Origin of the sequence: Acinetobacter sp. YH01025, from assembly GCF_013420185.1 — a bacterium.
Lineage (GTDB): Bacteria > Pseudomonadota > Gammaproteobacteria > Pseudomonadales > Moraxellaceae > Acinetobacter > Acinetobacter indicus.
Genome location: NZ_VOYR01000006.1, coordinates 56,421 through 113,212 on the forward strand (window position 1 = coordinate 56,421; position 56,792 = coordinate 113,212).

A 56,792-nucleotide genomic window follows, 5' to 3' on the forward strand; every position below is an offset into this window, starting at 1 on the left:
CGGGGCATGTGTATAGCGCCTCGATGGGTGGTCAGGTCACAGGCCGCCGTGCAGGTACATTGGCAGATGCTGGATTTACCGGTGCGATTATTCTTGATGACCCATTGAAGCCGGAAGATGCATTTAGTGCTACAGCAAGAAAAAAGGCAAATCGTAAGATTCTGAACACAGTCAACTCGCGTAAGGCCAAGTCATCCACACCGATTATCTTGATCATGCAGCGCTTACACGTTGAAGATCCGACAAACTTTGTGATGACGGGCAACGTGCCAGGGAAATGGCATCAGATCTCGATACCGGCATTGATTGATGATGATTACATCAACTCATTGCCAGAGCACATTCGTAAGAAGGTGCCGCGTGATGTAGAGCGTGATGAAAAAGGCCGTCAAAGCTACTGGCCAATGAAAGAATCGTTACAGTCATTACTGCAGCTGGAGCGAGGCGGGCAGGATAAAGATGGTGCAACGGTTTCACGTTATACATTCAGTAGTCAGTACCAGCAATCGCCGAAAAAACTTGGCGGGGATTTGGTCAAATCTGAATGGTTTGGGCGTTATGTGGAACTTCCGCCGCTTAAATGGCGTGGCATCTGGGCTGATACGGCTCAAAAGGTCAAAGAGCACAACGACTATTCAGTGTTCTTGTGTGGCGGTCTTGGGTATGACGACAAGCTTTATATCATTGACGTGAGGCGTGGTAAGTGGCTTGCACCAGAATTGCTGAAAGAAGCTGAACGGTTTATTAAAAAACATCATGTCGATACTCCCGCTTTGGGTGCATTGCGCTATATGGCCATTGAGGATAAAGCCTCTGGCACAACATTAATTCAGACTATTTCACGAACAACAACATTACCGATCCGGGCGATACAGCGCGATACCGACAAGCTGACCCGGACAATGGATGTGGTGTTTTATGTTGAAGATGGCCGGGTGATGTTGCCAGCTGATGCGCCATGGTTGCTTCCTTACATTGAAGAGGCTGAAGGACTAACAGCTGACATGACACATGATCATGACGACCAATGGGACCCGACGATGGATGCAATTAACGACACCCTGGTAAATGGGTATTCGCTTTTAGATTAGGAGAGTAAGAGTGGCAGAGCAAACTCAAACGACTCAGAACGTGACTGATGGCGCTTATGTCAATTTTGCCACCAATCTAGGTACAGAGCGCGACAAAGCGAGTCATGGCAAATTTGTAAAGAACATGACCTTGGGCGATCACGATTTTGAAGCCGCTTATGAAGACTGGCTGGCCAAGAAAATTATTAATCGTCCAGTTCAGGATATGTTGCGTGCAGGCTGGTTTTATACCGGCATAAAAGAGCAGCAAAGCAAAAAGATGGCAGATGAGGTAAACCGTCTTGAGCTACGCCGTAAGCTTTACACTGCTTTTAAATATGCGCGTTTATATGGTAGGTCCTACATTCTGATTGGTTTCAGTGGTGGTGATCTGGCTGATGCGGTTGACTGGGATTCTATCCGCCGTGGTGAATTACAGTTTTTTACCGTGCTCAAAAAATGCCAGGTTGAGGTGTCGCAAGGCACAGAGTTGGTCCCGCCGAGTGAAAACAACGGAGACCCGAATCAACCTAGGTTTTATCAGGTTCAAACCACTGAAGACTCTCACGTAAAACATAAGGTGCATTACAAGCGGATAATCGAAATCAAAAATGGGGAAGAAGGTGAATCAACCCTGCTGGCGATTTACCGGACCCTGTTGCATTTTGTGGGTACCAATAGTGCAGCGGCAAGCCTGGTGCATGAGGCCAAGATTGATGTTATCCAGATGCCGAATCTGATTGATTCCTTAAAAAACCGCATGAAGGATACGATGGCCCGATTCTCTGCAGCTGCACTGATGAAAAGCATCAATGGCATGTTGGTCCTTGATGCTACAGAGAAGTATGAGAGCAAAACCAACAATCTCGCCGGATTGCCTGAGTTGATGCGGGAGTATGGGGCACAAACTGCAGCTGCAGCGGATATACCTTTTACAGTGTTATTTGGCCAGACAACATCTGGATTAAATAATTCGGGTGAGTTTGATCTTCGGAACTATTATGACCGGGTCAATACGGATCAGGAATGGACGTTGCATCCAGTGTTGTTGCCATTACTTCGCCTGATCTATCAAAGCCTGTTTAGTAAGCCACCGGTCGGCATGGATATTACTTTTTATCCACTCTGGCAGCTGGATTACAAGACTCGCTCTGAAGTTGAGAAGAATAATGCGGAGCGGGATATTAAGTATCTTGAGAAAGGAATTGTGAGTGAGGCCCAGGTGGCGAGACAGCTGCGTGAGGATGGCACTTACGATTATATCGACGATACCCATATCAAGGCGCTTGAGGCGGTAGCGGAGACTTACAGTGGATCTGAAACAGATTAAACCCAAGAAAGGGGTGCGTAAGTTTAATGCTGCACCTATTCTGCAGTCACGAAAGGCCGAAATCGCATATACACGCGAACTGCTGGCACTGGTGGCATATACGCAGAGCGAGATCAAAAAAGGTCTGATACCGATGCTGAAGCGCTATAGCGTTGGTGATGCATCCGCTGTTCAGGTATCAGACCGTTTTATTGACGAGTTCATTCAGGCGCTTGCTGCGTTACGCAATCGAATATTGTTAATTACAGATACGATGGCAATTGAAATTGCGCGCCGTATTGTTGAGCAGAACAGGCAATCTACAGATCAGCAGCTGGCCAACATGCTACTCAAGTTTACTGGCATTGATTTTACAGCGCTGATGCGTAGTGAAGACCTGTTTGATGCTGTAAATGATGCCATTCATGCCAATGTGCAGCTGATCAAATCCATACCTTCACAGCACCTGGACAAGGTGGAGCGGATTGTACTGAATGGAATCCAGAGTGGACTTAAATCAGAGTCCATGGTTAAAGCCATTCAGGGGATTGGGCACAGCACAGAGAAGCGTGCAAAGCTCATTGCTCGGGATCAGACTGGAAAGCTCACCAGTAAGCTAACCGAGGTACGGCAAACCAAGTTAGGGATTACTCACTACTACTGGTCATGCAGCCGTGATGAGCGTGTTCGTGATTCACATTTAGCCCGTGATGGGAAACTTTATGCCTGGACGCATGTGCATGATGACGGTCATCCGGGTATTCCGATTCGCTGCCGTTGTGTAGCAATCCCATACACAGCGCATCTGTTTGATCCGAATGCGCCTACACCAGAAGAGATTATTGCGATGCAGGAGGCGGCTTGATGGTTACTCAAGAACAGCAAATCATTTATGATCTAATCTTACAAGCGTGGACGAGGCCAAAATGAGAGATAAATATTTGATGTGGGGTGCAGCTATCCTAATTTGTGCCATTGCTCTGTTTTTTGGTTACGTGGTATGGCAAGACGCTAAAAGTGAAAAAATTTCACTGAATAAATCAGATTGGACTTGCACCAAAACTGAAACGCAAGTGAATAACATTGTTGCAGGAAAAGTCATTGCGCCACAAATTACTGAGCATTGTGTGCGGTATGAGAGAAAATAAGTAAAAATGAAAGTCGATCACTCAGACCTAAAACCGCGCCAATTTTTGCAGCGAAATTCAACTTATGCACCTTCGGGTGCTTTTTTAATGGTGAAAAATTATGTGTTGTAAGAATTGCTGTCGTTGCTCATGCGCTAAAAGTTCAGGCTATCAACCGGAAGCTAAACCTGAGTATGTTCCGCCACCACCGTTGGTAAAACTTGGTCCACCAAAGAAACCATAAATAGATTGGCTAAAAATCCATGAAAAAACTTATACACACCAAAATCGGTGACTTTGCGCCGTCCCAGTCTTCACGATCCCTCACCACAGAGGGATTTTTATTATGTGTAGGGGCAAAACTGGCCAAGGCACCACAAGTGCGCAGTTATTACCCGGAAGAGTTCGGGGGAATTGAGGGCTTTAAGGAAGGCTATGCTTTCGGGATTTACACATCGGCGGATGAGCTATTTAGCAAAGCTACGATTACAAGTGCAGAAGGCAAGGATGCAACCAATAGTCATCCTCCAGGCAATCAGGTCAATGCTGCTACATGGCGACACTACAGCGTAGGCGAACTGAACAACGTCCGTGAAGAAAACGGTTATCTAGTTGGTGATCTGCTCATTAAGGATAAAACCGCCATTGAGATGATTCAGACCAATGAAAAGATCGAATTATCGCTCGGTTATGCGGCCGATCTAATCATTGAGAGTGGCGTAGCGGATGACGGCACACCATACCATGCCGTTTTCAAGAATATACAAGTCAACCATGTTGCGCTTGTTTACCAGGGTCGATGCGGTGGTGATTGCCGCGTTGCCGACCACAATCCAAACCCAAAGGGGAACAAGATGGAAGTCAAAATTAATGGTATTCGCTTTGAGGTTGGTGATAACCAAGCCTTGGTGGATGCTTTAGCACAGCAAGAATCGCAACTTGAAAACCTGAAAGCTGCCAAGTTGAAAATTGGTGATCAGGAGTTTTCTGTTGCCACAGAACTTGATGCAGTTCAGGCCGTAGCGGACAAGCTGGTGAAAGACCACAAAGAGCTTGCTGAAAAGGTACCTGAACTTGAAGCCAATCAGGTTACACCCGAAAAGCTGGAAACACTGGCAGCTGACCGAGCTGAATTAATCCAGGATGCTAAAAAGATTGATCCAAACATCAAAACCGAAGGCTGCACATGCGAGCAAATTAAACGTGATGTTGTTGCAGCAAAAGCTGGTGATGCGCTCGTTGTGGCTGTTTTGGGTGGTGTTTCTGTTGGTGATGCAAAGCCAGAGCTGATTGATACGGTGTTTCGTGCAATTCTGGCCACACCAACCAAGGCCAATCCGGTCGATCAGATGTACCCGAAACAAGTCGGTGACTCTGATCCAGGTCAACAACAAAAACCAGCATCTAAAGCGGATGCATGGAAACAACAAATTTAAGAGGGGATGACTGACATGGTTCAGCAAATTACCGCACGCCCGGGTCAAAAGGCGTATTTAGTAGGTCCTGAAGAAGTTTTATCAATCCCAATGGCCGGGGCGGGAACTTTATCAGACGGTGATACCGTTGTTCGCTCAACTGATGGTAAATCCGTGACGGCTGTAGCAGGTGCCACTCCTACACGTTTCGGTGTTGTTTTGCGTAATGGTGTGGGTAAATCAGGAAAAGATGCCAGCGGCAATGAAGCGTATCAACTGGGCGATATTTTGCCTGTCATGACGATTGGTAACATCTGGGTGAAACCATCTGCGCCAGTGACCGACATTACAGCAAAGGTGTATGTCAAAACAGCAAATGGAACAGCAGATGCGCCACTGGGTTCGCTGTCATCCGCTGCACTTGATGGCACAGAATTACCAAACGCATCATGGGAAACCGTGACCAATGCAGAAGGTTTAGCAATTTTACGACTTCGTGGGGCTTAATACATGAATCAATTATTAGCGCGTTTAACGCCGATTGCGGGAGCAATTCAGGCGCAAGTAGGTGATGCATTTAACATGCAGAATCTGGTCAATCTGTTTAAGCAGGTCGAGACGATCAATGAAACTGACGCCCAGATGTCAGAAGCAACCGAATACGCAAAATACATTCCAACCAAGCCAACCAATAATGTTGTGGGTGGTGGTGAAGTATTAAAACGTAAACGTGGTATCGGTAAAGGTAAGCGCCACGCTGGTACCGGTACTGACATTCCACTGGCTGAAGTTGAATACGATGCAGTGACCATGCCTGTAACTGCGGGTACCATCGGCTACCAGTATTCAATTTTAGAAATTCAGACAGCTATGGCTGCTGGTATTTCTTTGGATGCGGATAAAGCGCAAGCAGCGCGTCTGGCAGCAGAAAAACACTTAAGCGATGTAGCTTGGGAAGGTGAAGGAACTGTGAAAGGTTTCTATAACCAGTCTGGCGTTACAGTGGTGACAGCTCAACATGACTGGGCGCTCGCAACCATTGAAGAAGTGCTGGAAGATGTAAACGCATCATTGGCGCCATCATTAACAGCGTCAGCTTTTGATGATGCAATTCGCCCAGACACCTACCTGCTTCCATCAAACCAGTTCACTATTTTGGCAGGCCGTTTTGTTGCTGATAGCGGTGGCAAAACCTTCCTTGATGTCATCAAAGAGAAAAATATTTTCTCTGCATCGGGCAAAAAATTGGATTTTAGCAGCATTGAACGTACCAACGGTAAAGGCCTTGCCAGCACCGACCGTGCGGTAATTTATCGCCGCGATCCGTCATGCATTCAATTCCTTGCGGATGATGTACAGTTCCTGGCAGCCCAGCCGGTCGGCGTGGATATTAAGATTCCGGGCCATTACAAATATCAAGGCGTGTGGTTGAAGCGCGTCGATTCAATGCGTTATCTGGACATTTAAGGGGGCTAAAACATGCCAAAGTATACCTATAGCGGCGATCAGGCCGCTTTAATTTTGCCTACAAAACCACGCTTGGTGCTGGACAAGGGTGTGGCGGTAGAAGTCGCTCAGGCTGAACATGAGAAACTTTTAAAGCACAAAATCATCGGTGCTTTAATCGAGTCCGGTGAAATTGTTGTTGCTGATGAAGAGAAGCAGGTCAAGTCCACGCGAAGCACTTCAACGAAGCAAGAAGACTAATCTGGTGACAACATGGTCAGCATTAATTCAAGTGTGAATATTGATGATGACGGTTCACTGGATCGCTTCATTAAAAACGCCGAAAAAATGGGTGGCCATGTTGAGGTTGGTTGGTTGGCAAGCCAGACCCATATTGGCCGTGGTGGTGGTAAACGATCCATTACCATGGCTGACCTGGCTGCTATTCACTACCACGGTGTTCCATCCAAGAATATTCCAAAGCGTGATGTGGTCACACCAGCGCTAGAACAGAATCAGGAAAAGTATTTTGGCTTTATCGAGCGAAGCATACCGGCCTTGATGGACGGGAGCATGGACCTAAGGACCATGTGGGAATATTTAGGCATGGAAGGCATGGCTGACATTCAAAAGCAAATGGTGACTGCGAGACTGGCACCATTGCATCCGCGGACAATTAAGCGCAAAGGCAGTAGTCGTCCATTGATTGACTCAGGGCAATTACGTCAGGGCGTAACTTATATCGTCTCAGAGGCATAACATGGCATATATCACAAGAGATGAATTGATTGAAAGCTTTGGCCAGCATGAAATTGAGCGACTTGAAAACAATATCGCTCGAAACCATGATCCGGCCCTAACCGAAAATCAAAAAGCTCTTATCACAGAAAATGCAATAGAGCAGGCAAGTAATGAGGCTGATAGTTATATCGCTACCCGATACAACCTGCCATTACCCAGCGTGCCTGATCAGCTTAAGCGAAATATTGGTGATATTGCGCGCTATATACTTTACAAGGACCAGCCGACAGATGAAGTTCTTCGACGCCATGAGATGGCAGTCTCTTGGCTCAATAAACTCTCAACGGGCAAAGCTATCCTTGTATTTCCGATTGAGCCAGAGGGTGACGACGGTCAACCCATCGCAGGCACTGGAATCTTTGTGGTGTGACTATGGGTTATTTTGTTCTTGAGCCGATTTTGGTTGATCGCATTAAGCAGCATGTCCCTGGGCTTGTTGAGGTAAACACGCCTTTCAATATCGAAGAAATGCTGGAAGCCTCAAACAACTCTCCATCAGTAAGCGTTATTTACTACGACGATCGGGTGTCTACAGATGCCGGTCGCGGGGAGATGGCAGTTACCTATCAGCAGTGGCTGATTGTTCTTTCAGTTCGACATAGTGGCGCACAGCTACAGGAAACAAGCCTGATCAGAAAGAAGGCCGAGCCCTTCATTGATCAGATTCTGGGTGCTATGAAGGGTTTTAATCCAGCTATCACGGGTTTCAAAACATTCAAGCGCACCAATAGCCCTGTCCGGGTTGGTGGTAAAGCTGGTCACTGCTATTTCCCATTCATGTTTGAGATTCAGAAACTCATTTAAGGAGCCATCATGGCGAAACAATACAAAGCATTACAGCCTGTCGGTCGCTTTCAAAAGGGCGATATGGTCGGTGGGCTGAGTGATGCACAAATCAAAAAATTACTGGCAGATGGTGTCATTCAGGAACTACCTGAACCTAAAGCTGCTCCAGCCAAGAAAACTACGGGAGATGCTAAATAATGAGCACAAATTATATTTCACTCCAGGGTAAGTTTTACTTAGCCAAAATTACAGCGGGCGTGGCAGGTGCTATGCGCCACATCGGTAACGTGCCAGAGTTTGAATTGGAAATTGGTGCAGATGTGCTGGAGCATACTGAATCAACGTCTGGGATGCGTACGACTGACTTTACGATGGTGCAGACCACTTCAGTTAACTTCTCTGGCCAACTGGAAGAGGTGAACAAAGAAAATCTGGAATACATCGTTTCTGGTACCAATACAGACGTTGCTTCGGAAGCTGTCACCGATGTTTCACTGGGTACCGTGGCTGCTGGTGAAGAAATCAAGCTCGATGGCTACAACCTTTCCACTGTGACTTTCAAAGACTCTACTGTCGGCACACCGGTTACGCTGACTGAAGACCAGTACACGCTCGATGCTAAGTTCGGTACGGTTACATTTAACGATGTGGCAGGCCTGACGATGCCGATTCTGGCGTCTTATACCAATGGTACGGTGTCACATACCACGCTGGCGTCGAACTTCAGTGAAGAGTACGAGCTATTCTTCAAGGGTATCAATACGGCCAATGGTGAACACATGGCGGTTCGCTTATGGCGTACCAAGAAGTCACCGGAAACCACGTTCCCATTGATTCATGAAGAACTGGGTCAATATGCAATCTCCGGTCAGGCGCTTTCTGATATTACGAAGCAGAGCGATCCAGAGCTTGGATTGTATGGCCATATCGTCATTATTCCGGCAGCTGTTGCGCCGTAATACACATTGCAGGCACAAAGATATGGGCGCTAGGCGTCTTTTTTTGTGCCTGTTTTTTGAGATTGTTTGGCTTTGTATTAATTGATTTTTACAAACCCAAGTGATTTACCAACCTATTGACAAGAATCTATATTTTTTAAAGCAAAGCCGACTTTAACAAGTCGGCTTTTTTAATGCCTGTTTGTTTGTATTTGCATTCTGCATTCAGGCTCAACACAACTCAAAGGAGTTAATTATGAATGCTAAATTTAATCCAGTAGTTAAATTGGTTGAGGTTCAAAAAGGTGAGCCGACCACCACCACTTTGCAAATAGCACTAGGATTAGGAATTCAGCACGCAAGTGTAATTAAAATTGTAAGAACATACCTGCAAGACATTCAGGAATTTGGACGAGTGAGATTTGAAAGTTCTTACGATTACGGTGGTTTAGTGAATTCTGGATTTGAAATCCGAAATTCAAACCAAGGTCGCCACACTCGATACGCTGTTTTAAGTGAGCAGCAATCATATTTTTTAATGACTTTAATGCGGAACAGTCCAAAGGTTATTGATTTCAAAAAGGCGCTTGTTAAAGCATTTTTTGAGGCTCGCACCTTATTGCAAACCGATTACTTTTCTCTTATTCGGGAGCGTGAAACATTAAGCGCAAAACTTGAATGTGAAAAAGAAATAGCAAGTGCATGCGGAAAAGGGTTATCGGTTTGGAAAAAACAACGTGACTGCTTAACCACTGCAATTGCAAACGTGGATCGGCAGATTCAACCATGCTTATTTGACTAAAACCCTAGCCACCTTCGGGTGGCTTTTTTGAGATTCCATCATGAATGATTTTTTTATAGCAGATAATCGCAGCATTCAGCTTGGTGATATTGAAGTGCGTCAGATTCAGGTGAAAAACTACGATCAATGGCTTGGCTGCACTGCACAAATCAAAGTGTTTTTAGATAAGAAAGATCATTCAGATGAAGTTTTAACACAGCTGTTTTTAGCTCATCCGGTAGATGTTTTTAAAATGTGCCTGTTGGTGACTTCGATTGACGCGGATCAGTTAAAGAAACTGGCGGTTGATCAGCCAGAACTTATCAAGTTGCTGCGTACCGTTGTAAGTGTGAACAGCGCAGGCCTTAAGATGGAATCGAAACCCAAAGGCAAGGCCGATCCTGATGCCAGCTGGTTTGATTCATTTCAGTTCTTAATCAGTCTGGGCCATCGGCATGAGGATATTATGAATATGTCCTATGGGGCGTTTCAGGCTTATCTGAAAGCTGGTCGAAAGAATTATATGAACGATGTTAGCTTAAGTGCTACCGCCGTGCGTGCTGCACAACATTCAGATAAAAAGGGTTTTGACAAGTTTAGAAAAGAGCTAAATAAACAGTGATTCATGCCACAGAATTTATTAATATACTGAAAAATATTAAATAAACGGTGGGGTATGAAATATCTATTGATCGGCGCTTTGGTTATCGTTCTTGGTGCATTTTACTTCATGGATAAGAGCAATAAAGCTGATGCAGAGAGATTGAAGCAGGCTGAAATTGCGCATCAACAAAAATTAGAATCTGAGCGCGCCGCAGAATTAGATAAACAACTTGGTGGTACTGCGATTAAAAAAGAAACCATTCAACAGGTGGTTGATGCAAAGCTAACTGAAAACCCTGAAGTTACACCTCAGCAAGCGAGTGAGCTTAATAAAATCATTTTAGAGTGGACAGATGCTGCAACAGTTGCAGGAGCAACGAGCAGAATTACACTATCCCAGCCAGTAGCAAAAATGCAGGAAATTAAGCGAAATATATCATCAAAAAAATATCAAGGCTGCGCTGAGTCAACACGCCTTTTATACGTGGATGCTATGACCACCAATATTGATGCATACCTAACCTTTATGCGTGGGAGTGAGCATGAGTTGGAGGCAGCCACAAAAATGATTGATTATAGAAAGCAACTTGAATTGGCTGAATCGGAAAAAAAGAGTTGCGCTGTATTGAGTTGATTCAATCAAAACATAACCCACTTCGGTGGGTTTTTTAATGCCCAAAATTTGAGGTTGGTATGGCAAAAAATTTAACTTTCAAGTTGGTAATGGAAGCCGATACCAAAGGCTTTGTTGGCAATATGCACCAATCCGAAAAAGCCGCAAAGGAGGCGTTTGCGGCGTTAAAGGATGGTGCGGCGTCGGTTACAGGGAATACTGAAGGTGCTACCAAAGAGATTGATAAACTTGGCACACAGTCACAAGAAACAGCGCAACAAGTAAAGCAGCTAGATAAAGAGCTTGAAACAACCACTCAAGAATTAAGCCAAACAGAGCAAGCATCTAAAGGTGCATCTAGTGAGTTACAAGGATTAAAGACAGGGTTTAATGCGCTCACTGGTGCACTGGCAGCACTTGGTATTGGTACTACTGCGATGGAGCTTGCCCAGACCGCAGATGAGTACAAGAACCTATCGGGGCGTATTCAAATTGCTATTGGTGATCATGGCAATTTAGAACAGGCGATGAATGATGTTAAAAACGTCGCCATTGCCACAAACTCCAACCTGACGGCTACCGGTGATTTATTTGCCAGACTAACCCAGATTGGCGAAGAAATGAAGTGGCCTCAAGAGCAGGCACTAGCATTAACAGAAACCATCAACAAGGCAATTCAGGTTGGTGGCGGATCAGCAGCATCAAATGAGGCTGCTATCACTCAGCTAAACCAAGCCTTAGGCTCAGGTGTGCTTCGTGGTGATGAATTTAACTCAATGATGGAGCAGTCACCACGTTTGGCTCAGGCATTAGCTGATGGTCTGGATGTAACCACTGGCAAACTGCGAGAAATGGCAGGTGAAGGCAAACTTACAACCGAGGTTGTTACACAGGCGCTTTTAAGTCAGAGTGAGCGAATCAGTTCCGAGTTTGATAAGTTCCCAGCAACGATTGGCGCATCTATTGAGAACTTGAAAACCGCATGGACCATGTACATTGGTGAGGCGGATGCTGCAACTGGAGCAAGTTCAAAAGTCGCTTCTGCAATCAAGTTTGTGGCCGAAAACCTCGATTCGATTGTTTCAACTCTGATGCTGGCTGGCCAAGCTTTTGTTGCCTATAAGGCACTGAATATTGGCTTAATGTTTTTGGACAAAGCACGAAACATTCAGGCGGCTTCTACCGCAATCACTCAGGAAACATCAGCAGTTGTTGCTAATACGCAGGCGCAGATTGCCAATGCAAATGCCACACGCACAGCGGCCGCAGCTAAAGGGCAATTGGCAACGAGCTCCAATGCCGTAACAGCATCAACCAAAGCGGCGGATGGCGGCATTATGACGCTGGTTGGTCGATTGGGCACTCTGGGCATTGCAATCACTTCATTGGGTGTTGTGGGGGCTGCTGCGTATGGCATGCTTGAGCCACTTGGCACCTGGATGGGTGAAGCTGCTGCCAAAGCCATGGGTTATGGTGAAGCGCTTGAAAAACTTGAGCGTCAGGAGCAGTTAGATATTGCTCGGGCAAAAGTGGTAGCTGAATCCAAAGCTGAGATTGCGGCTGCAGCAGAAAAGAGCCGTGACAAAACTTATCAGCTGACAGAAGAAGCTAAAAATCTTGTCGAGCAGTTTGATGAGCTTATTGAAAAAGGTGAGCCAACCAAAGAGGCATTGGATAAAATCACCAAGGCCATGCAGTTTGACTCTACGAAAGGCATCAATGATGCAGTAACCTCTTTAATTCTGCTTAAAGAACAAGGCGAGATAACTGCTGAAGAGTTGCAACTCAGTCTGGGGCAGGCGCTTGATGGTAAGGATCTGGTCGTCTTCGAAACCAATGCCCGGGCAGCTTTTGCTGGCACTGCAAAGGAGGCTGAAAAATCGGCCGCCGTGACAGAGGCTGTAATGCGTGCCGCACTGGAACGCACCGGACTAAGCACAGAACATCTTCAGGGTAAGTTTTCGAGTTCATTTCAATCCGCTGCAAACAATGTCCAAGTTGTTATAGACAAATTGGATGAGTACAAGGCACAAGGAATTGATACAGGGCTTGCGCTATCAAGCAATCTAAACAAAGCCATTGATACTGCGCAAACCAGAGCAGAGCTTGATTATGCAAAAAGCAAGTTAATCGAGCTTGAGAGACAAGGGTTAATTACTGGTGAGCAAGTAGCGCTCGGCCTAAGCCTGATTGAGAAAAAGGGAGCTGATCTACCAGCTGCATTAAACCCGGCTATTGCGGCTTTTAATGCTCTAGGAATCAAGACCAAAGACCAATTAGCAGAGGCGGCTGTTGTAGCTCAAAGAAACTTTGAAGTGGTATCTCAAAGTGGCCAGGCGACAGCAGAGGGTATTCAAAAAGCCTACACAACCATGCTGAATGCAGCCATTGCATCTGGTGACAAGGCTCAAATTGCATTAGTCCAGTCCAAGGCGGCAGCACATGGGCTTCGTGTTGAAATCGACGACACCGGTAAAGCCTCAGTCAAAGCCATGGATGACTTGACCGAAGCAAACCACCGTGTCCGTGATTCTGCCCGCCGTATTGGTGATGGTTATCGTGAAGCTGGCAAAATTGCACGTGATGAAGCCAACGCTGCTCAACAAGCGTGGAATAAGGCCGTTGAAGAGTCAGCCAGAAAATGGGATGCCGAAATGAAACGCCAGGGCGAAGGCTTAAGCGCTGCCATTTCAGGCTATGAGTCATATTCTAAAAATGACGTCATTGCCCAGATCAAGAGCATGGGGTATAGCGATTCCGAGGCCAAAAAACTGGCCGGGTCTATCTGGTCCCAGGGCTTGAGTGCGGACCGTGATGCTAAATTTGCTGCATACGGCAAAGGCGGCAACCTGGCAATGAATAAGCTCATTGAGCAGGAGTTTAATAACGCTGCAGCGAAAGGCTTAACGACACAGCACGGTACCAACAAGATTAATGAATTACTGCGTAATCTTGATGTGAGAAGCACTGGCAGCGTACCAAAGGTGAATGACTATGCACCAAGCATCTCTTACCCATCTTTCAGTGATAGCTCATCCAGTTCGCAGAAAACCGCGACTTACGAGCTGATTGCAAATGGCCAGAGTGTAATGCTGCAGGGATCAGCCAACGATCAAAGCACGCTGGAACAGATTTTGGGTCAGTTGGGTCAATTAAAGAGAACAACATGAAACTAAAACGCAATTCAACATCTGAAACCGTCTCATTAGAAGACGGTTTTTTATGGTCTGATGAATTTAGCTGGAAGGCTATAGAACAGAAACAGGAGTATGCAATTGATGGCAGCCTGATCATCCAGGAGGGCACCAAGAAATCCGGCCGCCCGATCACGCTACAGCCTGCCGATACAACCATGGGCTGGATTCGACTTGTTGACTTACGCACGGTTTTGGCCTGGTCAAAACTGCAGAATGAAACCTTCACACTGCAGTTTGAGCAGCCGCATGACAACCGGCAATTTACAGTCAAATTCAATCATCAGGATGGTGCAATAGATGCCAGCCCGGTAAAGAGTAACCCGGCCATTTCACTGGATGATTATTACAACCTCATACTGCGATTTACGGAGCTAAACGATGGCAATTGAAACAAAAGATCTGGTGCTCTATAAGTCGGAGCGTTTGACTGACACTGAAGATGGCGGCGGGAAATATTCCGGTCAGGTGATTGTTGATGGCCAGAGTAATAACCTGTTCAACGATATTAGCGAGATGGACCGCACCATGGGTGATGTATCCATGCGCAAGATTTTCCCGGCTGTCATCACCGAAGATACAGATTCATTGATGGGTGCAACGGTATTCATTTCGGAAAACCCGCAAGACCCAAACGTATCCGCTCTATTGTTCAGTACAAAAAATTGGACAGATGAACGCCGTAGCGCCCAAAACCGAGTTGAAAATTACTTGGCTAAAGGTGGGCAGATTGCAGGCACACCACTTGATACACACTGGCAAGGCATGAAGCAGTTGCAAGTGGCTATGTTTCCGCAAGAGGCCGAGTCTAGCGTTGGCGATACCATTGTTCTAGTCAGTGACGAAGGCGAGGCGCTTGAATTTGAGCAGTATGTGCGTATTACTAAGGTTGAAACACGCATTGCGATTATGGTGATTGATAATAGAAATGTGGAATACAAGATTGCCACGTACACCATCAATGACCCACTTGAGCGTGATTTTGTCGGACTAACAGCACGGCAGTGGTACGGTGGTAACACACAGTCTAAAACCATCATTCGTGAATCCCTGGTTGCAGATACAGGCGAATATTGTGCATCGGTAAAATTGGCATCAGATGCACAAGTGGGTGAGTTCACTGTGAATGCGTCGAGCATGTTTACGCAGTTGATTCCATCTGCACAGACTGAAACCCCGATTGTTGATGTGAATGCTGCAGGTGAGAGCGTTATTTTGGTACCGGGTAATGACGGCACCATTACTGCAAATTTTCCAACCACCGTTGGTGTAAGCCAAAACTTGTATTTAGGCTCAAGCGTGATGCCCTCAAGCATTGCGTTTACGTTGTTTGGCCAGTCTGTTAGCGATCAAGGCGGCTTGCTTAAAAACAGCCAAGGCACACAAGTCGGTACGATTGATTATCAGCGTGGCTTGATTCAATGGACTTCTGCGGCGGGTGCGGGTTCGACCACTTTAGAAATAACATTTAAACCTGCTGCTGCACCAAAACAGTATTTTCAAAGCTATGCTATTCCTGTGACGCAAAATAGCCAAAGTTCCAACTGGACGGGCGTTTTAATCCCGATTCCTGCACCTGGTAGTTTGACGCTTTCGTATATGTCGCAAGGTAAGTTCTACGAGTTGAAAGACGATGGATCGGGTCAGTTAAAAGGCGTACACAGCTCGTTTGGCTCAGGCATGATTAACTATGAAACAGGTTCATTCTTACTAACCACAGGTGCTTTGCCCGATGTTGATACGCCAATTTTGGCGCATTGGGGCACACCGATAGCAACTTTCGTGCGAGCAGGTTTACACGTAGAGAAAGCAGGCTTTGATTTTGATCTTGGGCACACTGGTGTTGCTTCGGGAATAACTGTGACTTGGGTGTTAGAGGGTGAAACTAAAACCGCATCTAGCAATTCAAAAGGCTTGTTTACAGGTGATGCAGCAGGGTATGTCAACTACGCCACAGGCACAGGTCGAATCATTCCAAGCAAGCTTCCGCAGAAAAATACGCAATTCAATATCACGTATAACTATGGCCCACAGCTCGACCAGTCTAAGTCAGCGATACCCGATGCCAACCAACAACTGACGTTTACCATTGGTACGGGCTCAAATATTCAGCCAAGTAGTGTTGCTTTAGAGATTCCAGTGACAGATCAATCAGGTCTAAATACGCTTACTGTGCATCTTAAAGATGACCCTACAGGCGGCAATATGGGTAATTTAATTAATGATGCAGGTGATATTCAAGGCACGATTGATTACAACACAGGTCAATGCATTGTGACACCAACAGCTTCATACAAGACATTTAACTATGTGTATGAGGCAAGATATACAGCAACTTATGCGTCTGCATAAAGGTGGTCTAAATGGCTTTTTATTCTCCAGTCGCATCCCAAATTAATGGCGCGACACTTCAATTTCGAGCATATAACGAAACATCTATTTCAGTGAAATACCGAGATAGCTCAGGCGTAAACCAAAGCAGCACCATTGCTGTAGCGGATAAGTTACGACTTGACCTGTCATCGGGTTATGACGAGCAGATTTTGACAGGCTCGGCGCGCTTTAAAGTCGGTGCAGATACTTTCTTAGATCGTGATGGGCAACTTTATCGCAATGTAGACCCATCAAATAATAGCGGTATTGCGTCAGGTTCAATTCAGTACGGCACAGGAAGGGTTGAAATTGAGTCATGGACGCCAAACGGTGATAACACTGTTAGCTTAGACTCGCTGACGACTACAACCGACTTGCCGCCAATGAATCAAATCAGCTTTAGAACTCCCGTAATTCCAATTCGACCACAATCATTGACAGTTGTTGTTGCTTCGCTGGATTTTGGCCAACTGACTTTAACAGCGGATGAAAACGGTGTTATTGAGACTAGCCAGGCACACGGTACTATCAATTACGACACCGGTTTTGTGAGTATTTTCTTTTACACCAAAACCGAGATTACAACAGAAAATCAGGCCGAGATAGAAGCCCAAGCCTGGTACGACTCATTGCTTAAATATGAAGAACTGGACAAACAGTATGTGAATGTGCCGGTCTGGGTCGATGCATCATCTGTGCGCTATAACGCCGTGGCTTATACCTACATTCCATTGGATGCTGACATTCTTGGCTTATCAGCAACCCGCTTGCCGATTGATGGCCGAGTGCCGATTTTCCGAATCGGTGATATTGGAATTGTTAGTTCTAGTAAGTCATTTGAACTGCCGGATCATATTGCCGGAAAAACTTATGACTTGGCTCACCAGCGCATCAGCTGGGCTGAAATTGAAGATGCCAATGGTGCCAAGTTGCCATTTTCGATGTATGTAGTGGACTATGATTACGGCAAAGTCACGCTCAGCGGTGATTTTGCTTTAAATGCTTTGGTTGCGCCACTAACAGTAAAATATCGCTATCAGGATATGGGGCTGATTCGTGATGTGCAGATTAATGGCCAGATCACATTTACCAAGCCGCTCACCCATAACTATGATGCGCTTGATACGATTGTTGGTTCAGCCCTAGTAATTGGTGATATGCAGTCACGCTACACACGTAAATTTGTGCAGCAGTCATGGAACAATGCTTGGGCAGATGAAGCAACCGGTGGTGGTATCTCGGCAAACTACAACGATGCTCTATATCCAATCACTGTGACGAACAAAGGCGCAATTCAGGAGCGCTGGGCGCTAATATTTACAGATGCGACAAACTTCCGTTGTGTTGGTGAATATTCGGGGCAGATCGGCACGGGTAGTGTGAATGCAGATTTTGCACCAATTAACCCTGTGACTGGCTTGCCATATTTCACAGTGAAGAAAGAAGGTTGGGGTGCAGGTTGGGCAAACGGTAACGTATTGCGCTTTAATACTGTAGCTGCAAACTTTCCAGTTTGGGTGATTCGTACAGTGAAGCAATCTGAGCCAACAGTATTGTCGGATCAGTTCCAGATCATGCTACGTGGTGACATTGATCGCGTAGTTTAAAAATTAAATCAAATATGGCCGCTTTGTGCGGTATTTTTTATGAGTGAATAAAAATGGCAATGAAGCAGACACAAACCAAATTATTTGACTTTTCGGATGTAGGTTTGGACTTTTGTGCGGGTTCAAAAAACCTATTTCCAGATCGTTTTAAGAAGATGTTGGCACTAGGCTATAACGAGCAGACAGTTAGCAGTGTTGCAGTGGCAGGTAATCAAGTCACCTTAACTTATGGCGGTGCACATGGTTATGTGGCAGACCGTGTTTTGAAGGTGGACGCAGGTGCGCTTGCATTAGTAAATGATGGTGAATTCTGGATTGATTCAGTAACCACAAATACGGTGACATTTACACTAGATCCAGCGCCCCCATCAGTTGAGAGTGGATTTAATACACGCATTGCACCGCTTGGTTGGGAATTGGTTTATGAGCAAGCAAATATACATGTCTATAAACTAAAAGCACTAGATGAATCCAATATCTTTTTACGTTTGTGTTTTCAAAATAACACGGCATACAGAAACAGAGTCTCACCGTGTGTTGGAAGATCATTTAATCCATCCACTGGGGAAATTACAGATGAAGCAGCACTAGCTGAAACAAAAAATATAACCAGTCCGGCAACCTTTGCTTGGGAATTTAGCCTTGCTGCAAACGCCACGTATGATAACCACTCATACGCAAATGGATATAATATTTTTGGCCGCGCTGTAGTGGTGGGCAGCAAATACCACCTAGCCTTGCTTTGCTCTACTTGGAGCGGGTCCACTGCCAGAGTGAATGCTGTTATTCCATATCAATCATTAGATTATTCGGTCATTAAGTTGCCACTTTTACTTGGTGAGACCGCCACGCCTACAGGCAATGGTCAAAACAACCAACTTACGAACTTAAAATTGTATGCTGGAAAGTTTGAAACAAAAATACAGGCATCAAACAGCACTACATTTGCACCCTCCTATGCAGCAGCGCAGTCATTTCTGCCATTAGCAATTGATGGATTTAACACAACAACAGCTGGTCCATTAATGATTTATGAAAAAATATCTGGGCAGTTTTTGGGTATAACTAATGGTTTTTATTATACTTATTATGGTGTTTCATCGAGTGATGTGCCTTCTTCAGATAATAAAGTTGTACCCTTGCAGACAGCAGATGTTGACATATCTAGCATATGCTTTGTTCATTGTGTTGCTGCCGGGCAGCAAAATGTATTCTTCACTATACCGGTAGAGGAGATAAAAATTGCTTAAAATTTTTAGGGTATTCTTGGGTGGGTATGTGCCGAATACAGAGAAGATTGAGGGTATGGGTTATAAAATACTGCACATACCCAAACCGATTATTATGATGCTAAATTCAGATCAGGGATTAGGTCAGATCAAAGGCACAACTAAAAAAGTAGGCGCAAATTACTCACCTGTGCCCGTATGTTGTTTTAGGCGTGATAACAGGAAATTACTCTGGGAAATTAAGTCAAAGCCAGATGGAACTTATGCATTCAGGAATATTAAAAAAGATCTCGAATGCTTTGTCGTGGCATTTGACCCAAACAACCAATACAACGCAGTCATTCAAGATAAGGTAATTGCCAAATGAGTAAAACTTCAGTCAATGCTCGGCTTGCCATGATTCAAGCCTTTTCAGAATTTATGGATAGCGGTAGCCAAAGTGCTACCGTTATTTTTTATGAAGGTGTGCAGCCTACAGACACATCTGTGGTGGCAGATTCAAACAATGCTTTGGTGACATTGGTATTTCCTGAGCCGTGTATTAAAGAAGTCACAGCCACTTATATTGAGTTGCATCCAACGGACACTGGCTCAGTGATTAAAACGGGCACTGCAGCATGGGCGCGTATCTTCAATGGTGCAGGCGAAGTGGCAGCAGATTTAACCGTGGGTACTGATATATCACTAGCAAATACCAACCTAGTCGTGGGCGGTACGCTGTTTATCCAGTCCATCAAACTTAGACCGTAACTGAAAAGGGTGCTCATGTGGATTTTAAAAATAAGCTCGGCACCATTGATGCGCACAACCTAAACTTAAACTTTAAGCCTGAAAATGCCGACAGCCACAACATCACTCTCAATTTTGAGCACCTAGCCGACGGCTCGACTAATCTCAACTTTGGGGATGATGTATCCGCAGCTATTGACACGGTTTTAGAGACTGGTTTTAGTTTTGAAGTCACTGCAATTTATGCTGACAGTGGTGCCAATACTGTAGTCATAGACACGGTGCTGGATACTGAATTCAGCTTTGAAGTTGTCGCAGTCTTTAAAGAAAATACCGATGTCATCGGGCAAATTGATACTGTCTTAGACACCAGTTTTAGCTTTGAAATTGTTGCTGAATTCGCTGAAAACCTTTGCATGATTGATACGGTTTTAGATACCGCATTTCAATTTCAAATTGATGCGGTATTCGATATTAATCATATCGTCGGGGTGTCTTATGCGTTTGATGCAGGTTATCACAAGACAATCGCTGCGCTAAGTGTCACGGAAATACCGTGGGCAAAACCAATATTAAGAGTCTCAAATGAGGCTCTTTTTTATAACCAAGGTTTGGTGCTTAGTCAGCAAGCGTTTACCGGTTTTGAAAAGGCCGACTCACTAGCAAGTGCAGTCCGTGCAGAACATGAGAAAGCCACAGGTTTAAGCACTGATGCGTATGTGATCTGGGAAGAAGCGGATAAACGCTTCATTCACCAGCGTTATCTGCATGACGAAACAATCAAGCTGCGACACAACCGGGAAACTGTGTGGCAGGAAATGATCCGCCGGCGTAAAACGCTGACCTATTCCCATGAAGTAGCCCAGGTCTTTCAAAAACGCTTTGGCTATGACTGGGATAAAGGGCTTGAGCTGCTCACATACGACAGCATTGTCTGGGAAAAAGCCAAAGCTATTCATTATCGTAAGCATCCAATTCAACCATGGCCAAAGCCTGAATTGCCGCAATACGAAGGCACTGGCGATTTAAATTTTATCTGCTTATGTCATGACGTTGACTCACACAACGTTGTTTTAAACTTTGGGGTAGATGACTGCATACCAGCTCTACCAAATCAAAACTGGTGGTATGTCGTGAATGCATTACAAGTGACCCGGCTTGATACCGGTCAAGAGATTATTGTGCGGGATGGTAGTTATAACAGCAGCCGGGGAAGCTGGTGCTGGTCATATAGTCTGACAGTGCCAGCATCGGAAATGGAAAAGCTTGAATCGACCAGTCCAGTCATACTGAAAATTGTGGTAAACGGCAATGAGCACCACATGCTATATGAAGAGCATACCCGCACGCGCCGTTTTGCTGAAGAGTTTTACACACTGACAGGCCGCAGCCAGACCGCGTTATTAAGCAGCGATTATGCACCGCTGCGCTCATATTTACAGGAGAATGAACGCACCAGCGTGCAGCTTGTGCAGGCAGAACTGGACCGGGTGAGTAGCAGCATTGTCTTGAACTGGCAATTGATTGATGCGCTGGGCTGGATCGTTGAAACAGAGAGCTTGAGTTATACCAATCTAGCGCCAATTGATGCAATCAAGATGGTGGCCGAGGCTGGCGGCGGCTTTGTATATAGTGAGCAGGGCAGCAATACGTTGTCGATTAAGCCGCTCTACAAAAAAGCCTTCTGGGATGCTCTAACGGTTGATGATTACGACCGTTTATTACCTGAAAGCCTGGTCTTGCAGCACTCTGAGAGCTTTGAGGATCTGCGCGACTATAACGCGATTACGCTGACCAACCCGAGAAACGGAAACATTGGCCAAGTTAAACGTGCTGGTATGGCTGGTGATGTGTTGTTAGAGCCGGTCAGCAATCCGATGTTTAACCCGGTGAGTATGGGTAGTTTTGGTAAATCGAAACTGGCCAGAGTTGGCCGAGTAGAGCGGCATTCCTTTACTGCACCCATTCATGCCGATTTCAATGAATGTCAGCCGGGGGAAATTCTGGCTTTTAATGCCGAGTTCTGGGGAGTTGTAGACAGCGTAAATGTGGCATTTAGCCATGCAGAAGTGACACAGACAGTCAAAGTGGAGCGTGTGAATCGTGAACCTACTCCAACAGTTCCGTGATTTGATGAATCCGCAGCATGCTGAGTACATTGGCACCATCACCAGCGTGAGCCACCCAAACTATAAGGTTTTGGTTGATGATGGCTCAGGACTGGTCATGTGCACCAGCAATGTTGCATACAATTTAGGGCAGAAAGTTTTTATAGCGGGAGGAGAAATTAAGCGACCAGCACCGACCGGATCAGTTACACAGATTGAAGTTTAGAATTAAAGATGAGCACCCGAAAGGGCGTTTTTTATTACCAAAATTTAGGGGGCGCAATGCCAAATGACTACTCATCCGATCCACCACCAGAGCCGAAAGGCTCTTTTTTAATGCCAATTTTATAGGGGGATGTATGCCTGAAAATAGGCCGTACAGCAATAATGGATGGGAGGGGAAAATTGATTCCATTCATAAAGACATTCGATTGATTCTGGAGCATGTTGCACGCCAAACCTTTATTAACGAACACCATGAGAATGCAATTGCCAAAATTCAAAAAGAACTGGATTCACTTGAATTAAAGGTATCGGGCCTTGAAAACAAGTCTGCGACTCAGGATGGGGGCCTTGGGGTTTTAAGGGTTTTGCTCGGCCTTTGTGGTGGAACAGTTATAGCAGCATGCATCTGGGTCGGCGCATCAATCATTCAAATCAATCAAACACAATCACTCATGAAAGAGAAAGTCACGCGACTTGAGGAAACTATAAAATGAAATTCATTAACGATTCGCCGCTCAAGTACCTGGCATTTATTCTGCCGACACTGGGCGCATTCATCATGCTGGTGCTGATCCCTGGTCTGCAATGGGCCGTGGATTACAAAGTCATCCCGGTTGAATATCACGCTTATATCACCGGTACTGTGATGGTCATTTTGTCGTGGATCGGCAAGAAGATTTATCAGCCGGCACTGCACACCAGCCCGCTTGGCTTCGTCACCGTCACCGCTGGCCATAGCAATACTGATCCAGGTGCGGTGAATGGTAAAACCAAAGAAGCAGATCTGGTCGTCAATTTCCGCAATGCAGTGACTCATTATTTGCGTGAAGCTGGGCTGCAAGTCAAAACCGATGGCACCGGCACTAAAAACGATCCACTGTCTGCTGCGGTAAAGTTGATTCAAGACTCAAGTGTTGCGGTTGAATTTCACATGAATGCTGCAGCATCAAAGCAGGCCAATGGCATTGAAACGATTGCACTACCCAAAGACAAGAAACTAGCACAGGACTTATCTAAAGCTGTAGCAGATGCACTAGGCAGCCGCTTACGTGGGGACAACGGCTGGATTGATCAGTCTAAATCTGCGCGTGGTCGTCTGGCATACGTGAATGCTGGCGGTTTGATTGTAGAGCTTGGTTTTATCTCAAATGAGGATGAGCTTGCTCGATTCAATGCACGCTACTGGCTGGCTGCTAAGGCTGTGGCTAAAGTATTGATCGATTATGAAAAGCGCAATTAAGGCTTTATTGCTGTGCATCCTCCTATCAGGCTGCACAGCTCATTCAATTAGGCGAATGTGAGTGTGAGGATATGTGTGAAGGCTCTCTAAGTTAGAGCCCCGATTTGAAAGGTAAAGATCTCATATATCTGTTAGGAAAAAATGATATTCTGAGTCTCTATAGTATTCTTTTAAGTAGATTTCAGCTTCTTGTACCGCTCGAATGATGTGACGAGCCAAATAGATTTTTTGTTTGCCAAAAAAAATACATATATCATCCTCATAGTCTGAGGATAGTGTTAAATCGCCGATTTGAGCTAAGCTCCCCTTTCCAAGCATAACACTATAAGAAAAAATAATATTATTTTCTTTGGATAAGACATGATTATTTGAATCAACGTGGCAAACCGCATCTCTAGCATATTTTATAAGAAATGTTACGTTTGGAACCTTATTGGTAATTATTACATCATCAGTAAAATCAATAGTTTTGCCTTTTAAGTAAGATTTATGAGTTAAATCTCTTGAAATGATAAGTAAGTGAATTAATGCAGATTTAAAGAATGGGTTTTGAGGATCATTAAAAATACTACTAGAAATAAGTTGCTTAAACTCCCTTAGGGAGCCAACTATGTCACTCACAAAACGAAAATCATTACTCATACAAAACCCTCTAAGTTGTTAAAATAATTAATTTATAAATACCACATAAAATAAACGTTAATAAATATGAATGAGATACTCACTCTGAGTGCCTCCCGCTACCAACTCCTCACCCCACTCAAAACCACATAATTACTCTGCAAATTTAAAGCCCACCCAGGCTCCTTCCTAAAAACCTCACCATTCCTAATCGTGTGTTCTATGTAAAAATAGACCCATGTTTTCATTGTTATTTTCCGCTATCAATCGAGTCTGTTTGCAATCTCGCTTGCTGTGGCATTGTAATAAATCATAAGACTTCTTAAGTCTTTGTGACCAATCATTCTAGCCAAGTCCAAAACCTCAAGTTTTCTAGCAAGTCTGGTGCATGCTTCATGTCGTGAGTCGTGGAAGTGCAAATCTTCAATTTCACACTTGTCTCTCAGCTTTCGCCAGAGCGTATCAAAGCTCGAGTCTTTCACAGTGAATACATGATGACACCCAATGCCACGCATGAGTTCAAGCAATTCAACTGCGCGTCTCGATAGCGGCACATGGCGCTTAGTTCCGTTCTTTGTCTCATTCAGCGTGACATATCTATCTTTCAAGAAAACCCGATCCCAAGTTAGTCCGCGTATTTCACCAGCTCGCATGGCGGTCTCAAGCGCAAGCAAGAAAGCAATCATAATCTGTTGAGTGATGTTCTCTGGCGGCTGATTATCAAACTCTGCGGCCAGACAGAGCCTGTAAATCTCATCCTCTGATATGCGTCTGTCTCGATGCGCTGGCGGCGGTGGCATCTTCAAGTCACTCATGGGTGAGTCATAAATCCATTTCCACTCTGTGCGCGCTACTGTAAACAAAGCTGACAGTATATTTCCCTCGCGTCTAACCGATGCAGGCTTGACTGTTTTTAGCCTGGTATCTCGCCAAACAACAAAGTCATCCGTTGTGAGCTTGGCAATGTGCTTTTTGCATATTTTCGGAAAGTTTTTCTGAAACGCTTTGAACCGCTTAATTTCGGAATCGCATCCTTTGTGCTTCGGACACACCTCAGCTATATATCTCTCAATTGCACAATTTAATGTATAATCAGGAAGCTTTCCACGTGATAACTCTCTCAATTCAGTTTCACGTTTTGATGCCCAAGCGCGAGCCTGAGTCTTAGTGTCAAATGTCGCACTTTCCCGAGTACCATTTACACTAATCTCAGCGCGCCAAGCATTGCCCCTTTGTCTGAAGGTGGCCATAGTTTTCTCTCTAAATCAGGCTGGCGTAATTTTGGCGTAATTCATTTAGAAGGAATAATAAGGAATAATGAGAAAAGATGTAACTAGCAGCCACCAAGAAGCCAACTAAACCAATAATAATAAAGAAAAAATTAGATAAAATGAGCAAACAGGACAAAACACGAAATTTGCAAAAATGCCCGCCGGGCGCACCAAATTCTGATCAATAAAAAACTATAAAAATTACCAAGATTCAATCATTTAAAACTCTTTACTCCAGTTTTGAACCAAAATCCTTTCCATAATCTGGCTTGAATAACGAATGCTGAACCATCATCGAAGGGCAATGCTTATTGGTTTGCCTTTCTATCTGTGGTTAAAAAGTAGTCATAGGACTGCATTTTCTTTGTATTTTTATCTTTGTTCTGATTAAAAAATATCACTTTTAGGTTTTTACAGCCTCATCACCGGCAAAACAGAAACATCCGCTTTAAGCTTTATATGAGGACAGAAAGGCTGAATAAAAAATCTGTTTAATCAGAAAAATCTCGTCACTACATCAGATCAGTTTAGTGAAATATAGAAGCACCTAAATTTAAATAATCTATATGATTTTAAAATATTTTTTCTTTATATGACTGGCATTGAGATGGCATATCAAAAATAAGCATAACTGTCGGATGAATTCGCCATAGCCGGAAGCGATTTTTCAGCCTATAAATGTCGCAGGGTAAATTACTAAAACACCATAAGAGTCAGAACAATGGGTTATATCGTTAAATTAATTCCTGAAGAAGTCTATTTTGTGCCGAATGATCATGAAATTGGCATGACAGAATCGCGTGAAAAAGCAATTGTAGAGGGTCTGTTTTTCGAATATGCCAATGCGCGGGCAAAAGTCAGGCTGTTTAATAAAGACCTGGTTGAAAATATTGATTACATCATTGAATCGACCAGCGAAGATCCGGTGCAACTCAAGTAAAGCTAGACATAATCCAAGAAAAATAATCACATAAAAAGGACGCTGAATTGAGCGTCCTTTTGATAAATAGGGGATCAATGAGTCGTATCTAGCTTATTCATTATGGATGATTCGGTTCCTGATACACAATCAGGGCCGTTAAAATAGGAACTGCGAAGGCTGGAATTAACAGCATAATCCAGTACTCGACGCTTGGCATGTTGCTCAAGAATTGATACACGATAAAACCTAGACCTAAAACTGCAAACAGGCAGAATGCAAACAGAATAATAAATTTTTGCATCTTCAATTCCTCTTTTTAATTTAATGTCTCAAGTCCACTATAACGGATAACGCAGAATTTAGAAAAAGACTTATGTTTCATTCTGTTGCCGGCGATTATTTGCTATCAATCTAGCGATAGAGCAGGGTGAAAATGAGAGCAGATGCGCTGAGAAAAATAAGGCTGAATTTCACGACAGAAATATAATAAGCCTGATTAAGTTTTGTTCAATAGGCTTTTTGCTATACAAATGCTGAGAAATGTTAGAAGGCTTGCCAATCCAAGCCGAAGGGGACTATAGTGAACCTACAGTAGGTCGCAAAACAAAGACGCTACGATGTAGTTGGACGGATCAATGACAGCTTGTTGAGTTTGTAACTCCGGTTCAAACAATAGATCTAGCACTAGCCTTCCAACATAAAAAAGCTCGCAGCAATGCGAGCTTTTTCTTGCTTAAAATAACGATGAATTGAGCGTCACATTGAGCAAATTGTTAAGAATAAGAAAAATCGGATAAAATGTTAAACCATAAAAATCAATCACTTATTTTTAATTATACTGACCTAATAAAGCATAGAATTAACATTGTCAAACAAATTAACAACTCTGTTTAGTCAAACTTGAATCAGCTATGCTATAACAAATTGTCTTCAAGAAAACCAATGATAAGAGGAAATAATCATGAGCCAATTAATTGATATTACAGTAGAAGATCAGTATCAGCACCGTTATGATGCCAAAGCACAGCTGCGTCAGATTGCTGAAAATGCCAAAACAGCTGAATTGCCGTTATTTAAGAAAATTGACCATATTATTGTCGAGGATGAAATTATCCTGCCAAGTATTGAATTATTTTTTGAAAGCCAGAAGAGCAATAATATTTATAAAATTATTGAATAGAAAGAAACTTAGCATTTGCTAAGTTTCTTGTTTTAAGCTGGCCTAAGCGGTTTCAAACTGATTCAGCACATGCGCCAACAGTTGATAAAGCGCCAGACGATTTTTATTGGCCTGCTCAACTTCTGTTTTATTTAAGCGGATTTCTTTTTTCAAACGACCTTGTGTACGTTGTTGTACACAGACATGCTGCGAAGATACCGGATCATTTTTAAGCGTTAATTGTGGGCCTTGATGATAATGAAACAAGGCATGCAAACATTGATCCAAGCTCGGATAAAAATGAGAAATGGTTAAGGCGGTGAGGTTCGCAGACTTAGGGATATGCCGACTCATACGTCTTTACTCTTTATTTATAAGTGACCTGATTCTAAAAGACTTGTGCCCATTTTGCATGCATAAAGTTGTAAAAAGCGATGCTTGATCTTCAAGGACTTCAAAACAGGTGATGATTTCACTTTAACCGCTTTAAATCAGGCTGACATCCACATCGTATTTATGAAATTCCTGCAAAATATTGCGCAGCATCTGTTGGGCGGTTTCATCTGTGGCGTTCAGGGTGATTTCCTGATTGCGAGTGCTGTCGAAGCATTCAATCGCCTGAATCAGCCAGCGCTGTTCATGTTCGGTGTTGTGAATGATGATACGGCGGGGCTGTAACTGTGCAGAAACCTGACGTGGAATGACATGGGTAATGGCCAGCTGAATCTGCTTGAGTTCGTCTTTAGGACTTAAAAAGGTGATGACCCAGTTGCCGACTTTGCTGAGTTGCATCGGATTATCAAAGGGTTCAAATTGCAGGTAGTGCAGGGCAGACATGCTTCATTCCCAACAGAATACAGAGCTGTTGTTATGCCGTGCTGTGGCCAATCTCACTATTGGTCTTAAGTCTTAGTGTTTTAAGAAAGGATTGCTTATTTTTAATTATTTTTCTAAAAGCTGAACAATAACCGCTATTTATAAAGGTTTTTAGCGCATATAAAGAAAATTCTTAGATGAAAAAAGACTTAAAGCAAAGCAAAATTATATGAATCTTCAGGCACTTTGCAGGCTCTGCAGCGAAAAGTTAATCTGCTGTAAAGCATGGTTCAGTTCTTTTGGTGGCAAACGCGATTCCTGTAATTCGGTAATCCACTGCATTTGACACAGTTTCAGGCTACGAATATCCGGTGCAGCCTGAATGCGGAGAATAAGCTGTTTGGCCATTAGACCACAATAACGCTGCAACAAGCTGGCCATTAATTGCTTGGTGTCTTCAAAGCTCAAGGTAACCAGCGGTTCTGGCTCTGGCTCCACTTCTGGCGGTACTTCAATTTCCAGGACCGGAATTTCTGGAGCAATCGCAGCAGGTTCGGCTTCAGCCACTTTGGCCGCTGAAGACGGGGCAATAATATGTTCGACCCATTTTTCCACCAGTTTTGGTACCGGCGAATTTAAGGTGGTTTTAATTTCTGAACGTAGGGTAGAGGCTGCTTCACTTTGCGGTTCGGCTTGAGCTGGCACCAAAATTTCTGCTTCGGCTGGCTCGGTCGCAGCAGAGCTGATTAAACCCATCTCCAGCAATTGTTCAATTAATTCTGGCGTAGCAATACGCTGTTTAAACTGGTCGCCCAATTGCTCGAAATCTTCGGTTCCAATTAGCACCAGAAGACGGCGTTGACGTGCATTCAATTGCAGCTGGCGTTGTTGCAGGGCGTCAATGCCCAACTGTGTTTTATGATAATGAATCATGCCTTAATTTATTCCCCAAATAAATTAAGGCTGACTATAAAGAATGAAAATTACAATAATATGAAGGGTTTATGACATTGTTGGGCTTAGAGTGTGACGATGTTGGCGTTCTCAAGGGCTTTTCTTAAATAAGGGTCAAGTTCATCCTGACGCAGCAACCATTGGATATAATCATTTGGTAAATCGGCAATGGCCGTACCACGATGCTTACCAAAACTCATGACGCGTGGAATACGGGCGTCTTCAGATGCAGCATATAAGGCTTCAATACTGTCAATTTGCAGATGATGCACAATATGCATCAGGATATTGGCGGTCAAAATAATATCCATATCGGCCCGGTGCGCTTTTTTAATCATATCGCGGGCTTTTTCGCTGCCTTTGCTAATCATGTAAATTAAGGCAGAAATGTTGTGTGCTTCAACATCGGGCCAGACCAGACGCGCCAGAGCAAGGGTACAAATCGCCTTAATATGAGAAGTATCAACACCGCATTTTTGAATAGCGCGAATGTCATAATCAATATTGTGACCAATGATATACAGCGTTTCTTCAGGTAGGCAGAAGCTGGTGTAATGCGGCTGATCAATCAGGTCGGATTCCAGAATATGATGCACGGCCATCGCGGCATAGGAAATCGGTTCATCGACCTGATAAAACTGGTCAAAAATTTGCGATTTATCCAGGCTGATTTTGCCCTGTTGTAATTGAATGGGCGCATAGGCAACTTCGATCGGATAACCATTCAGGGTATGGGTTTCAGTGTCGAGAATAATCGCGTGCATGTGCTCATTCGCTTGTTAAGGGATTTAAAAAGCAATCTAACACTATCATGTTGAAAGTTACAGGGCTGTCGGGCGAATAATCGGCATTTGTGGGCCGTTCAGCTTATCTATTTTAAAGATAAGTGACTCTATTTTAATACAATACACTTATATATTAATTGCACTGATATTGCCTGAGCGCAGCAAACAGCGTAAAAGTGAAAATTGCGAAGGACGCAACTTTAGAATAATACCTGTATAAGGATAATCAGATGAGAAAAATATGGCTTAGCGTGGCGTTGGCCAGCAGCAGTTTATTTTTAACGGCATGTAATGATGACAATGACAACAGCGCAGTCATCATTGATGATGGTATTCCGAAGCATAATATTAGCCAGCCAGTAGTAAAAGCTGAACTTTATTTAGACCAGGATTCCAATGCGAATATGGTCTTACAGTCGGTTAGTGCTTCACAAACCTTGATGACGTATAAAATGCTAGGAGTGAATGGGCAGGAAACACAAGCTACGGCCTTGCTGTTTGAACCCAATCAGCCTAAACCGGCTAGTGGATGGCCCATTGTGGTCTGGGCACATGGCACTACGGGTGTTGCTGATATTTGTGCGCCAAGCCGTCAGGGCCTGAAAGGCAATGAATATTTTATTGCCCGCCTGCTGGCTGAAGGTTATGCCGTGGTCGCTCCGGATTATGAAGGGCTGGGCGAACCGAGTGGACAAGAGCTGCATCCGTTCTTGAATTTAAAAAGTCAGGCTTATTCCATTACCGATGCGGTTGTGGCGGCACATCAACATTTCAACAATAGCACTGAAACACGCTGGACCGTGGTCGGTCATTCCCAAGGTGGACAGGCGGCTTTAGGTGCAGCGCAATATGCATCCCGGGCGCAATTAAATTATAAAGGTGCGGTAGCCATAGCGCCGGCATCTTCCCTGAGCATGATTCTTAGCGGTGGAGAACAGCAGGCAGCAGCAGAACCGGATCTGAGCAAAAAAATACAGATTCTGGCTCCATTAGATACTTTCACTGCATTAATTACGGCAGGTCTCAGAAATAGCCATCCAACCCTGCAATACTCTGAAGTGTTCAAGAACCCGACAGACCTGCTCGCGGCAGAAGCCGAGTCGCTGTGTAATGCTGATCTTGGCGCAGCATTCGGTGGAGAAATGATGAAGTATGCGCAGACCTATGGCAACTTGGCCGCTTATCCACGTACCCAGACCGACTTTATGACTACGGTTCCTGAAATTAAAGATTTCCTGACTCAGGCATCACAGCCATTAACCGTTAAGATTTCAACGCCTGTGTTTATTTATCAAGGCTCTGCCGACCCGACCATTCCAAAACAGGTCACTGATTTTCTGGTGCAGTCTGCACGCCAGCAGGGAACCAGAATTCATTATGTCACCGATCAGGACTTACCTATAGATCAGAAATGGGATCATGGCTCTGTATATGTCGATAATTGGGATGAGATTGTGGCGGATGTGAAATCGATCATGCCTACCCAATAATTTTTTCAATTCCGGTAAAGATAGAATTAATGATATAGCTCATGTTTTTATAAAAACATGGGCTATTTTTATGCAAAACTGATTAAAGTTGATGGGTAAAAAATATAAAGTTCATGTTACAATATGCGCCAATCTTAGCACGGCTTAAAAGCCCTACATGAATAGGACCTCGCTAATGTTTGCCAATATCTCTATTGCTGACTTTGATCCAGATTTAGCTCAAGCAATCTCTAATGAAGATGCGCGTCAAGAAGCACATATTGAGCTAATCGCTTCAGAAAACTATTGCTCACCTGCAGTAATGGAAGCTCAAGGTTCAAAACTGACCAATAAATATGCAGAAGGCTACCCAGGCAAACGCTATTACGGCGGTTGTGAATATGTAGACGTTATTGAACAATTGGCTATTGACCGTGCTAAAGAACTCTTTGGTGCTGACTATGCTAACGTTCAGCCACACGCAGGTTCTCAAGCAAACTCTGCAGTTTACTTAGCATTACTGAACCCGGGCGACACGGTTTTGGGTATGAGCCTGGCTCACGGTGGTCACTTGACTCACGGTGCAAAAGTTAGCTTCTCTGGTAAAACATATAACGCGGTTCAGTACGGTTTAAACCCTGAAACTGGCGAAATTGACTATGAAGAAGTTGAACGTCTGGCTTTAGAACACAAACCACGCATGATCGTTGCTGGTTTCTCTGCATACAGCCAAATCGTAGATTGGCAGCGTTTCCGTGACATCGCGGACAAAGTAGGCGCTTACCTGTTTGTGGATATGGCACACGTGGCTGGTCTGGTTGCTGCAGGCGTTTACCCGAACCCGGTACAAATTGCTGACGTTACTACAACCACTACCCACAAAACACTACGTGGTCCACGTTCTGGTTTAATCCTGGCTAAAGCCAACGAAGAAATCGAGAAGAAATTACAATCTGCTGTGTTCCCAGGCAACCAGGGTGGTCCACTGGTTCACGCGATTGCTGCAAAAGCAATCTGCTTTAAAGAAGCAATGGCGCCTGAATACAAAGCCTATCAACAACAAGTGGTGAAAAACGCACAAGCGATGGCTGAAGTGTTAATCGAACGCGGTTACGATGTGGTATCTGGCGGTACGAAAAACCACTTGTTCCTGTTATCTTTAATTAAACAGGACATCACCGGTAAAGATGCGGATGCTTGGTTAGGTGCTGCTCACATCACTGTGAACAAAAACTCTGTACCAAACGATCCACGTTCTCCATTCGTCACTTCTGGTATCCGTATTGGTACACCAGCAGTAACCACACGTGGTTTCGGCGAAGCTGAAGTACGTGAACTGGCTGGCTGGATCGCTGACATCCTAGACAGCAAAGGGGATGAAGCTGTAATTGCTGATGTCAAAGCAAAAGTTGAAGCTGTTTGCGCGAAATTCCCGGTTTACGCGAAATAAGCCCGCACTTGAGAAAAAGCTCCCTCAAGGGAGCTTTTTTTATAGGTGCTAAAAAACAAATTGCAATTATTCAGCCGGATTAAATTCTGCTATAACAGTTGCATAGCACTTGTGAAATAGATCAATTATTTTTATTTTTGGCTGATAATGATAAAGGAACAAAGAATGGATAAACCGACAATTATTTTGTCTGAACAAGACTTGCACCGTTTAGAAACCATGCTTGAACATCAGTCTAAACTTACCCCGACCATGGAACATCTGGAAGATGAGCTGGCGCGTGCCGAAGTGGTTGCACCGCAAGATGTGCCAAGCAATGTGGTGACTATGAATGCCCGCGTGCTGGTGACCATCGCACCTTTCCCGGAACCAACCGAAATTACGCTGGTGTATCCGCATGACTTCCGTGGCGATAAAGGCCAGGTCAATGTACTGGCACCTGTCGGAGCGGCTATTTTAGGGCTGGCTGAAGGGCAGGAAATTGAATGGCCACAACCGGATGGTCATATTATGAAAGTCCGTATTGATAAAGTGTTGTATCAGCCGGAACGTGAAGGTGATTATTTATAATCTCCGCTGCGCGAAAAATTAAAGCCCTCAGTTGAGGGCTTTTGTGTCTTTGCAGTTTGGCTTAAAAATTTGATAAGTATGCGCGAAAAGGAGAGGATTCACTCTCTGTCATTGATCAGTAAAATATTGTTAATTTTAAATATTCCGCTTTTACTGCATTTGCAAAAAGCTACAGCTTGCTTTATATAAAAGTCTTAGTATAAAAAATGATTTGATCAAGCTGATGATGTTATGCCGCAAATAGATGTGTTAGAACCATTAACAGAGCTGGAGCTGAACCGGGATACCATTCTCTCGATCAAGCGTCATGAGCTGGTGCCGGTATTAAATGACCAGTACAAATTAAATCATTATGCCGATGCCCTTATTCAGTCGCAGGCAGTGCTGTTAAACGGGATTGATCCGCACATGACCCAGCAGCTCAGTCAAACCATTGAAGAACTAATTCGCATGCTGGCGGATTCCAAAAAATATCTGAAAAAACGCAAATTTAATGCACTGCAAAAATGGCTGGGGATTGATCTGGAATATGGTTCCAGCCAGGTGGAGTATTATAAAAAGCTGGACCGCTTGCTGGATCAGGCCAATCATTTAAGCCAGAAATTACAGATTGAAATTCAGAAATCCCAGGCGCGTTTTCAGCAGTTACGTGGCTTAAGAGAGCAGATGGCGCAGCATATAGTGGCCGCTGAGGAGTTTTTGACTGAATATCCGAGTTTTGTGAAACATCAACATCCTTTAGATAACTTCTCGGAACGATTATCTAAAAAAATAAATACACTGCGCACACTGCAGGCGAGTAATGATATTGCCATTACCCAGATGCAGCTGAGCCAGCAGCTGTCATTTACCTTGTTGGACCGGTTTAAGGAAGCGCAGCAGGTGCTGATTCCGGCCTGGCAATATCATGTCAAACAAAGTCAGCAAAGCAGCTCGACAAGTGAGCTGGAAAAGCTTGATAATAGTCGGGAAAATCTGATTAAAACGCTAAAAAAATCACTCGAAAACAGCTCTAAATAGAATCAAATATAAGGTGACGTATGACCCATCCTGAACAGGTAAATGCCGTGGTGGAAGCCACAACCGAAGAAAATCAGCAGAAATTCCAGGCGCTCAATTTACAGGAAATTGGCTTGCAGCCATCCGATTTCGATGAGGTCATGGCCGCGCGTAAAGAACTGGCCGACTTAAGCCATAATTCGGTGGCGGAATATGGGAAAAATATTGCCACCAAAACTTCGACTTATACTGATGAACTGCTTCATCTGGTGCAGAATAAAGATCTGGATGCGACCGGGCAAAAGCTGAATCAGGTGGTACAGGTGGCGCAGCAGTTAAATACCAGCAGTATTCTCAACAAATCGAAAAGCTCCGGTTTTTTTGGCAGCCTGATCAGCAAGTTTAAAGGTGCCAAGCAGAATTTTGACCAGCACTTTAACAGCACCAAAGAACAGATTGATGTACTGGTCAAGGAAATTGAAACCTCGCAAAACGGCTTAAAAACCCGGGTCGATACTCTGGATAAAATGTTTGAAGGCGTGCAGGAAGAATATAAACAGCTGGGGATTTATATTGCCGCTGGCCAGCTCAAGCAGCAGGAAATCCAGCAGCAGATTGGCCAGTTAACCACCCAGGAACAGGACCAGAGTACCACCCAGAAAGTTTATGATTTAAATCATCTGGCCAATAATCTGGAAAAACGCGTCAGTGATTTACAGGTGTTGCAGCAATCGGCCATGCAGACCCTGCCAATGATCCGGATTATCCAGTCCAATAACCTGATGCTGGTCGACAAGTTTTATGCAATTAAAAACATTACCTTACCGGCCTGGAAAAACCAGATTAGTCTGGCAATTTCCTTAAATGAGCAAAAGAACAGTGTGCAGCTGGCCAACAGTATTGATGATGCCACCAATGAGCTGCTACGCCGTAATGCCGACCTGTTACATCAGAACTCGGTCGATACCGCCAAAGCCAACCAGCGTTCAGTGATTGATATTGAAACGCTTGAACATGTGCAAAACACCCTCATTAAAACAGTCAATGATGTGATTCAGGTGCAAAAAGAGGGAATGCAAAAGCGTGCCGAAGCAACCACGCGTTTACGTGTGCTGCAAGATAACCTGAATCATCTGGTGCTTGAATCAAGTTCGAGCGGTTCCAATCCTTCCTGAGTAAACTCTGGCTCGGGAGTATTGCAAACGTAAGGAGAATACATTGCCCTTAGATGATTATGCGGTACCGACCGAGCACATCAATAGCGGTGTGCTGGCGCTGAAAAAGCGCCAGCGCAATCTGATGTTGCTGGGTATAACCTCCAGCACGGTGTTCATTGCCTCCATTATTGCTTTTTTTGTACAGCAAGATTTTGTCTATGGCTTTTTTGGCCTGACCACGCAGGTCGAACAGCTGCACATTCCTTTAACTGTTGATGCAAACCTGGCGATTTTAGAGCAGCAACCGGATTATTTTCTGGGGCTGTTGTCCTGGTTTGGCTGGCTGTTTCTGAAATTATTGCTGTCGTTTATTGGCGCCTTTTTTGTGGTGCATTGTCTCAAGAAAATCCGCTTTTTCTATGTGCGCTTTCAGTCCTTTATCCTGAAGTTTGTCGGCTGGTTAATTGCCTTTATCATGCTGTGGTCAGGTCTGACCTATCTGCAATATGACCTGAAAAATGATGACTATGATGCGCAGCAAAAAATTGTCTATTACGACAAGCAGCTGGCAGAAAGTGAGCTAGCGCGTTATCTGGCAGATGCACCGCTGGATACTCCAGTCAAATCCTATTTACTGGCGCAAACCGCTTTGTTGCATCAACCACCGGATAAAGCCGCAGCTATTCCGCATGTGTTGAATCTGGTGAAAGCCGAGCAGCAGAATCCGGACTTTATTCAATATGGCTTTAAACCGGAACAGCTCTGGTCAATGCAGCAACAGGTTTATGGCAAAACCCTGACCCCAATGGCAGAAAGCGTAAATAAACAGGTGGTTCAAGCTGAGCGTTTAAGCCAGTTTGTACAGATTCTGGTGATTGCAGCGGCGATTGTGTCAGCCATTTTCAGCCTGATTTTCTTTGTGTTGGCACAAAGTTTTAAAAAGCGGGCATTAAGAATTGAGCAGCGGATTTTTTAATGCTGATGATGAGGCTCCTGTGGGAGTCTTTTTCTGGTAGATGATTTTTATCGCGTTGTTACAATTTAGATTGATCCATCCATAAAAGACAATGATTTATAAAAACGATCATTAATATAAAAACAAACTGTTTTATCTATTTTTAAATTTGGCCTATGATAGCGGTATTGAAAAATTTGACTCCTTAGGAGACGTTAGCAATGTTAGATCAAAATACCACAGCCCAATTAAAAGCCTTGTTAGAACGCCTTGAAGGTCCAATCGAATTAGTGGCCACTTTAGATAGCTCTGACAAATCAGACAAAATCAAAGAACTGGTAACTGAAATTGCCGCCCTGTCTGATCAGGTGACTGCACGCTTCGATGGTAACAACAAACGTGCACCAAGCTTTGGTGTCGCCAAAGCCGGTGAACAGCCGCGTGTATTCTTCGCAGGTTTGCCAATGGGCCATGAGTTTACTTCTTTGATTCTGGCATTGTTACAAACCTCAGGCTATGCACCAAAAGTGTCTGATGAAGTGCTGGCTTCTATTAAAGACTTGGGTATCCAATCGGATTTCGATGTATTCGTATCGTTAAGCTGCCATAACTGTCCAGACGTGGTGCAGGCATTGAACCTGATAGCCATCTATAACCCGGGTACTACTGCCACTATGATTGATGGTGCATTCTTCCAGGATGAAGTGGAAGAACGTAAGATCATGGCGGTACCGATGGTATTCCAGGACGGTAACCACATCGGTCAGGGTCGTATGACACTGGAAGAAATCATTGCCAAATTAGACACCAACTCTGCAGCCAAAGAAGCAGAAAAGCTGAATGCCAAAGCTGCGTTCGATGTACTGGTGATTGGTGGTGGTCCTGCTGGAAACACTGCAGCGATTTATGCAGCACGTAAAGGGATTAACACCGGTATCGTGGCGGAACGTTTTGGCGGTCAGGTGATGGACACCATGGACATTGAAAACTTCACTTCAATCAAGAAAACCCAAGGTCCAAAATTTGCCGCTGAAATGGAAGCACACGTACGTGAATACGGTGTCGACATCATGAACCTACAACGTGTATCTGACATTAAAGGTGCAGATGAAACAGCCAACGGTTTAGTTGAAGTGACCTTGGAAAACGGTGCCAAGCTGGAATCGAAAACTGTGGTGCTTTCAACCGGTGCACGCTGGAGAGAGATGAATGTCCCAGGTGAAGCAGAATACCGTACCCGTGGTGTGGCGTATTGCCCGCACTGTGATGGTCCTTTATTCAAAGGCAAACGTGTTGCAGTCATTGGTGGGGGTAACTCGGGTGTAGAAGCGGCGATTGACTTGGCGGGTATTGTTGAGCATGTGACCTTAGTAGAGTTTGATACCAAGTTACGTGCGGATCAGGTATTGCAAGACAAGCTAAACAGCTTGCCAAATACCACAGTGATTAAAAATGCGCTTTCGACAGAAGTGGTCGGTGATGGTTCACAAGTGACAGCGCTGAAATACAAAGACCGTGCAACGGATGAAGAGCATACGGTTGAACTGGCGGGGATCTTTGTACAGATCGGTTTGTTACCAAATACCGATTTCTTGAAAGAAACAGCAGTTGAGCTGAGCAACCGTGGTGAAATTGTGATTAATGACCGCAACGAAACCAACGTCAAAGGTGTATTTGCGGCGGGTGACTGTACTACTGTTCCTTACAAACAGATCATCATCGCGACTGGTGAAGGTGCCAAAGCATCATTATCTGCCTTTGATTACATCATCCGTTCTGGACAGTAAGTAAAATTAGAATAGGGCCTGAGTTCCCCAATACCCAGGCCCTATATGCGGTAAAATATCAAAAAATAGTTATTGTTTTTTTACAGGAACTGAGATCGCTAACAGCTCAGTTCCTTTTTTTGTTGTACCCCAGTTTTAGGAATGAAGCAAGTTTAAGCGCTTGAACTTCTCAGTCAGTTCTTCCGGACTTTCCCGGTGTTCAGGATGCGGCACAATACATTCAATCGGGCACACTGCAACACAGGTTTGATGATCATAAAAACCGACGCACTCGGTGCAGCGGCTGACATCAATCTCGTAGATTTTGTCGCCTTCATAAATGGCATCATTCGGACATTCGGGTAGGCACATATCACAATTGATGCATTTATCGGTAATCAGCAGCGCCATGAGTTAACCTGCCTGATAGGCCAAGGATGATGCTGAAATATCAGCAGTGGAGTTCGGTAAATTACGGATTAGCAGGGCATAGCGCATATCGACATCAGCCGGGACCGGAATTTCCACAATATGACCAGAGCCTTTGGCTTCCTCAATTGAATTGCCTTTTTTGTCTTTGATTTCGGTGAGGATAAAGCTGATATTCCCTTTTGTGGTCATCAGTTCTAAAGAATCACCCACGACAAAACGGTTTTTGACATCAATTTTAATGTAGTCGCCATTGCGCTCCAGCACTTCGCCGCAGAATTGCTGATGATCAAAACTGGATGAACCATTTTCATAGTTTTGATATTCGCTATGCACATGGCGGCGCAGGAAACCTTCGGTATAACCGCGATTGGCCAGACCTTCGAGCTGGGTCATCAAGGATGGATCGAACGGTTTGCCGGCTAAAGCATCATCAATCGCTTTACGGTAGATTTGTGCGGTACGGGCGCAGTAAAAATAGGATTTGGTACGGCCTTCAATTTTCAGTGAATGTACGCCAATTTTGGTCAGACGTTCTACGTGTTGTACCGCACGCAAATCTTTGGAGTTCATGAAGTAGGTGCCGTGCTCATCTTCTTCGGCGGCAAACATATCTTCTTCATTACGTTGCAGCAGTACCGGTTCATTAAACTGGTGCTGTGCCTGCATGTGGAGCGCATCGGCATCTTGCGAGCAACAGCCTGCGTCCAGATTTTTTACCGGAATTACATCGCCGGTTTCATCCTCGGCGGCATCCAGCACTTTATATTCCCAGCGGCAGGCATTGGTGCAGGCACCCTGGTTGGCATCGCGTTTGTTCATATAGCCTGACAGCATGCACCGGCCCGAATAGGCCATGCACAGGGCACCATGTACAAAGACCTCAATTTCCATATCGGGAACTTGGGTTTTGATTTCTTCAATTTCGTCAATGGACAGTTCGCGCGACAGAATCACCCGGGTCAAGCCCATATTTTTCCAGAACTTGACCGTGGCCCAGTTGACTGCATTGGCCTGTACCGACAGGTGGATGTCCATGTGCGGGAAGTGTTCACGCACCATCATGATCAGGCCCGGATCAGACATAATTAGCGCATCAGGCTGCATGGCCACGACTGGCTCAAGATCACGGATAAAGTTTTTCAGTTTGGAGTTATGCGGCTGGATGTTGACCACCACATAGAATTTTTTGCCTAATTCATGTGCTTCTTGAATGCCGATGGCCAGATTGTCATGATCAAACTCGTTATTCCGGACACGCAAACTATAACGCGGCTGCCCGGCATACACGGCATCTGCTCCATAGGCAAAGGCATAGCGCATATTTTTTAAAGAACCGGCAGGAGAGAGAAGTTCGGTAACAGGATGAAGATGCATGATCAATCAAAAAGGCATAAAAAAATTGTGGCTTTATTGTAGGGATAAAATTTTTCGATTCAACCTAGTAAAAAACTCGGGATTATCAGGCACTCAGCCTGTTATCGCTGAGAGATAAGCGGCAGCAGGCGAGAGGAAAAACGGTTAATTGACACGCTGACCGTGTTCATCAATCACCAGTTCACCATCTTCTTTACGAAAGGCCTTGAGCTGCGGCTGGGTCAATAAATCCAGCACCAGTTCAGAAGGTCGGCACATTTTAACGCCGCGTTCAGTCACCACAAAAGGACGGTTAATCAGCAGCGGATGTTGTACCATTAAAGCAATCAGTTCTGCATCGCTCAGATCACGCTCGGCCAGTTGCAGGGTTTCATACGGCGTTACATTTTGACGGATCGCCTCGCGTACGCTTAAACCGGCCTGCTGAATCATGTCGGCCAGCACTTCGGCTGTTGGTGGATTTTTTAAATATTCAATAATTTCAGGTTCTTGTCCAGTATTGCGAATTAAGGCCAAAGTGTTGCGTGAAGTGCCGCAGTCAGGATTGTGAAAGATTTTAATTGGAGCCGCCATAGTGCTAAAACTCAGGTAAAAGAGGGATATTGCTTTTATATATGGATATACGTATATTCGCAAGTATAAATATGGGGAAGCTGTATGAATCAAACTGATTTTTTTAAATGCCTGTCCGATCCGACCCGTCTGGATATTTTGAAACTGGTGCTGGCCAAACAGAATATTTGTGTCTGCGAGCTGACCGAGGCATTAAATTTAAGCCAACCTAAAATTTCCCGTCATTTGGCTTTGCTGAGAAATTTATCGGTTTTACTGGACCAGCGTCAGGGGCAGTGGGTGTATTACCGCCTGAATCCAGATTTACCCGAGTGGGCAGTGAGTGTGCTGAATATTATCGCGGAGCAAGATGTCAGTCCGATGAATTCGCTGACAGCAACGCTTTCAAGTTATTGTGAGTAAAACCATGAAATTCCTCTTCTTATGTACCGGAAATAGCTGCCGCAGCATTTTATCTGAAGTGTTATTTAACAGTCGTGCTCCAGAAGGCTGGACAGCCTATAGCGCCGGCAGCAAACCGACCGGTCGTGTCCATCCACTGACGTTAAAGACGCTGGAAAATCTGGGCCTGTCGACTGAAGGGCTCTCCAGTAAAAGTATTGATGACTGTAAGCAGTATCAGCCCGATGTGGTGATTACCGTATGTGATGCGGCTGCCCAAGAAGCCTGTCCTTTGTATTTGGGCGGCGCGATTAAAGCGCATTGGGGACTTGCCGATCCATCGCATCTGGATTTGCCGGAAGCGGCCAAGTTGCAGGCCTTTTTAGAAACAGTCGCGCATATCAACAAGCGTCTGGATGCACTGTTTGCGTTACAGCCTGAACAGATGACCCGTCCCGAACTGATTGCTGCCATCAACAATATTTCCCATATCGAGTAAGTCATGGCCAGCACCCGTAAACTTTCCTTTTTAGACCGCAATCTGACACTGTGGATTTTTATTGCCATGGCGCTCGGGATTGGCATTGGGCTGTATTTCCCGCAGGTGTCGAGCAGTCTGGACCAGATGAGCATGGGCAATGTCAATTTACCGATTGCTATTGGCCTGATTCTGATGATGTATCCACCGCTGGCCAAAGTGGACTATGCCGCTTTACCGCAAATTTTTCAGGATAAACGCACGCTGCTGTTGTCGCTGGTACAAAACTGGCTGATTGCACCGTGTTTGATGTTCGCACTGGCACTGATTTTCCTGCAGCATTATCCGGAATATATGACTGGCCTGATTCTGATTGGACTGGCACGCTGTATTGCCATGGTACTGGTCTGGAATGATCTGGCCTGTGGCGATAACCAGTATGTCGCTGCCCTGGTGGCCTTTAACAGTATTTTCCAGATTCTGTTTTTCAGTACCTATGCCTGGTTGTTCTTAAGTGTGTTACCGCCTTATTTTGGTGTGGCCGGTCAGGTGATTGATGTCAGTTTCTGGACCATTACCCATGCGGTGCTGGTCTATCTGGGCATTCCGTTTTTGCTGGGCTTTCTGACCCGGCTGATTCTGGTGAAAAACAAAGGACTGGACTGGTATCAGCAGCGTTTTATTCCCAAAATCAGTCCACTTAGCCTGCTGGCGCTGCTGTTTACCATTGTCGCCATGTTTAGCCTGAAAGGGGCCGATGTGGTTGGGTTACCTATGGATGTACTGCGCATTGCCATTCCATTGACCATCTATTTTGTATTGATGTTCTTTGTCAGCTTCTTGATGAGCAAGTGGATGGGCAATGACTATCCACGTACCACGGCCATTTCTTTTACCGCGGCCGGCAATAATTTTGAACTGGCTTTGGCGGTGGCGATTGCAACCTTTGGTCTGACCTCACCGGTGGCATTTACCACCATTATTGGCCCGCTGGTGGAAGTGCCAGTGTTAATTGCCCTGGTGAGTGTCTCGCTGTGGCTGAAACGTAAATTTTATAATGGAACAGGTGGATGATGTCACTTCCCAATCTTGATGTAGACTTAATTGAACAGCCGAGTTTTGAGCAGGTTCAGGCCAGAGCATTGCCGCATCCGCCGCGAATTTTATTGCTGTATGGTTCAAACCGCGAACGTTCCTATAGCCGTTTGGCGGTGATGGAAGCCGGCCGGATTCTGGAGCACTTCGGTGCCGAAGTTAAAATTTTCCATCCCAAAGGTTTACCATTGCCGGAAGATGGCGATGCTTCACATCCTAAAGTTCAGGAATTGCATGAATTGCTGGCCTGGGCAGAAGGCATGGTCTGGTGCAGCCCGGAACGTCATGGTGCCATGAGTTCTATTTTGAAAGCACAGATTGACTGGATTCCTTTAGCTGCCGGTGCCATTCGTGCGACCCAAGGTAAAACTCTGGCGCTGATGCAGGTCAGTGGTGGTTCGCAATCCTTTAATGCGGTGAATCAGATGCGTATTTTAGGGCGCTGGATGCGGATGATCACCATCCCGAACCAGTCCTCGATTCCGAAAGCCTTTTTGGAGTTTGATGAAGCCGGACGTATGCAAGCCTCTTCCTTATATGACCGGATTGTCGATGTCATGGAAGAGCTGTACAAGTTCACTTTATTGACCCGCGGGCAGGCCAGCTATCTGACCAACCGTTATTCCGAGCGTAAGGAATCGGCTGCGGAACTGTCGAAACGGGTTAATCAGAAGTCGATTTAGGCGTTTCATCCGCCTCTAGCTGTTTTAAAATTTGGCAATGGTCGATGGTGGTTCGGGCATTGCAAGACTGCCGTAATTGCTGCAGTTGCAGCTGAAAATGCTGTAACTCAGCAATTTTGCTTTCGATTTGTACTAAATGATGATCAAGCAGTTCATTTACCGCCTGACAGTCCTGATCAGGCTGCTGTTCCAGTGCAATTAGGGTTTCAATTTCTTTTAAGGATAAATCCAGTGCGCGGCAACGTTTAATAAAAATTAGCCGTTTTAAGGTGTCATCATCATAATAACGATAATTATTTTCGGCCCTTAAGGTGGGTTGGATGAGCGCTTTCTTTTCATAAAAACGCACCGTGTCTGCACTCAGACCGGTTTTTTTAACCAAATCCCGAATCAGATAATGTGCCATGACTTGACCTTGGAGTTAGACCATAGTTTCTAATGAGCATAATACAGTCATAGAAAAATGCAACAGGAGGCTTTATGGCCTGTCAATGTCAGCCTGCACCGGTCACACCCGATGGCCGTTTTCGTACTGCACTCTGGATTGCCCTGATTATTAATTTGCTGATGTTCGTGGTGGAACTGTTTGGCGGGATGTATGCCCATTCGGCAGCACTCTGGGCCGATGCGCTGGATTTCTTTGGCGATGCCGCCAACTATGCCATTTCACTGGCTGTGCTGGGGATGAGTCTGTACTGGCGTGCCACCGTGGCTTTATTAAAAGGTATTACCATGGCCACATTTGGCTGTCTGGTGTTGGTCAAAACGGTCTATAACTATATGCAGGGCATTCCCCCGGAAGCGATTACCATGGGGGTAATTGGTGGACTGGCTTTAGTGGCCAACGTGGTGGCAGCCGTGATTCTGTATCGCTTTCGTGATGGCGATTCCAATATGAAATCGGTCTGGCTGTGTAGCCGTAATGATGCAATTGGCAATGTCGCGGTGATTCTGGCTGCGGTCGGTGTATTTGGAACGGGCAGTTTATTGCCGGATATTATTGTCGCGGTGATTATGGCGGGGCTGGGTTTAACTGCGGGTTATCAGGTGATTAAAAAAGCCTGGGCGGAGAGACAGATGAGTGCGACCACCTCCGCTTAATAGGAGTATAACTGAAGCGATCAACGCGAGTAATTTTAGGCGTTGATCGCTTTTTTGTTGATCCATGACAGATTTGTATTCAAAAAAGAAAATTTCATCTTGATGCAAAAAGCTATTTACAAAAGTTAACATATTATTAGAATGAAGCATAAATTTATGTATTTAAAAGATAATTCAAATTATTTACTGAGTTTTTAGTATTTGTGAATTGAGGGTTTAATGAAACTAATTAAATTGTTTTCTATCGTCAGCCTCGTGGCATTGGCGGGATGTAGTTCTAAAGTTATGACCTATGATACCGCAGGAAATTTGATCGGTTCCTGTGTGGCGACACAAGGTTTTATTTTAGGTGCAAAAGCCGTTTGTTATGGTGGGGCGAATTTACAGGGCGTAGATTATTCCAAAATTGATGAACACACCGGTCTATTACCGTCTGTGCCGAAGTCCAACCAGATTACATTGCAACACGATTAATTTTTTTAGAGGGGTAATATCATGAAATTTTTTAATTTAATCACGCTAACTGCTGCTATTTTAATGACAGGTTGTGCCTCAAAAGTGACGACCTATGATTCAAATGGCCGTATGATTGGTTCATGTGAAGCACAAACAGGTTTTGTTATTGGCGGTGGTGCTCACTGTGAAGGGCATGCTAATCAGGAAGGGCGTAGCACTCGCTAAATTAGAGAAATAAAAAACCGGTCAATCTGACCGGTTTTTTTGCTATGGAAAAGCTTATTTTTCCACGAATGCACGTTCAATCACGTAATCGCCTAAAACGCCCATACGTGGTGATTCTTTTAATCCGTGTTGATCAAGCAGCGCAGCAACATCATCCAGGAAGGCTGGGCTACCACACAGCATCGCGCGGTCAGTTTCCGGGTTAAAACGTGGTAAACCGATTTTCTCGAACAATTGACCAGATTCAATTGCAGTGGTGACACGACCTTGAGTATGGAAATCTTCACGTGTTACCGTTGGATAATAAACCAGTTTTTCTTTCGCGCCCAGTTCCGAGAAGAATTCGTGGTTTGGAATTTCGTTCAGAATCAGGTCCTGATACGCCAGTTCAGAAATATAACGTGTACCATGAACAACAATGATTTTTTCAAAACGTTCATAGGTTTCCGGATCACGAATCACCGACAGGAACGGTGCAAGACCGGTACCTGAAGACAGCAGGTATAAGTTTTTACCCGGATTTAAGTCATCGAGTACCAGAGTTCCGGTTGGTTTGCGAGAAACCAGCAGTTCATCGCCCACTTTAACTTTTTGCAAAATCGAGGTTAATGGACCATCTGGCACTTTAATCGAGAAGAATTCCAGCTCTTCTTCATAGTTGGCACTTGCAATCGAATATGCACGCATCAAAGGCTTACCATTCACTTCAAGACCGATCATTACAAATTGACCGTTTTTAAAACGCAGTGCAGTGTCACGAGTCGTTTTAAAAGAGAATAAAGTGTCATTCCAGTGGTGGACGTGAGTAATCTTTTCGACGTTAAAAGCAGCCATTAAAGGTCTCAATAAATTATCAAATTAGAACAGGTTGCTATTCTAATCTAAATTCATACTCGATAAACTGAATATATTTAATTGAGCTTATCAAAAAAAGTGATTATGACTGATCTGACCTTGCCCATTATCGGGATTATGAAATCTCCTTATAAAGAAAAGTTTGGCATCCCGCGGCAGCCGAATCTGGTTCAGGTCGAATCCTATATTGACATGCTGGAACCTTATAACGATTTGCTGGCCTTTGAGGGCATTGAAGCATTTAGTCATTTGTGGTTGCTGTGGCAATTTCATGACAATAAAAACCAGCAGCAGACAAAATTCCGTGTTCAGGTGCGGCCGCCGCGTTTGGGTGGTAACCAGAAAATTGGAGTATTTGCGACACGCAGTATGTACCGGCCGTCACCGGTAGGCTTGTCAGTGGTGCAATTAAAACAGGTGAAAAAAGTCGGCAAGGCAGTACGGGTTTATGTGACCGGGAGTGATTTACTCGATGGTACACCGATTTTAGATATCAAGCCTTATATCCAGTATTCTGATGCGGTCATGGAGGCGCAAAGTGGCTATGCGCAGGATGAGCCTGAACGTAAACAGGTGGTGTGGACAGAGCAGGCCGCTGTACAAAAACAGCAATTGTTGCAGCAGCATAAAATTAGCGCGCAGATGCTGAGTGAGCTGGAACAGGTGTTGTCTTTAGACCCGCGTCCGGCTTATCAGGAGGATGAAACCCGGCTCTATAAAATGCACTTTGCCAATATTGATGTCGGATTTCTAGTACAGCCAGATCAGGTGCTGATTCAGATGTTAGCGCTTAAGCCGGCTTAAACATAAAATAAGCCATCGCAATCAGCACCGCCATATGCAGAATTTGGGCCGGTGCAAAATACAAGGCAAAGCGTGGTCCGCCAATTAAAAAGGCATTCACGCATTTGGCCAGTGCATGTGCACCGAGACCCAAAATCAGCGCATAAAACAGGGTTAAATTGCTGGGCGAGCCTTGGGTAATTACCGCGGCAGCGGCAGCGTGAATTTCAAATAAAGACGCCAGGAAGGTTCCGGCAATTAAACCGGTGCTGCCCAGTGCCTGATCCAGTCCGTAGACCATGGCTTGAATCAGGGTGAGCGTGACCACAATAATCGCGGCCTCTTTGAGGCTAAACATGCGGCTATCGGCTTCTTTGGCTTTTTGCTGTGAGCCGGTATTTTTTCTGAGCAGCCAGTAACCCACCGCCACCAGAATCATAATCGCCACTGCACTCGGTACCACAAATACCTTAAACCAGGACAGATTAATCCCCACAATAATAATCAGAATCTGCAACAGTGTCGCCACGCAGGACATGAGCGCCGCGCCCGCATTAATCTGGGCATCGCCGCGGCCGGAACGCACTTCCATGCCTAAACTGGCAATGGTGGCGGTACTGGACACAAAGCCGGACGCAATTGAGGATAGCATCAGTGCATTATTGGTGGACAGCAGGCGCTTGGCGATATGCGCCAAAGCCTGTACCGATAAAATCAGAATCAGCAGTTTTAAAATCACATAAGGATTGAGCACATTGCCCCATAAGGGGGTATCTGGCGTCAAAGGCAGGGCAATCAGAACCAGTGCCAGCAGGAACAGACCATCACGCAGCTCTGCTTCGGTAATCCATTTGCTGACAATGCCGTGCATCAGGTGTTTGGTCATGAGCAGACCGGTTAAAATAACCGCCAGACCAGCCGCCAACGGAATATTCCACAAACAGAGCGCGCCAATAAAATAGGTCATAATAAAGGCCAGTTCGGTGGTCGCACCCGGGTCTTCAACCTGATTTTTAAGCGAAAACAGCCCAACTCCGCCAATAATCACAGCCCCGACAATACCAAAAACTGGCCCTAGCAAAAAGCAGATCGCACCGAGCAAGGCACACACGGCAAAGGTGCGCACCCCGGCAAAATGATGGTTGGCTTCATTGTGCTTGCTGCGTTCACGTTCCAGACCAATTAACAGGCCACAGCCGAGTGCGGCTGCAAGCATGGTCATCAGCTCCTGAAAAGAGGTACTCAAGATTGAAGGGGCAGTTAAAAATTCCATCTTTATATCCCGCGGCAGTGGGGCGACGTCTCCATCATATAATTGATTCTGTGAAGATTGCTATGCGGAACTGTATGTTTAATTTGCAGGAGCTGCGCTTGAGACGCATCAGTAGCAGATTTTCCAGTGGCAAAGGCAGGCGGGAAAAATAAACTCTGCTATAGTGTGCTGATGTTGGGGGAACAAAAACAATGAATTTTAATTTTGAAATTGATACCACCTGGTGTTTAGAGCAATTATTAAAAGATGGCCGGATCAGCGAACGCGATAAAATGCTGGTACAGACCACGCATCGCCAGCGTGAGCAGCTGAAATGGCATCCGTTGCAATGGATTGCGCATTTTAACCTGACCGATCAGCAACATCCCCAAACCACATTGACACTGAACCGTTTATGTCAGTGGCTGGCAGAAAAGACCGAGCTGCCTTTTTATGTGATTGATCCGTTAAAGGCCGATGTGGCCGCTTTAACCGCGGTGATGTCCCTGGAATTTGCCCTGCGCAATAAAATTCTGGCGGTAGAGATTCAGCCCGATGCGGTGTTCATTGCCACCGATCAGCCGTTTATGACCGATTGGGTCGCCAATTTAGAACACAGTTTATTGCCGCGTAAAATCCAGCGCGTGCTGCTGAGTCCAGAGCAGTTACAGCGTTATCTGGTAGAATATTATCAGGTCAGTCGTGCGGTCAGTGGTTCACAAAAAGCCGCAGCACATGACCGTGAAAATAAAGGTGTCGAAGCCTTATTACAGCTGGGCGATACCCAAAACCCCGATGCCAATGACCAGCATATTGTTAAACTGGTGGACTGGGTGCTGCAGTTTGCTTTTGAACAGGGTGCCAGTGATATTCATCTGGAGCCACGTAAAGACAAGGGGAAAATCCGTTTCCGGATTGATGGCGTACTACATACCATTTATAACATGCCGGCCAATACCTTAACTGCGGTCATTTCACGGATTAAAATTCTCGGTCGCATGAATGTGGCAGAAAAACGCAAACCTCAAGATGGCCGTTTAAAAACCCGTACTCCCAAAGGGCAGGAAACCGAATTGCGTCTTTCGACTTTACCGACAGCCTTTGGTGAAAAACTGGTGATGCGTATTTTTGACCCGGAAGTGCTGGTACGCAGCTTCCAGCAGCTTGGTTTTGAAGAACGTCTGTTACAGGGCTGGCAAAGTCTGACCAGTCATAGTCATGGTATTATTCTGGTCACGGGGCCGACCGGCTCCGGTAAAACCACCACGCTGTATTCATCACTGAAGCAGCTGGCCACCGATGAAGTCAATGTCTGTACCATTGAAGACCCGATTGAAATGATTGAGCCGAGCTTTAACCAGATGCAGGTCAATCAGGGCATTGAGCTGGGCTTTGCCGATGGTGTACGCGCGCTGATGCGTCAGGACCCGGATATTATTATGGTTGGGGAGATTCGTGATCAGGATACGGCCAATATGGCCATTCAAGCGGCATTAACCGGTCACCTGGTGTTATCGACCTTGCATACCAATGATGCGCCGTCCAGTCTGACCCGTTTGCATGATTTAGGTGTGCAGCCTTTTTTAACTGCAGCCACCATTCTGGGGGTATTGGCGCAGCGTCTGGTGCGCAAGCTGTGTCCGCATTGCAAACAGGAAGGCATGATTAATACCAATGAATGGGAACATCTGACGTTTGACTATGTCATGGAGATGCCGGAAAAAGTTTATAAGCCGGTGGGCTGTGAAGCCTGCCGTCAGACCGGCTATAAAGGCCGGATCGGGATTTATGAGTTTATGCCGCTGAGTCTGGACACCAAACAGCTGATAGGTGCCAATGCTGATCTGACTCAGTTACGCCAGCAGGCCAAAAAAGAAGGCATCGAGCCACTACGGATTGCCGGGGCGCGTAAAGTCATGGCCGGTATTACCACCTTAGAAGAAGTACTGCGGGTGGTACCGTTAAACTAAAACCCAAAAAAAGTGAAAAATTTTTGAATATGAGGAAATCTTAAGATTCAGCTCATCTTGCTTTGTTTTAATGACTACATCGAAACGAACAACACTGAATGAGGAAAGACAGATGAACCTATTTTCAAAAGCACTTTTAACTGCAGGTCTAGTGGGCGCAACTACATTTGCTGTTGCAGATACCGCAGTGAACCAGTCTGCACTGGCGCAAGCAACCACGGTGAAACAGGCGTTAACCATGAAAGATGACAGCAATGTTCAGCTGAAAGGTTATATCGTAAAAGCCATTGGTGATGAAAAATACCAGTTCCGCGACAGCACTGGCACCATCACAGTAGATATTGATGATGACCTGTGGAATGGTAAAGCGATTTCTGCCAAAACTCCAGTGGTGATTACCGGTGAAGTGGACATTGATTATAAACCTTCTAAACGTGTTGAAATTGATGTCGAGCAGGTTCGTTTCTAAGCCGACCTTTTAATCAGATTGATTGCAGCTCCACACAAAACCACATGCTCCATGCATGTGGTTTTTTTGAATCTTGTGAAAAATCAGGCATGATGTAAAAAAAGCTAGAGTAGAACCAATGCGTATTTTACTGGCAGAAGATGACGCCTCTCAGGCAGAAAGTATTAAAACCTGGCTGGAAATGGACGGTTATAACGTCGACTGGGTCGAGCGTGGCAATCATGCCATTTTGGCCATTGAGCAGCATCACTATGATTGTGTGCTGCTGGATCGTGGCCTGCCGGGCAATACCGGCGATGAAATTCTGACCGCTTTGCGCCGTAAACAGTTGGATACCCCGGTGATTTTTATTACCGCCAAAGACAGGATTCAGGACCGGGTCGATGGACTGGATTTAGGCGCCAATGATTATCTGGTCAAGCCTTTTAGTCTGGAAGAACTGTCAGCACGGGTGCGCAGCCAGTTACGCACCCGGCAGACTCAGCCCGATCATCAGATCCGTTTTGCCAATCTGCTGTTAGATACTCAAGCCAAAACCTTAACCCAGGATGGCCACGCGGTGAATTTAACCGCCAAGGAATTTCAGATTCTGTATAAATTAATGCAAAAGCCCGAGCATGTGGTAACCCGGGAGCAGCTGGAAGAATCGCTGTATGCCTGGGGTGATGAAATTGAAAGCAATGCCATTGAAGTGTTTATTTATCAGCTGCGTAAAAAAATTGGCAGCCATTTAATTAAAACCATTCGCGGTTTGGGCTATCGCATGCAGCAGGAACAGGCGTAAATGAAGCAAACGGGTGCGGTTTCTTTACAGAAAACCCTGGTCAAAACCTCGGTACTGAGTTCCATGATTGCCGGCCTGCTGGCACTGGTGCTGCTGTTTGCCGTGTCAATTTATCAGACCATGCAGCTGCAAGATGAAATCATGGATGAAGCGGCCGATATGCTGTTATTGCAGGATATTAGCAGTGGCGCTGGCGAGCAGGTCGATGAACTCACTGAACAGTTCAAGATGCATTATCAGCTGCGACTGGGTCAGCAGACCTTGACCGAAACGGAAGATTTTCCCTTAGCACCAGCTACAATCACACAGCAGGAAGAGGGGTTTTCCTTTGTCTGGGCGAATCAGCGTTTATGGCGTGTTTATGTGGCCAGTGATGATGATTTAAGCGTACTGATGACCCAGAAAATGAATGTGCGTTTCCAGGAAATCTGGGCCACAGGTCTGGGCTATGCCGCGATTTTAATTTTATTGTGGCTGATTCAATGGGGCATTGTACATTTTGCTATTCGTAAACAGTTCCGCTCTTTACAGGCTTTGTCTGCGCAAATTGCGCAAAAGCATGTGCAGGACCTGAGTCCGGTACAAAGTACCCAGCCAGAATTACTGGAATTACAGCCGATGGTGCAGCAGTTAAACCGTTTGCTTAGCCGGCTGGAACATTCTTTAGAAGCCGAGCAGCGTTTTACTTCTGACGCCTCACATGAACTGCGTTCGCCGCTTTCTGCCATTCAAATGCGCTTGCAGGTGTTAAAACGCAAATATCAGGATCAACCGCAATTAGCGGAAGATCTGGCCCAGATTCAACGCGATGTCAACCGCGGCACTCAGGTACTGGAGAATCTGCTATTACTGGCGCGTTTAGACCCGGCACATCTACAAGACTTGCCTATAACCGAGGTTGATTTACAAAAGCTGGTGCTGGATGTGCTGGAGGCCTTGGCACCGTTTAGTCTGGAAAAACAGATTAAACCGCGCTTGCAGCTACAACCGGCGATCATTCAGGCCAATCCGGAATTGCTATATACCTGTATCCGTAACCTGATCGACAATGCCATCCGCTATGCCACGCAACAGGGTGAGGTGGTGGTCAGTATCAATGGTGATGCTGAACAGGTGCAGCTGTGTATTGAAAATAATGGTCAACAGATCAGTGATGAGGTGTTACAACGTCTGGGTGAGCGTTTTTATCGGGCACTGGGCACACAAACCCAAGGCAGTGGTCTTGGTATTTCGATCTGTAAAAAGATTATCAGCCTGCATCAGGGCCAATTGCAGTTTAGCCGTTCAGCTTTAGGCGGTTTACTGGTGGAACTGAGTTTGCCCGGTGTGAAGCAAAAATAACAAAATCGAAAATAACAACATTGAGTTCAATCTTGAGATACGCATGGGCAGTTAAAAAGCAGTATGCGCTGATTCATACTGCTGCTTCCCACGATTATTATTATTCAGATGTTGTTCTTATTTGGTGAGAATAAGGCGATTATTACGGGTAAGGCGTAGGCGGTATTCTTCTCCGGCATGCATGATGCGAATTTCACGACCGAGAGCAAACAGGTTATTAGAATGTAACATTGGTAAGGCATGCTGTTGATCTGCATTACGGCTAAACAGGCTAAATGGTGCGTTCATTCCTTCGACTCCGTGGTGTATGTTGAACGATATAAATGATAATCATTATCAAATATATCTGTCAACGCTTGATTTGGGGAATTTATAAAAAGTATAAATTTGCTTACACTTGCTCATATTTCAAAAACAGGACGTTTCATGTCAAAGCCACATCTACATATCGCGATTGGGATTTTATTGCATCAGACCCAGGTCCTGGTCGGCTGGCGCGAAGCCAAACAGCATCAGGGCAATAAGCACGAATTTCCCGGCGGCAAGGTAGAGCAGCATGAAACGCCAGTGCAGGCCTGTCGCCGTGAAGTGCGCGAAGAAGTAGGCATTGACCTGATCCAGTGGCATGAGTTTGATTTTATCCGGCATGAATATGAAGATGTGATTGTCAATTTGCATGTGTTCCATGCCTTTGTGCCGGCGGCGTTGCTCTCAGACATCCAGCAACCGTGGACCTGGTATAAACGGCAGGATTTGGCTCGTTTGAATTTCCCGCAAGCCAACCAGCGTATGCTGCAACGCCTCTACTGGCCTGAATGTATCAAAATTAGTGAAGACTTAAACTGTCTGGATACCCCGGATACCCAGCAACTGCTGTACTGGCGTGTCGCACCGGCACCGGAACGCAGTATTGAACTGGCTGAGCAGAATATTGGCTGTTTAAAATCATTAATTGTTAATCTGGAACTGTGGAAGCAGCTGAATAGCGTGCAGCAGGTCTCGGTCGCTGCCATCCATTTAAAGCAGCAACAATGTCTGCAATTGCACAAGGGCAGCCTGCAGGCTGGTCAGCGTTATATTGCCGCTTGTCATGATCTGGAATCCTTACAACATGCGCAGAATATTGGCTGTGATGCTGCAATTTTAAGTCCGGTGCTGCCAACAGCCAGCCATCCGGATACTCCAGCATTAGGCTGGGCACAGTTTCAGGACTGGGCCAAACAGGTCGATATTCCGGTGTTTGCCTTAGGCGGGATGCATCGGCAGGATTTGGCACAGGCCCAGCAACACAATGCTTATGGCATCGCTGGAATCCGCTTTATGGATGCGTTGGATAGCGCTTCAGCCTAAAGCTGTTTCAGCGCTTGCTGTGCCTGTTGCACGGTACGGCTATTGTTTTGTAGCTGGCCGGCTTTTTGAATAATCAGCCATAATTGGCGTTTCATCGCCGGTGTTTGTGCATAGCTCAGACCACGACGGGCCAGGGCTTCTGCATTTTTTGGCTGTTTTTTCTGGTTCGCCACTAGCCCTAAATACATATAGGTTTCAGCCGATTGCGGTGCCAGACGCTGTGCCTGTAAGGCGGCAGCTTCGGCACGCGCCCATTGTCCCTGACGATAAGCCGTCTGGGTCTGCTGCATCAGTTTCTTAAACGCTGGTAAAGAGCGGCCATCTTCAAAACGCTGCTGTACTTTTTGTTCAGGAACCACGACCTGTAATTTCTTGCGCTGAATTTCTTCCTGTTCATAAGGATGAATCACCACGCCGGTGGGTGTGCGAATGGTTTTTCGTTCAGTCGTTTTTTCTTGGTCCGGTTGCGGTGCCGGCTTGGATTCCGGCAGGCTTTGACAGCCCACCAGTCCAGCCAGTCCCATCCCCAAGATCAGATATTTCAAGGTCATTTAATTAAGGGTCCACTTATTGCGTATAACTGCCGCTTGAAATGATGCGTGCATCATTTTCGGAAAGTTGTCTTTCCATCTCGGCTTCACTTTCCTGGATATAATTCTCGATACTGTCACTGCTTTCAGGTACAGCTTGGTAATATTCGGTATCCGGATTGTAAACCGGCTCAACCTGATAATGCGGTAAACCACAGGCGGTGGCCTGACGCGGCACATGATTGCGATAAATCGGAATATACATCGCACCAGCACAGCCTTGAGCCGACAAGTGACCAGAGTCACGGTCAATCCAGTGCCACTGTACGCTGTCCGGCTGGCGTAGATTCACCGGCTTCTGGCGCAGCTGACGCATCACATTGCTCCACACCGGCAGGGCACCCGATGAACCTGTCAAACCGGTGACTTTGTTATCATCCAGCCCTAACCAGACCACGCTTAAATAGTTACCCGAATAACCGGCAAACCAGGAGTCGCGGGTATCATTGGTGGTGCCCGATTTACCGGCCAGTTTTAAATCGCTGGACAGGCTGTTATAGGCTGCACGTCCGGTTCCTGCACTCATTACCTGTTGCAGGCCATAATTCAGCATATAGGCCGCAGACGGTTCAATGGTCTGCTGTACTGACAGGCCATAACGCTCGAGCAGACGACCATTAGAATCGACCACCGCGCGAATGGCTTTGGTTGGATACTGGAACCCACCGGTGGCAAAGTTGCCATAAATATTCATCACCTGCATAGGTGATAAATCGACCGCGCCTAGATAAATGGACGGATACTGTGGAATATTTTCGCTGCTGACGCCAAATTTAATCAGATGGTTACGGAAGGTCGATAGACCAAATTCCTGACCCAAACGTACCGCCGACAGGTTATAGGAATTGGCCAGCGCTTGCGCCATCGGGACTACGCCATGTTCGCTGCCGCTGTAATTACGCGGTGTCCATGACTTGCCGGCAGATGGAATACTGATTTCGGTATCCTGTACCGGACTGGCCCAGTTATAGCGACCCGATTCTAGTGCGCTTAAATAGATGACCGGTTTCAAGAGCGAGCCGACCTGACGCTTGGCATCCAGCGCACGGTTAAAGCCGGTAAAGTCCTGGGTAGAACCGACTGCAGCCACCAGTTCACCATTTTCAGGATGGGACACCAGCACCGCCCCTTGCAAATCTTTTAAACGGCGCGGATTGGCATTGGCCAGACGGTTTACTGATTCTTTAAATGCGCTTTGTACTTTGGTCTGTGCAATTGGGTCTAAAGTGGTAAAAATCCGTAGTCCCTGATTGGTCAGATCACCTTCCTGATATTCAGCACGTAACTGACGACGCACAATGTCCAGAAAATCCGGGAAGCGGGCAGGGCCCATGGTCGGTTTGGCAATCACATTTAACGGACGCGCGGTTTCGGTTTCATACTGTTCCTGCGTCAGATAGCCCATCACCAGCATATTGTTCAGTACAATATTACGGCGTTTTTCTGCCGCTTCCGGATTACGCCATGGATTATATAAAGACGGTCCCTGCACCAGACCAACCAGAAAAGCCTGCTGGGAAATATTCAGTTCGCGTAGCGGCAGACCAAAATAGAACTGTGAGGCCAGGCCATAACCATTAATAGAATAGTTGCCGTTTTGACCTAGGTTCACTTCATTTAAATAGGCTTCCAGAATTTCATCTTTGTCATAATGCAGCTCAATCAGCATCGCCATCAGTGCTTCATTGGCTTTACGCTTTAATGTACGTTCCGGGGTCAGATAAAAGTTTTTCACCAGTTGCTGGGTCAGGGTCGAACCGCCCTGACGTTTCCCGCCGGTAATATTGCTGACAATGGCACGCGCAGTCCCGCGAATCGACACGCCATGATGCAGATAGAAATTACGGTCTTCGGTGGCAATTAAGGCTTCAATTAACGGTTTTGGCACCCGGTTCAGTTTAATCAGCACCCGGTCTTCATTGTGCTGCGGATAAATCCCGCCAATCAGCATTGGCTCTAAACGGGCAATACCGGTAGTCGATGGTTTGGTTGCACTGACTTCAGCAATCTGGTTATTGGCAAAGCTGACTTTGAGCACCTGTTCCGGTTCTACGCTTTCACCAAAATCGAAGCCGCGGGTATGTACAAACAAGGTATCACCCGCATCGACAT

65 protein-coding genes (2 of these 65 cut by a window edge) are annotated in these 56,792 nt (G+C 45.4%); 49 read left to right on the top strand and 16 right to left on the bottom strand.

Translation table 11 applies throughout. The annotated features are described in order from the left end of the window. The 27 genes from terL to FTT89_RS08090 form a co-directional block, all read left to right on the top strand. Positions 1–1,091 carry the 3' portion of a phage terminase large subunit gene (terL, locus tag FTT89_RS07965; RefSeq protein ID WP_180172798.1) on the top strand. 436 nt of this gene lie to the left of the window's left edge, so the window shows 1,091 of its 1,527 coding nt (coding positions 437–1,527); its start codon lies beyond the left edge, outside the window; its stop codon occupies positions 1,089–1,091. Positions 1,092–1,101: 10 nt separating this feature from the next. Continuing rightward, positions 1,102–2,400 (top strand): DUF1073 domain-containing protein, encoded by a 1,299-nt coding sequence (locus FTT89_RS07970; RefSeq protein ID WP_180172799.1) that lies wholly within the window; start codon positions 1,102–1,104, stop codon positions 2,398–2,400. Then, positions 2,381–3,244 carry a minor capsid protein gene (locus tag FTT89_RS07975; RefSeq protein WP_180172800.1) on the top strand — a complete coding sequence of 288 codons (864 nt, stop codon included), beginning with the start codon at positions 2,381–2,383 and terminating at the stop codon, positions 3,242–3,244. The genes FTT89_RS07970 and FTT89_RS07975 overlap by 20 nt, the downstream gene beginning before the upstream one ends. A 61-nt stretch (positions 3,245–3,305) precedes the next feature. Beyond that, entirely contained in the window at positions 3,306–3,527 is a 222-nt protein-coding gene (locus FTT89_RS07980) for a hypothetical protein (RefSeq protein WP_104499037.1), read from the top strand. Between the two features lie 242 nt (positions 3,528–3,769). Then, the gene (locus FTT89_RS07985; RefSeq protein WP_180172801.1) at positions 3,770–4,942 is read left to right on the top strand and encodes a DUF2213 domain-containing protein; all 1,173 of its coding nucleotides are present in this window, start codon (positions 3,770–3,772) and stop codon (positions 4,940–4,942) included. 15 nt (positions 4,943–4,957) lie between these two features. Continuing rightward, a complete protein-coding gene (locus FTT89_RS07990) occupies positions 4,958–5,428 on the top strand; it encodes a hypothetical protein (RefSeq protein WP_180172832.1) in 471 nt (156 codons plus the stop codon). A 3-nt stretch (positions 5,429–5,431) separates the two neighbouring features. Next, a complete protein-coding gene (locus FTT89_RS07995) occupies positions 5,432–6,388 on the top strand; it encodes a DUF2184 domain-containing protein (RefSeq protein WP_180172802.1) in 957 nt (318 codons plus the stop codon). Between the two features lie 12 nt (positions 6,389–6,400). Next, positions 6,401–6,628, top strand: coding sequence for a hypothetical protein (locus tag FTT89_RS08000; protein WP_180172803.1), 228 nt, complete (start codon positions 6,401–6,403; stop codon positions 6,626–6,628). Positions 6,629–6,640: 12 nt separating this feature from the next. Next, positions 6,641–7,126 carry a hypothetical protein gene (locus tag FTT89_RS08005; protein WP_180172804.1) on the top strand — a complete coding sequence of 162 codons (486 nt, stop codon included), beginning with the start codon at positions 6,641–6,643 and terminating at the stop codon, positions 7,124–7,126. Position 7,127: 1 nt separating this feature from the next. After that, positions 7,128–7,538 (top strand): gp436 family protein, encoded by a 411-nt coding sequence (locus tag FTT89_RS08010; protein ID WP_180172805.1) that lies wholly within the window; start codon positions 7,128–7,130, stop codon positions 7,536–7,538. Between the two features lie 2 nt (positions 7,539–7,540). Then, positions 7,541–7,972: a hypothetical protein gene (locus FTT89_RS08015; RefSeq protein WP_180172806.1), complete on the top strand. Its 432-nt coding sequence runs from the start codon at positions 7,541–7,543 to the stop codon at positions 7,970–7,972. A 9-nt stretch (positions 7,973–7,981) separates the two neighbouring features. After that, positions 7,982–8,152 carry a hypothetical protein gene (locus FTT89_RS08020; protein WP_180172807.1) on the top strand — a complete coding sequence of 57 codons (171 nt, stop codon included), beginning with the start codon at positions 7,982–7,984 and terminating at the stop codon, positions 8,150–8,152. Then, positions 8,152–8,913, top strand: a complete 762-nt coding sequence (locus FTT89_RS08025) for a hypothetical protein (RefSeq protein ID WP_180172808.1) — start codon at positions 8,152–8,154, stop codon at positions 8,911–8,913. The genes FTT89_RS08020 and FTT89_RS08025 overlap by 1 nt, the downstream gene beginning before the upstream one ends. 235 nt (positions 8,914–9,148) lie before the next feature. Further along, a complete protein-coding gene (locus FTT89_RS08030) occupies positions 9,149–9,694 on the top strand; it encodes a Rha family transcriptional regulator (protein WP_180052053.1) in 546 nt (181 codons plus the stop codon). A gap of 40 nt (positions 9,695–9,734) precedes the next feature. Continuing rightward, on the top strand, positions 9,735–10,295 hold the full coding sequence (locus FTT89_RS08035; RefSeq protein ID WP_180172809.1) for a hypothetical protein: 561 nt from the start codon (positions 9,735–9,737) through the stop codon (positions 10,293–10,295). A gap of 54 nt (positions 10,296–10,349) precedes the next feature. Further along, positions 10,350–10,910, top strand: coding sequence for a hypothetical protein (locus FTT89_RS08040; RefSeq protein WP_045796787.1), 561 nt, complete (start codon positions 10,350–10,352; stop codon positions 10,908–10,910). Between the two features lie 59 nt (positions 10,911–10,969). Next, on the top strand, positions 10,970–14,059 hold the full coding sequence (locus FTT89_RS08045) for a tape measure protein (RefSeq protein ID WP_180172810.1): 3,090 nt from the start codon (positions 10,970–10,972) through the stop codon (positions 14,057–14,059). After that, entirely contained in the window at positions 14,056–14,475 is a 420-nt protein-coding gene (locus tag FTT89_RS08050) for a hypothetical protein (protein ID WP_075167030.1), read from the top strand. The genes FTT89_RS08045 and FTT89_RS08050 overlap by 4 nt, the downstream gene beginning before the upstream one ends. After that, positions 14,465–16,435 carry a hypothetical protein gene (locus FTT89_RS08055; RefSeq protein ID WP_180172811.1) on the top strand — a complete coding sequence of 657 codons (1,971 nt, stop codon included), beginning with the start codon at positions 14,465–14,467 and terminating at the stop codon, positions 16,433–16,435. Before FTT89_RS08050 ends, FTT89_RS08055 begins: the two co-directional genes overlap by 11 nt. 11 nt (positions 16,436–16,446) lie before the next feature. Further along, positions 16,447–18,063, top strand: a complete 1,617-nt coding sequence (locus FTT89_RS08060; RefSeq protein ID WP_180172812.1) for a hypothetical protein — start codon at positions 16,447–16,449, stop codon at positions 18,061–18,063. Between the two features lie 53 nt (positions 18,064–18,116). Then, complete coding sequence (locus FTT89_RS08065; protein ID WP_180172813.1) at positions 18,117–19,313, top strand: hypothetical protein; 1,197 nt, start codon at positions 18,117–18,119, stop codon at positions 19,311–19,313. Continuing rightward, a complete protein-coding gene (locus tag FTT89_RS08070) occupies positions 19,306–19,659 on the top strand; it encodes a carboxypeptidase regulatory-like domain-containing protein (RefSeq protein WP_180172814.1) in 354 nt (117 codons plus the stop codon). Before FTT89_RS08065 ends, FTT89_RS08070 begins: the two co-directional genes overlap by 8 nt. Next, positions 19,656–20,042, top strand: a complete 387-nt coding sequence (locus tag FTT89_RS08075) for a hypothetical protein (protein WP_180172815.1) — start codon at positions 19,656–19,658, stop codon at positions 20,040–20,042. Before FTT89_RS08070 ends, FTT89_RS08075 begins: the two co-directional genes overlap by 4 nt. A gap of 17 nt (positions 20,043–20,059) precedes the next feature. After that, the gene (locus FTT89_RS08080) at positions 20,060–22,150 is read left to right on the top strand and encodes a hypothetical protein (RefSeq protein ID WP_180172816.1); all 2,091 of its coding nucleotides are present in this window, start codon (positions 20,060–20,062) and stop codon (positions 22,148–22,150) included. Beyond that, positions 22,122–22,355, top strand: coding sequence for a hypothetical protein (locus tag FTT89_RS14550; RefSeq protein WP_075175600.1), 234 nt, complete (start codon positions 22,122–22,124; stop codon positions 22,353–22,355). The genes FTT89_RS08080 and FTT89_RS14550 overlap by 29 nt, the downstream gene beginning before the upstream one ends. Positions 22,356–22,488: 133 nt before the next feature. Beyond that, on the top strand, positions 22,489–22,848 hold the full coding sequence (locus FTT89_RS08085) for a hypothetical protein (protein WP_180172817.1): 360 nt from the start codon (positions 22,489–22,491) through the stop codon (positions 22,846–22,848). Continuing rightward, positions 22,845–23,594, top strand: coding sequence for an N-acetylmuramoyl-L-alanine amidase (locus FTT89_RS08090; protein ID WP_180172818.1), 750 nt, complete (start codon positions 22,845–22,847; stop codon positions 23,592–23,594). Before FTT89_RS08085 ends, FTT89_RS08090 begins: the two co-directional genes overlap by 4 nt. A 120-nt stretch (positions 23,595–23,714) precedes the next feature. On the opposite strand, the gene FTT89_RS08095 is transcribed toward FTT89_RS08090, so the two are convergent. After that, positions 23,715–24,236, bottom strand: a complete 522-nt coding sequence (locus FTT89_RS08095; protein WP_180172819.1) for a hypothetical protein — start codon at positions 24,234–24,236, stop codon at positions 23,715–23,717. A gap of 242 nt (positions 24,237–24,478) precedes the next feature. Further along, the gene (locus FTT89_RS08100; protein WP_180172820.1) at positions 24,479–25,465 is read right to left on the bottom strand and encodes a site-specific integrase; all 987 of its coding nucleotides are present in this window, start codon (positions 25,463–25,465) and stop codon (positions 24,479–24,481) included. A 742-nt stretch (positions 25,466–26,207) separates the two neighbouring features. Between FTT89_RS08100 and FTT89_RS08105 the strand changes: the two genes are divergently transcribed. Continuing rightward, positions 26,208–26,426, top strand: a complete 219-nt coding sequence (locus FTT89_RS08105; protein WP_005179105.1) for a hypothetical protein — start codon at positions 26,208–26,210, stop codon at positions 26,424–26,426. 100 nt (positions 26,427–26,526) lie between these two features. On the opposite strand, the gene FTT89_RS08110 is transcribed toward FTT89_RS08105, so the two are convergent. Next, a complete protein-coding gene (locus FTT89_RS08110) occupies positions 26,527–26,709 on the bottom strand; it encodes a hypothetical protein (RefSeq protein WP_005179103.1) in 183 nt (60 codons plus the stop codon). A 660-nt stretch (positions 26,710–27,369) separates the two neighbouring features. Here FTT89_RS08110 and FTT89_RS08115 point away from each other — a divergent pair. After that, positions 27,370–27,588 carry a hypothetical protein gene (locus FTT89_RS08115; RefSeq protein ID WP_180061391.1) on the top strand — a complete coding sequence of 73 codons (219 nt, stop codon included), beginning with the start codon at positions 27,370–27,372 and terminating at the stop codon, positions 27,586–27,588. Positions 27,589–27,630: 42 nt separating this feature from the next. On the opposite strand, the gene FTT89_RS08120 is transcribed toward FTT89_RS08115, so the two are convergent. From FTT89_RS08120 to FTT89_RS08135, 4 genes are all read right to left on the bottom strand, one after another. Further along, the gene (locus FTT89_RS08120; protein ID WP_005179099.1) at positions 27,631–27,921 is read right to left on the bottom strand and encodes a hypothetical protein; all 291 of its coding nucleotides are present in this window, start codon (positions 27,919–27,921) and stop codon (positions 27,631–27,633) included. A 132-nt stretch (positions 27,922–28,053) separates the two neighbouring features. After that, positions 28,054–28,404: a hypothetical protein gene (locus FTT89_RS08125; RefSeq protein WP_180172821.1), complete on the bottom strand. Its 351-nt coding sequence runs from the start codon at positions 28,402–28,404 to the stop codon at positions 28,054–28,056. A gap of 216 nt (positions 28,405–28,620) precedes the next feature. Then, positions 28,621–29,316 carry a hypothetical protein gene (locus FTT89_RS08130; RefSeq protein ID WP_180172822.1) on the bottom strand — a complete coding sequence of 232 codons (696 nt, stop codon included), beginning with the start codon at positions 29,314–29,316 and terminating at the stop codon, positions 28,621–28,623. 86 nt (positions 29,317–29,402) lie between these two features. Further along, complete coding sequence (locus tag FTT89_RS08135) at positions 29,403–30,101, bottom strand: putative quorum-sensing-regulated virulence factor (protein ID WP_005179094.1); 699 nt, start codon at positions 30,099–30,101, stop codon at positions 29,403–29,405. Between the two features lie 251 nt (positions 30,102–30,352). Here FTT89_RS08135 and FTT89_RS08140 point away from each other — a divergent pair, with 251 nt between their 5' ends. The 7 genes from FTT89_RS08140 to ahpF all read left to right on the top strand — a co-directional run bounded on the left by FTT89_RS08140 (position 30,353) and on the right by ahpF (position 38,509). Next, entirely contained in the window at positions 30,353–31,612 is a 1,260-nt protein-coding gene (locus FTT89_RS08140; protein WP_180172823.1) for an alpha/beta fold hydrolase, read from the top strand. Between the two features lie 175 nt (positions 31,613–31,787). Next, complete coding sequence (glyA, locus tag FTT89_RS08145) at positions 31,788–33,041, top strand: serine hydroxymethyltransferase (RefSeq protein WP_005179092.1); 1,254 nt, start codon at positions 31,788–31,790, stop codon at positions 33,039–33,041. Positions 33,042–33,206: 165 nt separating this feature from the next. After that, positions 33,207–33,611: a nucleoside diphosphate kinase regulator gene (gene rnk, locus FTT89_RS08150; RefSeq protein WP_005179090.1), complete on the top strand. Its 405-nt coding sequence runs from the start codon at positions 33,207–33,209 to the stop codon at positions 33,609–33,611. A gap of 231 nt (positions 33,612–33,842) precedes the next feature. Continuing rightward, on the top strand, positions 33,843–34,631 hold the full coding sequence (locus FTT89_RS08155; RefSeq protein ID WP_104470294.1) for a tellurium resistance protein: 789 nt from the start codon (positions 33,843–33,845) through the stop codon (positions 34,629–34,631). 20 nt (positions 34,632–34,651) lie between these two features. Continuing rightward, positions 34,652–35,785, top strand: coding sequence for a toxic anion resistance protein (locus FTT89_RS08160; RefSeq protein WP_168414376.1), 1,134 nt, complete (start codon positions 34,652–34,654; stop codon positions 35,783–35,785). Between the two features lie 43 nt (positions 35,786–35,828). Beyond that, complete coding sequence (locus tag FTT89_RS08165) at positions 35,829–36,743, top strand: hypothetical protein (protein WP_180061393.1); 915 nt, start codon at positions 35,829–35,831, stop codon at positions 36,741–36,743. A gap of 200 nt (positions 36,744–36,943) precedes the next feature. Beyond that, positions 36,944–38,509, top strand: a complete 1,566-nt coding sequence (ahpF, locus tag FTT89_RS08170; protein ID WP_005179083.1) for an alkyl hydroperoxide reductase subunit F — start codon at positions 36,944–36,946, stop codon at positions 38,507–38,509. 135 nt (positions 38,510–38,644) lie between these two features. Here ahpF and FTT89_RS08175 read toward each other — a convergent pair whose 3' ends face one another. From FTT89_RS08175 to arsC, 3 genes are all read right to left on the bottom strand, one after another. After that, complete coding sequence (locus FTT89_RS08175; protein WP_180061394.1) at positions 38,645–38,899, bottom strand: YfhL family 4Fe-4S dicluster ferredoxin; 255 nt, start codon at positions 38,897–38,899, stop codon at positions 38,645–38,647. Positions 38,900–38,902: 3 nt separating this feature from the next. Beyond that, positions 38,903–40,294 carry a tRNA 5-hydroxyuridine modification protein YegQ gene (gene yegQ / locus FTT89_RS08180; RefSeq protein WP_163141632.1) on the bottom strand — a complete coding sequence of 464 codons (1,392 nt, stop codon included), beginning with the start codon at positions 40,292–40,294 and terminating at the stop codon, positions 38,903–38,905. A 144-nt stretch (positions 40,295–40,438) separates the two neighbouring features. Then, positions 40,439–40,867 (bottom strand): arsenate reductase (glutaredoxin), encoded by a 429-nt coding sequence (gene arsC, locus FTT89_RS08185; protein ID WP_180061395.1) that lies wholly within the window; start codon positions 40,865–40,867, stop codon positions 40,439–40,441. Between the two features lie 84 nt (positions 40,868–40,951). Here arsC and FTT89_RS08190 point away from each other — a divergent pair, with 84 nt between their 5' ends. The 4 genes from FTT89_RS08190 to arsH are packed head-to-tail and all read left to right on the top strand — an operon-like array spanning position 40,952 to position 43,504. Beyond that, entirely contained in the window at positions 40,952–41,269 is a 318-nt protein-coding gene (locus tag FTT89_RS08190; RefSeq protein WP_005179068.1) for a metalloregulator ArsR/SmtB family transcription factor, read from the top strand. A gap of 4 nt (positions 41,270–41,273) precedes the next feature. Further along, positions 41,274–41,747 carry an arsenate reductase ArsC gene (locus FTT89_RS08195; protein WP_180061396.1) on the top strand — a complete coding sequence of 158 codons (474 nt, stop codon included), beginning with the start codon at positions 41,274–41,276 and terminating at the stop codon, positions 41,745–41,747. 3 nt (positions 41,748–41,750) lie between these two features. Next, a complete protein-coding gene (gene arsB, locus FTT89_RS08200) occupies positions 41,751–42,800 on the top strand; it encodes an ACR3 family arsenite efflux transporter (protein WP_168400317.1) in 1,050 nt (349 codons plus the stop codon). Then, complete coding sequence (gene arsH / locus FTT89_RS08205) at positions 42,800–43,504, top strand: arsenical resistance protein ArsH (protein ID WP_034598177.1); 705 nt, start codon at positions 42,800–42,802, stop codon at positions 43,502–43,504. The genes arsB and arsH overlap by 1 nt, the downstream gene beginning before the upstream one ends. Here the strand turns inward: arsH and FTT89_RS08210 are convergent. Next, entirely contained in the window at positions 43,485–43,910 is a 426-nt protein-coding gene (locus FTT89_RS08210; protein ID WP_005179057.1) for a MerR family DNA-binding protein, read from the bottom strand. The two genes, arsH and FTT89_RS08210, sit on opposite strands and share 20 nt — an antisense overlap. Positions 43,911–43,984: 74 nt before the next feature. Between FTT89_RS08210 and FTT89_RS08215 the strand changes: the two genes are divergently transcribed. The 3 genes from FTT89_RS08215 (at position 43,985) to FTT89_RS08225 (ending at position 45,286) form a co-directional block, all read left to right on the top strand. Next, positions 43,985–44,605, top strand: coding sequence for a cation transporter (locus FTT89_RS08215; protein WP_180061397.1), 621 nt, complete (start codon positions 43,985–43,987; stop codon positions 44,603–44,605). A 219-nt stretch (positions 44,606–44,824) separates the two neighbouring features. Further along, complete coding sequence (locus tag FTT89_RS08220; protein ID WP_016659182.1) at positions 44,825–45,079, top strand: hypothetical protein; 255 nt, start codon at positions 44,825–44,827, stop codon at positions 45,077–45,079. Positions 45,080–45,100: 21 nt separating this feature from the next. Further along, positions 45,101–45,286, top strand: coding sequence for a hypothetical protein (locus FTT89_RS08225; protein ID WP_016659181.1), 186 nt, complete (start codon positions 45,101–45,103; stop codon positions 45,284–45,286). A 54-nt stretch (positions 45,287–45,340) separates the two neighbouring features. Here FTT89_RS08225 and FTT89_RS08230 read toward each other — a convergent pair whose 3' ends face one another. Next, complete coding sequence (locus tag FTT89_RS08230) at positions 45,341–46,120, bottom strand: ferredoxin--NADP reductase (RefSeq protein ID WP_005179053.1); 780 nt, start codon at positions 46,118–46,120, stop codon at positions 45,341–45,343. A 105-nt stretch (positions 46,121–46,225) separates the two neighbouring features. Here FTT89_RS08230 and tsaA point away from each other — a divergent pair, with 105 nt between their 5' ends. Next, positions 46,226–46,945: a tRNA (N6-threonylcarbamoyladenosine(37)-N6)-methyltransferase TrmO gene (gene tsaA / locus FTT89_RS08235; protein WP_180061432.1), complete on the top strand. Its 720-nt coding sequence runs from the start codon at positions 46,226–46,228 to the stop codon at positions 46,943–46,945. Here the strand turns inward: tsaA and FTT89_RS08240 are convergent. Continuing rightward, complete coding sequence (locus FTT89_RS08240) at positions 46,932–48,197, bottom strand: MgtC/SapB family protein (protein ID WP_035363234.1); 1,266 nt, start codon at positions 48,195–48,197, stop codon at positions 46,932–46,934. The genes tsaA and FTT89_RS08240 overlap by 14 nt on opposite strands. 191 nt (positions 48,198–48,388) lie before the next feature. Between FTT89_RS08240 and FTT89_RS08245 the strand changes: the two genes are divergently transcribed. The 4 genes from FTT89_RS08245 to FTT89_RS08260 all read left to right on the top strand — a co-directional run bounded on the left by FTT89_RS08245 (position 48,389) and on the right by FTT89_RS08260 (position 52,740). Then, positions 48,389–50,146 carry a GspE/PulE family protein gene (locus FTT89_RS08245; protein WP_180061398.1) on the top strand — a complete coding sequence of 586 codons (1,758 nt, stop codon included), beginning with the start codon at positions 48,389–48,391 and terminating at the stop codon, positions 50,144–50,146. A gap of 112 nt (positions 50,147–50,258) precedes the next feature. Then, positions 50,259–50,615, top strand: a complete 357-nt coding sequence (locus FTT89_RS08250) for a NirD/YgiW/YdeI family stress tolerance protein (protein WP_005179042.1) — start codon at positions 50,259–50,261, stop codon at positions 50,613–50,615. 118 nt (positions 50,616–50,733) lie between these two features. Continuing rightward, the gene (locus FTT89_RS08255; protein ID WP_180172824.1) at positions 50,734–51,399 is read left to right on the top strand and encodes a response regulator transcription factor; all 666 of its coding nucleotides are present in this window, start codon (positions 50,734–50,736) and stop codon (positions 51,397–51,399) included. Then, positions 51,400–52,740, top strand: coding sequence for a HAMP domain-containing sensor histidine kinase (locus tag FTT89_RS08260; RefSeq protein ID WP_160242992.1), 1,341 nt, complete (start codon positions 51,400–51,402; stop codon positions 52,738–52,740). It abuts the gene before it with no gap. 117 nt (positions 52,741–52,857) lie between these two features. Here the strand turns inward: FTT89_RS08260 and hemP are convergent, their stop codons facing one another. Next, entirely contained in the window at positions 52,858–53,028 is a 171-nt protein-coding gene (gene hemP, locus FTT89_RS08265; protein ID WP_016659175.1) for a hemin uptake protein HemP, read from the bottom strand. Between the two features lie 138 nt (positions 53,029–53,166). Between hemP and FTT89_RS08270 the strand changes: the two genes are divergently transcribed. Continuing rightward, positions 53,167–54,090, top strand: a complete 924-nt coding sequence (locus FTT89_RS08270; RefSeq protein ID WP_180172825.1) for a thiamine phosphate synthase — start codon at positions 53,167–53,169, stop codon at positions 54,088–54,090. Here FTT89_RS08270 and FTT89_RS08275 read toward each other — a convergent pair. Together FTT89_RS08275 and mrcB are read right to left on the bottom strand one after the other, a co-directional pair. Further along, positions 54,087–54,641 carry a hypothetical protein gene (locus tag FTT89_RS08275; RefSeq protein WP_104470304.1) on the bottom strand — a complete coding sequence of 185 codons (555 nt, stop codon included), beginning with the start codon at positions 54,639–54,641 and terminating at the stop codon, positions 54,087–54,089. The genes FTT89_RS08270 and FTT89_RS08275 overlap by 4 nt on opposite strands. A gap of 16 nt (positions 54,642–54,657) precedes the next feature. Further along, on the bottom strand, positions 54,658–56,792 hold the 3' portion of the coding sequence (gene mrcB, locus FTT89_RS08280; protein ID WP_016659172.1) for a penicillin-binding protein 1B. Its footprint extends 268 nt past the window's final position; the window shows 2,135 of its 2,403 coding nt (coding positions 269–2,403); the start codon falls outside the window, past its right edge; the stop codon is at positions 54,658–54,660.

Coding starts and splice junctions, on each gene's coding strand:
- arsC (WP_180061395.1), bottom strand. CDS start 40,867: ATGGCGGCTCCAATTAAAATCTTTCACAATCCTGACTGCGGCACTTCA.
- FTT89_RS08075 (WP_180172815.1), top strand. CDS start 19,656: ATGAGTAAAACTTCAGTCAATGCTCGGCTTGCCATGATTCAAGCCTTT.
- FTT89_RS08025 (WP_180172808.1), top strand. CDS start 8,152: ATGAGCACAAATTATATTTCACTCCAGGGTAAGTTTTACTTAGCCAAA.
- FTT89_RS08090 (WP_180172818.1), top strand. CDS start 22,845: ATGAAATTCATTAACGATTCGCCGCTCAAGTACCTGGCATTTATTCTG.
- FTT89_RS08255 (WP_180172824.1), top strand. CDS start 50,734: ATGCGTATTTTACTGGCAGAAGATGACGCCTCTCAGGCAGAAAGTATT.
- ahpF (WP_005179083.1), top strand. CDS start 36,944: ATGTTAGATCAAAATACCACAGCCCAATTAAAAGCCTTGTTAGAACGC.
- tsaA (WP_180061432.1), top strand. CDS start 46,226: ATGACTGATCTGACCTTGCCCATTATCGGGATTATGAAATCTCCTTAT.
- FTT89_RS08000 (WP_180172803.1), top strand. CDS start 6,401: ATGCCAAAGTATACCTATAGCGGCGATCAGGCCGCTTTAATTTTGCCT.
- FTT89_RS08035 (WP_180172809.1), top strand. CDS start 9,735: ATGAATGATTTTTTTATAGCAGATAATCGCAGCATTCAGCTTGGTGAT.
- FTT89_RS08040 (WP_045796787.1), top strand. CDS start 10,350: ATGAAATATCTATTGATCGGCGCTTTGGTTATCGTTCTTGGTGCATTT.
- FTT89_RS08105 (WP_005179105.1), top strand. CDS start 26,208: ATGGGTTATATCGTTAAATTAATTCCTGAAGAAGTCTATTTTGTGCCG.
- FTT89_RS08060 (WP_180172812.1), top strand. CDS start 16,447: ATGGCTTTTTATTCTCCAGTCGCATCCCAAATTAATGGCGCGACACTT.
- FTT89_RS08160 (WP_168414376.1), top strand. CDS start 34,652: ATGACCCATCCTGAACAGGTAAATGCCGTGGTGGAAGCCACAACCGAA.
- FTT89_RS08220 (WP_016659182.1), top strand. CDS start 44,825: ATGAAACTAATTAAATTGTTTTCTATCGTCAGCCTCGTGGCATTGGCG.
- FTT89_RS08115 (WP_180061391.1), top strand. CDS start 27,370: ATGAGCCAATTAATTGATATTACAGTAGAAGATCAGTATCAGCACCGT.
- yegQ (WP_163141632.1), bottom strand. CDS start 40,294: ATGCATCTTCATCCTGTTACCGAACTTCTCTCTCCTGCCGGTTCTTTA.
- FTT89_RS08085 (WP_180172817.1), top strand. CDS start 22,489: ATGCCTGAAAATAGGCCGTACAGCAATAATGGATGGGAGGGGAAAATT.
- FTT89_RS08260 (WP_160242992.1), top strand. CDS start 51,400: ATGAAGCAAACGGGTGCGGTTTCTTTACAGAAAACCCTGGTCAAAACC.
- FTT89_RS08095 (WP_180172819.1), bottom strand. CDS start 24,236: ATGAGTAATGATTTTCGTTTTGTGAGTGACATAGTTGGCTCCCTAAGG.
- FTT89_RS08120 (WP_005179099.1), bottom strand. CDS start 27,921: ATGAGTCGGCATATCCCTAAGTCTGCGAACCTCACCGCCTTAACCATT.
- FTT89_RS08015 (WP_180172806.1), top strand. CDS start 7,541: ATGGGTTATTTTGTTCTTGAGCCGATTTTGGTTGATCGCATTAAGCAG.
- FTT89_RS08240 (WP_035363234.1), bottom strand. CDS start 48,197: ATGGAATTTTTAACTGCCCCTTCAATCTTGAGTACCTCTTTTCAGGAG.
- FTT89_RS08050 (WP_075167030.1), top strand. CDS start 14,056: ATGAAACTAAAACGCAATTCAACATCTGAAACCGTCTCATTAGAAGAC.
- FTT89_RS08055 (WP_180172811.1), top strand. CDS start 14,465: ATGGCAATTGAAACAAAAGATCTGGTGCTCTATAAGTCGGAGCGTTTG.
- FTT89_RS08110 (WP_005179103.1), bottom strand. CDS start 26,709: ATGCAAAAATTTATTATTCTGTTTGCATTCTGCCTGTTTGCAGTTTTA.
- FTT89_RS08125 (WP_180172821.1), bottom strand. CDS start 28,404: ATGTCTGCCCTGCACTACCTGCAATTTGAACCCTTTGATAATCCGATG.
- FTT89_RS08190 (WP_005179068.1), top strand. CDS start 40,952: ATGAATCAAACTGATTTTTTTAAATGCCTGTCCGATCCGACCCGTCTG.
- hemP (WP_016659175.1), bottom strand. CDS start 53,028: ATGAACGCACCATTTAGCCTGTTTAGCCGTAATGCAGATCAACAGCAT.
- FTT89_RS08230 (WP_005179053.1), bottom strand. CDS start 46,120: ATGGCTGCTTTTAACGTCGAAAAGATTACTCACGTCCACCACTGGAAT.
- FTT89_RS08225 (WP_016659181.1), top strand. CDS start 45,101: ATGAAATTTTTTAATTTAATCACGCTAACTGCTGCTATTTTAATGACA.
- FTT89_RS08155 (WP_104470294.1), top strand. CDS start 33,843: ATGCCGCAAATAGATGTGTTAGAACCATTAACAGAGCTGGAGCTGAAC.
- FTT89_RS08065 (WP_180172813.1), top strand. CDS start 18,117: ATGGCAATGAAGCAGACACAAACCAAATTATTTGACTTTTCGGATGTA.
- FTT89_RS08270 (WP_180172825.1), top strand. CDS start 53,167: ATGTCAAAGCCACATCTACATATCGCGATTGGGATTTTATTGCATCAG.
- FTT89_RS08250 (WP_005179042.1), top strand. CDS start 50,259: ATGAACCTATTTTCAAAAGCACTTTTAACTGCAGGTCTAGTGGGCGCA.
- FTT89_RS08135 (WP_005179094.1), bottom strand. CDS start 30,101: ATGCACGCGATTATTCTCGACACTGAAACCCATACCCTGAATGGTTAT.
- FTT89_RS08215 (WP_180061397.1), top strand. CDS start 43,985: ATGGCCTGTCAATGTCAGCCTGCACCGGTCACACCCGATGGCCGTTTT.
- FTT89_RS08020 (WP_180172807.1), top strand. CDS start 7,982: ATGGCGAAACAATACAAAGCATTACAGCCTGTCGGTCGCTTTCAAAAG.
- FTT89_RS08100 (WP_180172820.1), bottom strand. CDS start 25,465: ATGGCCACCTTCAGACAAAGGGGCAATGCTTGGCGCGCTGAGATTAGT.
- FTT89_RS08045 (WP_180172810.1), top strand. CDS start 10,970: ATGGCAAAAAATTTAACTTTCAAGTTGGTAATGGAAGCCGATACCAAA.
- FTT89_RS08005 (WP_180172804.1), top strand. CDS start 6,641: ATGGTCAGCATTAATTCAAGTGTGAATATTGATGATGACGGTTCACTG.
- FTT89_RS07985 (WP_180172801.1), top strand. CDS start 3,770: ATGAAAAAACTTATACACACCAAAATCGGTGACTTTGCGCCGTCCCAG.
- FTT89_RS07990 (WP_180172832.1), top strand. CDS start 4,958: ATGGTTCAGCAAATTACCGCACGCCCGGGTCAAAAGGCGTATTTAGTA.
- FTT89_RS08275 (WP_104470304.1), bottom strand. CDS start 54,641: ATGACCTTGAAATATCTGATCTTGGGGATGGGACTGGCTGGACTGGTG.
- FTT89_RS08140 (WP_180172823.1), top strand. CDS start 30,353: ATGAGAAAAATATGGCTTAGCGTGGCGTTGGCCAGCAGCAGTTTATTT.
- FTT89_RS07980 (WP_104499037.1), top strand. CDS start 3,306: ATGAGAGATAAATATTTGATGTGGGGTGCAGCTATCCTAATTTGTGCC.
- FTT89_RS08175 (WP_180061394.1), bottom strand. CDS start 38,899: ATGGCGCTGCTGATTACCGATAAATGCATCAATTGTGATATGTGCCTA.
- FTT89_RS08210 (WP_005179057.1), bottom strand. CDS start 43,910: ATGGCACATTATCTGATTCGGGATTTGGTTAAAAAAACCGGTCTGAGT.
- FTT89_RS08010 (WP_180172805.1), top strand. CDS start 7,128: ATGGCATATATCACAAGAGATGAATTGATTGAAAGCTTTGGCCAGCAT.
- FTT89_RS08245 (WP_180061398.1), top strand. CDS start 48,389: ATGAATTTTAATTTTGAAATTGATACCACCTGGTGTTTAGAGCAATTA.
- glyA (WP_005179092.1), top strand. CDS start 31,788: ATGTTTGCCAATATCTCTATTGCTGACTTTGATCCAGATTTAGCTCAA.
- arsB (WP_168400317.1), top strand. CDS start 41,751: ATGGCCAGCACCCGTAAACTTTCCTTTTTAGACCGCAATCTGACACTG.
- FTT89_RS07995 (WP_180172802.1), top strand. CDS start 5,432: ATGAATCAATTATTAGCGCGTTTAACGCCGATTGCGGGAGCAATTCAG.
- rnk (WP_005179090.1), top strand. CDS start 33,207: ATGGATAAACCGACAATTATTTTGTCTGAACAAGACTTGCACCGTTTA.
- FTT89_RS08130 (WP_180172822.1), bottom strand. CDS start 29,316: ATGATTCATTATCATAAAACACAGTTGGGCATTGACGCCCTGCAACAA.
- FTT89_RS08195 (WP_180061396.1), top strand. CDS start 41,274: ATGAAATTCCTCTTCTTATGTACCGGAAATAGCTGCCGCAGCATTTTA.
- arsH (WP_034598177.1), top strand. CDS start 42,800: ATGTCACTTCCCAATCTTGATGTAGACTTAATTGAACAGCCGAGTTTT.
- FTT89_RS08030 (WP_180052053.1), top strand. CDS start 9,149: ATGAATGCTAAATTTAATCCAGTAGTTAAATTGGTTGAGGTTCAAAAA.